Consider the following 57,671-nt stretch of genomic DNA (forward strand, 5'->3'; position numbering starts at 1 on the left):
CGCGTGGCCACCGAGGGCCCCCGGGGCGCCGAGGTCGCCGAGCGCGAGCGCATGCCCGAGGCCCCGCGCCTCGCCGGCCAGCGGCGGGCGTCGAGGGTGCGGGCCGGCGGCGCGCCCGCCGAGCCCGTCTCGTCGCCGTTCGGTGCGGAGGCGTCGGCCCCGGCGCCGCGCGGGCGCTCCGACGTGCCCGAGTCCGTCGAGCCCCCGGTCGTCGCCGTCCTCCCGTCGTTCCCCCGCCCCGGCGGGCGGTTCGACCCCACGGGCGAGCAGCCGGTCGTGGACCCCGCCCCCGAGCCGGAGGAGCCGCCCCGCCGGCGCTTCGGCCTGCGGCGCCCGAAGGACTGAGGCGTTCGTTCGCCCGCTCCTCGACGAACGAACGGCGCTCTCGCTGCTTCGGTGGCAGCGAGAGCGCCGTTCGTGTCTCCGGTGGGTGCTCGGGCGGGCGCTCAGCGGGCGAGCGCCGCGTAGGCGGCGGCGAGGTCCCCCGAGTCGGGGCCCTCGAGGCGGCCGGGCTGCGCGAGGCCGTCCAGCACGACGAAGCGCAGGAGCGCGCCACGGGACTTCTTGTCCACGCGCATGGTGTCGACGAGCTCGTCGAACGCGTCGGCGGGATAGGTCGTCGGGAGCTCCACCGAGCGCAGGACCGCCGCGTGCCGGTCGGCGGTGGCGTCGTCGAGACGCCCGACGCGGCGGGCGAGCTCCGCGGCGAACACCAGCCCCACCGACACCGCCTCGCCGTGCCGCCACCGGTAGCGCTCGCGGCGCTCGACGGCGTGCCCGAGCGTGTGGCCGTAGTTGAGGATCTCGCGCAGGTGCGACTCGCGCAGGTCGGCCGCGACGACGTCGGCCTTGACGCGGATCGAGCGCACGACCAGCTCGGCGAGGACGTCGCCCGCCGGGTCCAGCGCCGCCACGGGGTCGGCCTCGACGAGGTCGAGGATCGCGGGGTCGGCGATGAAGCCGGTCTTGACCACCTCGGCCAGGCCGGCGGCCAGCTCGGGGCGGGCGACCGTGGCGAGGGCGTCGAGGTCCGCGACCACGGCGGCGGGCTCGTGGAAGGCGCCGACGAGGTTCTTGCCGGCGCCGGTGTTGATGCCCGTCTTGCCGCCGACGGCCGCGTCGACCATCGCCAGCAGGGTGGTGGGCACGTGCACCACCCGGACCCCGCGCATCCAGGCCGCGGCGACGAAGCCGACGAGGTCGGTGGCCGCCCCGCCACCGACGGCGACGAGGGCGTCGGAACGGGTGACGCCGAGCCGGCCAAGCTCCTCCCAGCAGCGTCCGGCGGTGGCGAGGTCCTTGCCGTCCTCGCTGGCCGGCAGCACGAGCAGGTGCGTGCGGGTGCCCGCGGCCTCGAGGGCGTCCCGGATCGCCGTGGCCACGCCCTCGACCGCGGGCTGGTGGCAGACGACGACGGTGGCGGTGCCGGCGAGTGTCTCGGCGACGGCGCCGGTGACGCCCCGGCCGACGACGACGTCGTACGGCGCGCCGCTCGCGACGCGGATCCGCTGCTCGGCGGCGCTGTCGACGCTGTCAGCGCGCACGGTCCGCGGCCTCCGGCGCCAGGGCGGCGACGATCATGTCGACCACCGCCTCGGGAGCGAGGTCGTCGGTCGCGACCTCGAGGCGCGCGACCGACCGGTACACCGGCAGGCGCTCGGTCAGCAGCGCGGAGAACGTCGCCCGCGGGTTGACCCCCGCCAGGAGGGGCCGGGCCGTCGACAGCCCGACCCGCCGGACGCCGGCGGCGAGCCCGACGGCGAGGAAGACCACGGCGTGGCCCTCGAGCAGATCGCGGACCGCCTCGGTCATCACCGCGCCGCCGCCGAGCGCGAGCACGCCGTCGTGGTCGGCGAGCGCCTGCGCGACGGCGTCGCGCTCGAGCGCGCGGAAGGCGGGCTCGCCGTCGGTGAGGAAGATGTCGCTGATCTCGCGACCGGCCGAGGCCTCGACGATCGTGTCGGTGTCGGTGAACGGGACGCCGAGCCGCTCGGCCAGCAGCGTCCCGACCGTCGACTTGCCGGCCCCGGGCGGCCCGACCAGCACCGCGACGGGGCTCACTCCGGGCTCCGCAGCAGGTGCGGGTCGATGGCGCCGGTGTACGCCTCGAGGTTGCGGCGGGTCTCGCGCAGCGAGTCGCCACCGAACTTCTCCAGCGCGGCGTCGGCCAGCACGAGCGCCACCAGGGCCTCGGCGACCACCCCGGCCGCCGGCACCGCGCAGACGTCGGAGCGCTGGTGGTGCGCCGTCGTGCCCTCGCCGGTGACGACGTCGACGGTGTGCAGCGCCTTCGGCACGGTCGAGATCGGCTTCATGGCCACCCGCGCGCGCAGCGGCTCACCGTTGGTCATGCCGCCCTCGATGCCGCCGGCGCGGTTGGTGCCGCGGGCGACCCCGGTGTCGCGCGCGCCGCGATGGATCTCGTCGTGGGCGGCGGAGCCCCGGCGGCGCGCGGTGGTGAACCCGTCGCCGATCTCCACCCCCTTCATCGCCTGGATGCCCATCAGCGCGCCGGCGAGGCGCGCGTCGAGGCGGCGGTCGGCCTGGACGTAGGAGCCCAGGCCCACGGGCAGCCCGTGCGCGACGACCTCGACGACCCCGCCCAGGGTGTCGCCGTCCTCCTTCGCCGCGTCGACCTCCGCCACCATCGCGGCCGTCGAGGCCTCGTCCACCGCACGCACGGGGCTGGCGTCGATGCGCTCGCCGTCGCCCGGCATCGGGATGGCGTCCGGCGTCGCGTCGGCGGTGCCGAGGCTGGCCACGTGCGAGAGCACCTCGACGCCCAGGGCCTGCGCGAGGAACGCCTTGGCGACCGCGCCCAGCGCGACCTTCGCCGCGGTCTCGCGGGCGCTCGCGCGCTCGAGCACCGGGCGGGCTTCGTCGAAGTCGTACTTCGTCATACCGGCGAGGTCGGCGTGCCCGGGACGGGGACGCGTCAGCGGCGCGTTGCGGGCCCGGCCCTCGAGCAGCACGGGATCGACGGGATCGGCCGACATGACCGTCTCCCACTTGGGCCACTCGGAGTTGGCGATCCGGATCGCCACCGGGCTGCCCAGCGTCACCCCGTGACGCAGGCCCCCGGACAGCTCGATCTCGTCGGCCTCGAACGCCATCCGCGCGCCCCGGCCGTAGCCCAGCCGCCGGCGGGCGAGCTCCGCCGCGATCTCCTTCGAGCTCACCGACACGCCCGCGACCATGCCCTCGAGCACCGCCGTCAGCGCCGCCCCGTGCGACTCTCCCGCCGTCAGCCACCGCAACACGGCACCCATCGTTCCACGTCACCGTCGATCACCCGGCCGTCAGGGACACGGTGAGCACCACCCAGGCCGCGAGCAGCAGCGGCGGGGCGTACGGAACGGCCGCCGGACGGCCGCGACGGGTGAGTGTCGAGGCCGTGACCAGGGCGAGGACTCCCATCGCGGCGAGCACCGGGACCACCGCCGCCGCGCCCGCCGAGGCGGCGGCGAGGGGCACGCCGACCGCCGGGGCCAGCTTGACGTCGCCGGCCCCGAGCGCCCGGGGCGCGGCGAGGTGCACCGCGGCGAGGGCGCCGCCCAGCAGCACGCCGCCGAGCAGGCCGGCGCCGGTCGCCGGGAGCCCGAGCGGGAGCACGGAGACGAGCGCGAGCACCGTCGCCGGCCGCGTGAGGGCGTCGGGCAGCCGCCGGGCCGCGAGGTCGGCCGCGCTCGCGGCGACGACGAGCAGGCCCAGCCCGAGCCAGGCGGGCAGCCATGCCGTGGCGACCACGCCCTCGGCCACCAGCCCGCACGGCACCGCCCAGAGCACCGCGAGCGCCATCGCGCACGGCACGACCGGCACCAGCACCCCGCGCCGCATCCGCGCCAGGGCGACCCGCACCACCACACCGACGAGCGCGCCCGCTCCCCCGCCCGCCAGCGCCGTCACGACCGTTCCGCTGTCCACGTCGTCGAGCGTGCGGGCCCGCCCGCTCGGCCGTCACGCACCGCTCGCTGGCCTGGGGACGCATCCGGGCGATGGGGACGGCGGACGGAGCAGCGACGCCGGTTGTGGACGCCCAGCCCGCCGACGACACCGACCGGCGTGTCGCGCCGGCGAGGATGTGGCGATCCTGGCCCCCGACGCCAGCAATGCCGCGTTGCTCGCAGTCCCCGGTGATCGTGGCGGCTTTTCTGACGTTGAACGTCAGCGGTCCAACACAGCACGCCGATAGGGCCACGCTGACAAGCCCCGTCGCTCAGTCCGGGAGAGGGAGGAGGGGGGTGTCGGTCGTGGTCCGGAGTGCCTCGTGCATCGCCGCCCGGGGGGCCGGGTGGCCCGTGAACTGCTCGACCTGGCCGAACGCCTGGTGCAGGAGCATGTCGAGCCCGGTGGCGACGGCCAGGCCCCGGGTGGCGGCCGCGGCGGCCAGGGGTGTGGGCCACGGGTGGTAGACGGCGTCCAGGACGACCGCGCCGGCCGGGACGGCGTCGAGGACGAACGCCGCGCGCGCCGCGTCCACCGACCCCGCGGGGGTGGTGTTGACGACGGCGAGGGCGCGGGCGAGGTCGTCGGGCGCGAGCGACGCCCACGGCACCGCGCGCACGCACAGCCCGAAGGCCCGGGCGACGGCCAGGGTCGGCTGGGCGCGGGCGGGGTCGCGGACCACGAGCACCACCTCGCCGACGCCCAGCTCCGCCAGCCCGCCGAGCGCCGCGCCCGCCGTGGCGCCGCTGCCCAGAACCACCGCGGGGCCCGGAGCGATCCCGGCCGCCCGCAGCGCGCCCGCGACGCCGTCGAGGTCCGTGCAGTCGGCCGCCCAGCCGCCCTCGCGGCGCACGAGCGTGTTGGCCGCCCCCACCCGCCGGGCGCGCGGCGAGGCCGCCGACGCCACCTCCAGCGCCGCCCGCTTCCCCGGCATCGTCACCGACAGCCCCGCCCACGACGCGTCGAGGCCCGCCACGAACCCCGGGAGCTCCTCGGCCGTGCACTCGATCGCCTCGTACGTCCAGCCCCCGAGCCCGAGCGCGGCGTAGGCGGCCCGGTGCAGCACCGGCGACCGGGAGTGGGCGACCGGGGAGCCGAGGACGGCGGCCCGGGAGACGGAGCGCAGCGGAGCTCGACCCTTCAGCACGGCACCGTCAGTAGACCCCGCGCTCCTGCGCGAGGCGGCGGTTGGCGTCGTGCTCGTCCGGGGTCACCGCGAAGCAGGAGATCCCGTCGGTCTGGCACTTCACGAAGTACACCCACGGCCCCGGCTCCGGCGCGAGGGCCGCGCGCAGGGCGTCGGGGCTGACCGCGCCGATGGGGGTCGGGGTCAACCCGAGGTTGAGGTACGTGTTGTACGGCCCGGGCCGCGCGCGGTCGAACGGGCTGGTCAGGAGGGTCTGGCGGTCGAGGGGATAGTTCACCGTCGAGTCGAACTGGAGGCGCATCGGCACCGCCAGCCGGTTGACGATGACGCGCGCGACCTTGCCGAAGTCGGCGGCCACGCCCTCCCGCTCGGCCAGCGACGCGACGATCAGCGCGTCGTAGGGCTGCACGCCCGCGGCGTCGGCCTGCGCGACCAGTCCCCCGCTCTCCAGGCGCGGGACCGAGGCGCGCACGACCTCCGCCAGCGCGTCGCGCGCCGACGTGCCGGGGGCGACGTCGTAGGTGCCGGGCGCGAGCAGCCCCTCGAGGCGGCGGGCCGGCTCGGCGCGGCGCACGGGGTCGAGTGCCCAGGAGGGCACGCCGAGATCGGCGGGGTCGGTGTCGGCCATCGCCGCGCGCAGGTCGGCCACCGACGCGCAGCGCTCGGCGCCGGCCTCGTCGACGGTGCACGTGGCGCGCGAGATCAGCGACAGGACTCCGGGCACGGTGGTGTTGTCCTGGCCGAGGGTGTCGTCGAGCTGGGTGCCGCTGCGGATCTCCAGGCGGCCGACGCGGGTGGCCGGGTCGAGCAGCGCCGTGACAGCGCCCGCGGCGGACATCTGGCGGCGCAGCTCGTAGAAGCCGGGCTGGATGCCGCGCCCGCCCGGGTTCTCCTCGGCGGCGTCGCCGAACGCCCGGGCCGAGGCGACGACGTCCTCGCGGACGAGGTCCTCGCCGATCTCGCGGGTGGACGACCCGTCGGCGACCTGCACGACGACCCGCCCGCTGCCCGGCCCCTCGTAGTCGGGCGGGAACAGGACCGGCCAGAGGTCGCGGGCCGCGAACACCCCGCCGACCAGGGCGAGCACGAGCACGGCCGCGACCGCCGGCCACAGCAGCCGCCGGCGCCGGGGGCCGCGGCCCTCCGGGAACGCCTCGGTGACGGGGTCGCCGCCGCGCGGCGGCGGGTCGTCGCCGAGCAGCCAGCCCGGGTCGGCCTCCGGCTCCGCCGGCTCCCGCGCGTCCTCGGGGACCGCCGACGTCTCCGTGACGGCGTCCCCCTCGGGAGGCGCGGACGGCGGGCCCGAGCGCCTCGAGGGCCCGGAAGGTCCCGAGGGCTCCGACGGCCGCCGCCAGGACGCGGCGACGTGGCGGTCGGTCTGGGCGTCCGGGTGCCCGCCCGGATGCGGGTGGCCGCCGGGACGCCCGGCGACGGTCCGCCGGACCGGCGGCGTGCCGGGCGCGGGCCGCGCACCGGCGGGGCGCCCGGCGACGGACCGCCCGTTCGCCGGCGCCATCTGGATCAGACGGGGACGCCCCTCCCCCGGACCGTGCGGACGTCCGCTCACAGGTCCCCCGCGGGGCCGGGGGCAGCGTCACGGGCACGGCGGGCGTCGAGGTACCCCTGCAGGATGCCGACGGCCGCGGCCTGGTCGATCACGCGGCGCTGCTTGCGGCCCTTGACGCCGCGGTCGGACAGCGCCCGGGTCGCGGCGACGGTGGTGAGGCGCTCGTCGGACAGCACGACCGGCACGGCACGTCCGCCGAGCCGCTGCGTGAGCGCCGCGGCGTAGTCCCGCGCCGTCTGCGCGGCCGGGCCGTCCCGGCCGGCCAGCGTGCGGGGGAGCCCCACGACCACCTCGACCACCTCGTGCTCGTCGACGAGCGCCACGAGCCGGTCCAGGTCGGTACCGGCCCCTGCATCGTGATCGAGCGTAACGAGCGGTGTGGCGAGCACCCCGCCGGGATCCGACAGGGCGACGCCGACGCGCACGCTGCCGACGTCCACCCCGAGACGACGACCGTTCACCGACGCGTCAGCCGCCAGCGCGGGCCACCTCCGCCCGCAGCGCGGCGACGGCGTCGTCGATGCCGGCCACCCCGCTGCCCCCGCCCTGGGCGAGGTCGGGCTTGCCGCCACCGCGGCCGTTCACCGCCGGCGCGAAGGCCTTGACCAGGTCACCGGCGGCCAGGCCGCGGTCCCGGGCGCCCTCGGTGGTGGCCACGACGAACGACAGCTTGTCGCCGTCGGGGGCGAAGAGGGCGACGACGCCGGGGCGCCCCTGGAGGCGACCGCGGACGTCCCCGGCCAGCGAGCGCAGGTCCCGGCCGCCGACGCCGTCGGGGGTGCGGGCGGCGACCAGGGCGATGCCGCCCACGTCCTCGGCGGAGTCGGCGAGCGACCCGGCCGAGGAGAGCACCTCGCGGGCCCGGATCGTCTCCAGCTCCTTCTCGGCGGCGCGCAGCCGGTCGACCACCCCGGAGATGCGCTCGGGCAGCTCCTCGGGCTGGGCGCGGAACTGCTCGGCGAGCTGGTTCACCAGCACGTGCTCGCGGGCCAGGTACCGGAAGGCGTCGATGCCCACCAGCGCCTCGACGCGCCGCACGCCCGAGCCCACCGAGCCCTCGGAGAGCAGCTTGACCAGGCCGAGCTGCCCGGTGCGTCCGACGTGGGTGCCGCCGCAGAGCTCGCGGGAGTAGTCGCCGATGTCGACGATCCGGACGCTGTCGCCGTAGCGCTCGCCGAACAGGGCGATGGCGCCGAGCTTGCGGGCCTCGTCCATCGACGTGACGTACGGGCGGACCTCGTCGTCGCCGAGCAGCACCGAGTTGACCTCGTCCTCAACGTCGGCGAGCACCGTGGCCGGCACCGCCCCGCCCGGCGAGGTGAAGTCGAACCGCAGCCGGCCGGGAGCGTTGAGCGACCCGGCCTGCGCGGCGGCGTCCCCGAGGGCGCGGCGCATGCCGGCGTGCACGAGGTGGGTGGCCGTGTGCGAGCGCGAGATGGCGTGGCGGCGCTCGACGTCCACCTCGGGCTGGACCGTGGCGTCCCGGACGGCCTCGCCCGAGACGACGCGCCCGCGGTGGACCTCCAGGCCCGGCACCGGCGTCTGGACGTCGTCGACCTCGATGACGAACCCGTCGCCGACGATGCGGCCGGTGTCGGCCTGCTGCCCGCCGCCCTCGGCGTAGAACGGCGTGCGGTCGAGGATGACCTCGACGCGGCGCCCCTCGCCGGCGCTGAACACCGACTCGCCGTCGGCGATCAGCCCGACGATGGTGGCGTCGGCGTGGAGCAGCTCGTAGCCCAGGAACTCCGTCAGCCCGGAGCGCTCGAGGACCTCGCGGTAGGCGTGGGCGTCCCCGCCGCCGGTCTTGCGGGCCTTGGCGTCGGCCTGGGCGCGGGCGCGCTGCTCGTCCATCAGCGAGCGGAAGGCGCCCTCGTCGACCTGCAGGCCCGCCTCGGCGGCCATCTCCAGGGTCAGGTCGATGGGGAAGCCGTACGTGTCGTGCAGGGCGAAGGCGCTGGCGCCCGGGATCGTGGTGCCGCCGCCGGCGCGGGTGTCGGCCACGGCGTTCTCGAAGATCTTCGAACCGGTGGCCAGCGTGGCGAGGAAGGTCTCCTCCTCGGCACGCACCACGGCGGCGATGCGCTCGTAGGCGGTGACGAGCTCGGGGTACGACGGCCCCATGGCGTCGCGGACGACGCCGACGAGGTCGACCAGCACCGGCTCGGTGCACCCGAGGATGCGCGCGTTGCGGACCACGCGGCGCAGCAGGCGCCGCAGCACGTAGCCGCGGCCCTCGTTGCCCGGGGTCACGCCGTCGCCGATCACCATCGCGGCCGTGCGGACGTGGTCGGCGATGACGCGGAAGCGCACGTCGTCGGCCGGGTCGGCGCCGTAGCGGCGACCGGTCAGCTCCTGGGTCCGGTCGATCACCGGCCGCAGCAGGTCGGTCTCGTAGACGTTGTCGACGCCCTGCAGCAGGAACGCCACGCGCTCGACGCCGAGGCCGGTGTCGATGTTCTTCTGCGGCAGCTCGCCCACCGGCGCGGCCCCGTACTTCGGGCTGTCGGCACCGCGGACGTCCTGCATGAACACGAGGTTCCAGATCTCGACGTAGCGGTCCTCGTCGGCGACGGGGCCGCCCTCGAGGCCGTGCTCCGGCCCGCGGTCGTAGTAGATCTCCGAGCAGGGACCGCCGGGGCCGGGGATGCCCATGTCCCAGTAGTTGTCGCGGCCGTCGCGGCGCTGGATGCGTTCGAGCGGCAGCCCGGCGACCTCCTGCCACAGGCGCTCGGCCTCGTCGTCGTTCTCGTAGACCGTCACCCAGATCCGCTCGGGGTCGAAGCCGTACCCGCCGTCGTCGAGGCTGCCGGTGATCAGCGACCAGGCGTGGCGGATCGCGCCTTCCTTGAAGTAGTCGCCGAAGGAGAAGTTGCCCGCCATCTGGAAGAACGTGTTGTGGCGGGTGGTGTGGCCGACGTTCTCGATGTCGCCGGTGCGCACGCACTTCTGGATCGACGTGGCCGTGCGGTACGGGGCCGGGGCGTCACCCAGGAAGTACGGCTTGAACTGCACCATCCCCGCGTTGACGAACAGCAGCGTCGGGTCGTCGAGGATGAGGGAGGCACTGGGGACGGGGGTGTGACCGGCGTTCTCGAAGTGGGCGAGGAAGCGCCGGCGGATCTCGTGGGTCTGCACGTCTGTCCTGCTCGGGAGAGGTGTGGACGGGGTCGCGAGAGGCGCGGGGGCAGGCCTCAGCGGGCGTGCGAGGCTCCCCGCCGGGGCGCTCGCGCGTGGCGGGCCGACGTCGGCGTGTCGTCGGGCCGCAGCGGGATCTCGGTCGTGTCCTCCACCATGGCGTACAGCTCCTCGGAGCGTTCGTTCATTCCGGCGCGCACCTCGGCGCCGAACGCCCCGAGCCCGGCGCCGAGCTCGCGCAGGCCCTCGCCGAGGCTCGTGCCGATCCCGGACGGCGTGGCCTTCTGCGTGAGCTCGTTGACCTTGCGGGTGGCGGTGACGCCGACGGCGACGCCGACGCCCACCCAGAACAGACGCTTCATGCGCGGACACTCCGCTTCGACTTCTTCGGCGGTGCGTTCTTCAGCCTGCGCGCCTGCTGGGCCTTGCGCAGCCCGTAGGACAGCGCGGCGACCTTGACCAGCGGGCCGCCCAGCGTGGCGGTGAACAGCGTGGTCAGCGCCTTCGTGTTGGCCGCGACGGCCTGGGCGCTGGCCGTGACGCCGTCGACGCGCTCGAGCTGGGTGTTCACCGTCGTCAGCGTGACGTTCGCGTCGTTCAGCAGCGGTTCGGTGCCCTCGTGGGCCTTGCGGATGGCGATGGTCGCCTCGTCGAGCGTGCGCCCGAGCTTGACCAACGGGATGGCGAGCAGCACCACCAGGATCACGAACGCCACCGCGGCGATGATCGCCGCGATCTGGCCGACCGACATCGGTCTCCTCCTCGGGTGCTGGGTCTCCTGACAGGTCCCCGGACCGACGCCCGCGACACCCCCCGAAGGGGGTACGACGGGCGACACCTGGCGCAGGTGGCGGCAGGTTACCGGGCAGTGGTCCGGTGATCAGCACCGGTCAGCGGCACCGGTCAGCAGGGCGGCAGCCCCAGCCCACCGCGGTAGGGCGGGGCCAGGTACACCTCCGAGATGTAGCCGATGCGCCCGTCCGGGGCCCGGGCCCCGAGCCACAGGGCCGAGACCGCGGCGTTCGGGTTCTGCCCGATGCTGGTCGACGTCAGGTCGGCGTTGGTGATCGCGTCGCCCGAGAGCTGGCAGACGGCGACGAACGTGGCGCCGCTCCCCACCTCGGTGCCGGGGATCTTGCAGCCGGGCTGCCGCGCGCAGTAGGCGACCGGACGCGTCCCCAGGTACGACGGCGTGCTGTCCTCCACGAGGCCGCCGGGCCCGATCGCGACGCGGTTCTGGACGACGACGGTACGGGTGGGCGCGGGCCGGGCGGCGAGGACGACGGCGAGCGCGGTCGCGAGCCCGGCCACCAGCACGACGAGGACGGCGAAGGCCGCGATCTCGGCCCGGCGGCGGGCGCTGCGCCGGGGCGGGGACGCCGGGGCCGGGTCGGGCGGGGCGGGGGCCGGCACCGGCGTGGACGCGGGCTCCGGCGCCGTCGGGCCGGTCGATCCCGCGTCGCGCAGGCGGGCGTGGCGCACCCGCCAGCCGTCGACGTCGTCGGCGTCGGTGCCGACGGCGGCGAGCACGTCGGTGACGAGGTCGACGTTGGGCAGCCCGGGCCCCCGCGTGGCCGCCGCGATCGTCGACTTCCCCCACCCGGAGAGCTGCTCGGCCCGGCGGAACGACACCCCGTGACGCTGCAGCGCGTCCAGGAAGTCGGCGCAGAAGCGGGCGGGTGAGTCGACGGGGCCAGGCGCCGTCACCGGACCCCCGGGAGACGGTCGGCGCGTTCCCGCAGGTCGGCGCTGTCCGGGCGGCGTCCCGGACAGCGGCGGACACGGGGTCGCGAACGCGCGGCGATCACGTCGGGAAGGCTACGACGGCGGGCCCGGGTGTTCACCTCGCCGACGTCGTCCACGGACGCTTCCGGGGGGCGCGTCCGCGGTGCGTCACCGCCCGGGCCCGCCCCCCGCGTCGCCGGCGGACCCGCTCGCCGCCCCGCCCCGCACGACCTCCCGCAGCCGCGCCAGGCGCTCGGCCCGCGCCCGCTCGTCGCCGCGGCCCGGCGGTCGGTAGTAGTCGCGGCCGACGAGCTCGTCGGGCGGGTACTGCTGGGTGACGACCCCCGCCCGCTCCGCGTGCGGGTAGACGTACCCGACGGCGTTGCCGAGCTTCTGCGCGCCGGCGTAGTGCCCGTCGCGCAGGTGCGGCGGCACCGGGCCCGCGGCCCCGGAGCGGACGTCGCCCATCGCCTCGTCGATCGCGGTGATGACGGCGTTGGACTTCGGCGCGGTGGCGAGGTGGATGGTCACCTGCGCGAGGTTGATCCGGGCCTCCGGGAGCCCGATCAGCGCCACGGCCTGCGCGGCGGCGACGGCGGCGGGCAGCGCGGTGGGGTCGGCGAGCCCGACGTCCTCGCTGGCGTGCACCACGAGCCGGCGGGCGATGAACCGCGGGTCCTCCCCCGCGACGATCATGCGGGCGAGGTAGTGCAGCGCGGCGTCCGGGTCGGAGCCGCGGATCGACTTGATGAACGCCGAGATGACGTCGTAGTGCTGGTCGCCGGCGCGGTCGTAGCGCACGGCCACCTCGTCGACGACGCGCTCGACGTCGGCGAGCGTGATCTCGCCGGCGTTCCCCACGGCGTCGGCCGCGGCCTCCAGCGCCGTCAGCGAGCGGCGGCCGTCCCCGGCGGCGAGGCGCACGAGGTGGGCGCGGGCGTCCGGGTGCAGCGTCACCGCACCGCCCAGGCCCCGCGGGTCGGCGACGGCGCGGTCGAGCAGCGTGCCCACCGCGTCGTCGTCGAGGGCGTGCAGGCCGAGCACGAGGCTGCGGCTCAGCAGCGGGGCCACGACCGAGAAGCTCGGGTTCTCCGTGGTGGCGCCGACGAGCAGCACCACCCGGTCCTCGACGGCGGCCAGCAGCGCGTCCTGCTGGGTGCGCGAGAAGCGGTGGATCTCGTCGATGAACAGCACCGTGCGGCGCGGCTCGGCGGCCGCCAGGCGCCGGCGGGCGACCTCGATGACCCCGCGGACCTCCTTGACCCCCGCGTTGAGCGCGCTGAGGGCCTCGAACGCGCGGCCGGTGGCCTGCGAGATGAGCCGGGCGAGCGTCGTCTTGCCGGTGCCGGGCGGGCCGTGCAGCAGCACCGACGCGGGCGCAGCCCCCTCGACGAGGCGGCGCAGCGGGGCGCCGGGGGCGAGCAGGTGGTCCTGGCCGACGACCTCGTCGAGGCTCGCCGGACGCATCCGGACCGCCAGCGGGGCCGCGACGCCGCTCGTGGGCGCGGGCCGGTCCTCGACGACGCCCCGCGTCACGGGACGGTCCGGGTCGGGGCCCGCCGGCGCGGCCGGCGCGGAGGACTCAGCCGCCTCGACCTCGAACAGCCCGTCCTCGCTCATGCCCCGAACGGTACTGACGCCCCCGACACGCCCCAGCCGACGGACGGGCGCGGGACGACGTCGACCGGGACGTGCCCGTGGGCCAGCACGCGGCGCGGCGCGCCCGGGTCGGGCCCGGACAGGACGACGGGGCCGTCGAGCGCGAGCACCGAGGCGGCGACGAGGGCCTCGGCGAGGGCGAGGTCCTCCCCCGGTGCCGCGCCGGCCAGCACCCCCGCGTCACGACCGCGCGCCACGACCTCGTCGATGCTGCGGGCCGGGGCCAGCGCGCCCTGCGGTGCGGCGACGGTGTAGCCGCCGGCCCAGGGCGCGACGCGCCAGCGCCGCAGGCGGCCGGTCAGGGCGGCGGCGAGGCGCCGGGACGTTGCGGGGTCGCGGGCCCCGACGGTGTCCTCCCACGGCGCCCGGACCCGGCCCGACCCGCAGGCCCCGCACATCAGGAGCGGGGATTCCGGGCGACGAAGTCCTGCGCGATCTCGTCGAACGTCACCCAGCGGACCCCGTCGTGGCCGTTGATGTGCTCGATGAGCCGTTCGAGGGCCAGCAGCACCTGGGGGCGCCCGGAGACGTCGGGGTGGACCGTCATGGTGAAGGCCGCGTAGTCGCACTCGCGGTGGGTCCAGTCGAACTGGTCGCGCCACATCTGCTCGATGTCGCGCGGGTTGACGAAGCCGTGGCTGTTCGGGCTGCCCTTGATGAACATCATCGGCGGCAGGTCGTCGAGGTACCAGTTCGCCGGGATCTCGACGAGGTCGGTCTCGGTGCCCCGCTCCAGGGGCTTCATCCAGGTCTCCGCGGGCTGGTCGTAGTCGATCGGGGTCCAGGAGTCGCCGACGCGCACGTAGTAGGGCGTGACGTCGCGGTGCATCAGCGAGTGGTCGTAGCGGATGCCGCGGTCGAGCAGGATCTCGTTGGTGACGCGGCTGAACTCCCACCACGGCGCGACGTAGCCGGTGGGCCGGCGGCCGCTGCGGCGCTCGATGAGCTCGACGCAGTAGTCGAGGATCGTCTCCTCCTGCTCGCGGCTCATGGCCAGCGGGTTCTCGTGGCTGTAGCCGTGCACGCCGATCTCGTGGCCGGCCGCGACGCACGCGTCGAACTCGTCGGGGAAGGTCTCCACCGAGTGCCCGGGCCAGAAGAACGTCTGGGTCATGTCGTGGCGGCGGAACAGCTCCATCAGCCGCGGCACGCCGACCTCGCCGGCGAACAGCCCGCGCGAGATGTCGTCCGGCGAGTCCTGCCCGCCGTACGAGCCGAGCCAGCCGGCGACGGCGTCGACGTCCACCCCGAACGCGACGAAGATCTCCTTGGCCATGGGTGCTCCTCCGTGTCCCGACGCCCTGTGCGATCGACGACTAGGGTTCCCCCATGCGCGAGATCCTCAGCGTGCTCGAGGCCGACGCCCGTGCGACCCCCGACCGCATCGCGGCGCTCACGGGGATCGCGGAGGACGAGGTGCGCGCGCAGATCGCGGCGTGGGAGGCCGACGGTGTGATCCGGCGGTACAAGACCGTCGTGGACTGGGACCGCGCGGGCGACTCCCGCGTCACCGCCTTCGTCGACGTCACCGTGGCCCCGGAGCGCGGCCGCGGGTTCGACGACGTGGCCGAACGGATCGCGAAGTTCCGCGAGATCCGGGCGGTGCACCTGGTCAGCGGCGCGCAGGACCTGCGGGTCGAGGTCGAGGGGGCCTCGATGAAGGAGGTGGCCGACTTCGTGGCCCAGAAGCTCTCGGGCGTCGACCGCGTCACCGCCACCAGCACGCACTTCCTGCTGCGGCGCTACAAGGACGACGGCCAGCTGCTCACCGATCCCGAGCCGGACCAGCGGTTGTCGGTGATGCCGTGATGGCCAGGACACGTAGCGATCAGGGGGAGCACGCCGATAGGGGAGCTGGACCGTTGACGCCGCCACAGAAGCCGTTCTCCCGGGTCGTCGAGGCGATCCCGCCGTCGGGCATCCGGAAGTTCTTCGACCTCGCCCAGACGATGAAGGGCGTGATCACCCTCGGCGTCGGCGAGCCGGACTTCCCGACGCCGTGGGGCGTGCGGGAGACCGCGATCCACGCGCTGACGCGCGGGGCGACGACGTACACGGGGAACTCCGGGCTGCCGGAGCTGCGCGAGCTGATCTGTGCCGACCTCGCCGCCCGGCACGGGACGACCTACTCGCCCGACGACGAGTGCCTGGTGACCTCGGGGGTGTCCGAGGGGCTCGACCTCACGCTGCGGGCGCTGCTCAACCCGGGCGACGAGGTGATCGTCCCGGAGCCGTCGTACGTCGCCTACCAGCCCTGCGTGGCGTTCGCGGGCGGCGTCCCGGTGCCCGTGGCCGCGGACCCGGCGCAGGGCTACCGCCTGGACGCCGAGCGGATCGCCGCGGCGGTGACGCCGCGGACGAAGGCGGTGCTGTTCGGGTCGCCGTCCAACCCGACGGGCGCCGCGCAGTCCGCCGAGGACCTCACCGCGCTGGCGGCGCTGGCCCGGCGCGAGGACTTCTGGCTGATCAGCGACGAGATCTACGACCGGCTGACCTACACCGGCACGCACACCAGCACCGCCGCCGTCCCCGGCGCGTGGGAGCGCACGGTGGTGCTCAACGGGTTCTCGAAGTCCTACGCGATGACGGGCTGGCGCGTCGGCTACGTCTGCGCGCCCGCGCCCCTCGCGGCGCTGATGCACCGCATCCACCAGTACACGATGCTGTGCGCCCCGCACGTCAGCCAGGTCGCGGCGATCGAAGCGCTGCGCAGCGCCGACGCCGACGTCACCGAGATGGTGGCCGACTACGACCGGCGCCGGCGGCTGTTCGTGAAGGGTCTCGACGAGCTGGGGCTGACCTGCCCCGAGCCCGGCGGCGCGTTCTACGCGTTCCCCTCGATCCGCGCGAGCGGCCTGTCGTCGCAGGACTTCGCCGAGCAGCTGCTCGCCGAGCAGAAGGTCGCCGTCGTGCCCGGCGACGTCTTCGGCCCGTCGGGCGAGGGCCACGTCCGCTGCTCCTACGCCACCGCCCTCCCCCTGCTCGAGGAGGCCCTCGAGCGCATCGGCACCTTCCTCGCCGCACGTGCGTGATCTTCCGAGCCATCGCTCAGAAGATCACGCACGTAGGGGGTCAGTTGAGCTTGCGGGTGCCCTCGGGCAGGCCGCCGCCGGCGTAGGCGTCCTCGGCCAGCGTCGCCAGCGCCGTCAGGGCGACGTTCTGGCTCCACGGGCCGAACGAGCAGCGCGCGACGCCCAGCTCGCCGAGGCGCCGCGTGCCCGGCATTCCCGGCACCCCGATGACGTTGACGTTGCGCTCGCCGAGCTCGGCGACCAGGGCCTGGATCGTCTCCTCGGACAGCTTGCCGGGGACGAAGAAGCTGGTGGCGCCGGCCCCGAGGTAGGCGCGGCCGCGCTCGATCGCGTCGTCGAGGATGACCTTCGGGTCGCGGTCGCCGCCGCGAACCCAGGCGTCGGTGCGGGCGTTGAGGGCGAACGGCACCCCCGCGGACTCCGCCGCGGCGACGGCCGCCTCGACGGCCCGCACCGACTCGGACAGCGGCTTGAGCTGGTCCTCCAGGTTGGCGCCCACGATGCCGACGTCGATGGCACGGGCGATCGTGCCGCCCGGGTCGCCGTAGCCGGCCTCGAGGTCGGCGGTGACGGGCAGCTCGGTCTGCCGGGCGATCAGGCCGACCTCGGCGATCATCTCGTCGCGCGGGATGACCTCCCCGTCGGGGTAGCCGCGCGAGGCGGCGATGCCGTGGCTGGCGGTGGCCAGCGCCTTCGTGCCGGGGATGTTCGCGACCGTCGTCGCGGTGATCGCGTCCCAGACGTTGACGACCACGAGCAGCTCGGGATCGGTGTGCAGACGGCGCAGCTCGGCGCCCTTCGTTGCGGTGCTGTCGGGGGTGCTCATGCACGATCCCTACACCCGTGCGGTCGCGTGGGGCGCTCCCCGGCGAGGAGCGCCACTCCCGGGAATGATTGCTGCCTGTGGTGCCGGTCACATAGGGTCGAGCGGCGACGCTGACGAGCGACACGGGCGGCGAGGCCGATGGACGATGCGACGCGGGCGGTGCTCGAGCTCTGGGACGTGGCCGAGGACGCCGTCGCCGGGCTGCGGGCCGACGACTGGACCCGACCGGCCCCCGGCCCCGAGCCCACGGTCGGCGACCTCGTCGCCCACCTCGCGGGCGTCCACGGCGGCACGCACTACGCGGCGCCGGACCGGCTCGTGTCCGCCCTGGCCGGCGCCCGCCGACGCACCGCGCTGCGGCTCGACGGCCGCCCGCCGGGTGACCGCGCGCTCGGCGCTGAGAGTCTCGACCTCTGCCTGCACGCCCACGACCTCACGACGGCGCTCGCCGCCCCGGTCGACCTCGCCGACCACGCGGCGGCGACGGTCGAGGCGTGCCGGCTGGTGATCGAGATGGCGCCGCGGCTGCTCGTCGCCGCCCTCGGGGCGCGCGACGCGACCGTGCGGCTCGTGGTCCGCCGCCCCGGCGGCGGCGTCGCGCTGGAGCGCACCGTCCACGTCGCCGGCGGGCGCATCACCGGCGGTGCCGACACGTCGGCCGACGTCGTCGAGATCGACGCCGACGCCCTGCTGCTCCTGCTCGCCGGCCGGCGGCGGGCCGAGACGCTGGCCGCGGCGGGCGCCGCGGCGTGGCACGGGGACGCGGCGGACGCCTTCGTGCACCGCGCGCGGCTGGTGGACTGACCCGCTCAGCGCCCCGTGAACGCCGGGTAGGGCGGCAACGCGACGTCGCCGCCGTGGCGGCCGAGCGCCCCGACGACCGCCGCCGCCAGCTCGGCCGTGGACACGCGCGCTGACCGCTCGGCGTCGACGCCGAGGCGCCGCCACAGCGCGCTGAGCACGGCCGGGGCGTCGACGCCCGGGTCGGCGACGACGACGCGGGACGGGCGCTCCGCGGCGGGGGCGCCGACGACCCCCGGCAGCAGGGCGCGCGTCGCCAGCCACACCCACAGCGTCTCGGCCGCCAGCAGCCGGTCGCGCAGGACCTCGCCGTCGGCGAGCTCGCTCCACACCGGCGTCAGCTCGGCCTGCCACGCCGCGACCATCGCCTCGGCCATCCCGGGCGGCTGGGCGTGCGCCGGGCCGCCGCTGGGCAGCGGCAGGCGCAGCGCCGCCCCGGTGAGGGCGACGTCGCGGAAGCAGGCCCACTCGAAGTCGAGGAACCGGGAGCCGCTGCCGGTGATGAGGCAGTTGTCCGGGCGGATCTCGGCGGGGCTGAACGCCCGGGCGCCCGAGCCGCCGAGCAGGCGCGCCGCGGCGCGGGCCTCGGCCACCGAGGCGGGCGCGGCCTCGACGCGCAGGAGCTGGGCGAGCTGGTCGGGCACCTCGGCGAGCGCCGCGCGGGCGTCGTCGGCCAGCGGGTCGCGCCACTGGCGCTCGCCGAAGCGGCGCAGCAGGGCCCCGAAGTCGTGCTCGCGTCCCGCGGTGGCGGCCTGCATGCGGCCGAGCGCGCGGGCCCAGCCGAGCAGGGCACGCTCGGCCGCCTTGTCGTCGCGCTCCTCGAGCCGATCGGCCAGCGTCGCGCACCGGCCGAGGTCCTCGAGCACCAGCAGCCGGTGGGTCGGATCGTTGGCCACGAGCATCGGGCTGGCCCGCTCCTCCGACGGCATGGCCGTCAGCAGCTGGCAGGACGCGGCCTCGTAACGGAAGCGGTCGGCGCTCTGCTCCCCGGCGCCGGGGGCGTCGAGGTAGTGCTTGAGCACGAGCGTGCGCGGCAGCGAGAACGGGTTCTCCGCGACGCGCACCCGCACCACGAGCGACCGGGCGCTGCCGCCCAGGTCCTCCGCGTCGGCGAGGCGCACCGTGGCCCCGTGCCGGCGGGTGAGCAGCTCCTCGGCCAGCGCGACGGCCCGGGTGACGGCGTCGCCGTCCCCTCCGGCGTCGGTGGCGTGGCCGTCGGAGGTGCCCGCGTCGTCCGTCGTCAGGGGAGCCATCAGCCGGAGGACTCTACCCGCCGGCGCCCTCGATCGGGGGTCGGTCGGGCACGACCTTCCGCCGGGACCGGTCGTGGCGCGTGGCCCGCACGACCGTCAGGACGACGATCCCGGCGACGACGATGCCCACCACGTTGACCACCAGCTGCGCCAGCGAGCCGGCCGCGCGGGACCACTCCCCCAGGACCGCGGCGACGGCCGCGAAGCCCGCCGCCGGCACCGTCGTCACCGAGATGAACACCCCGACCAGCACCCCGGAGCTCTCCCCCGCCACCAGCGCGACCATGCCGGCCACCCCGGCGAGCAGCGCGACGACCAGCGAGAACGGACCGACCTGGTAGACGAACTCGACGCCGGACAGGTCGGTCAGGGTGTCCTCGGGGACCAGGTCGACCGCGTCGGCGCCGACCCCGGCGAGCGCGGTGACGACGAGCGCGATCGCGAAGCCCGCACCCAGCGCCAGCGCCGCCGAGCGGGCGAGCGGGCCGTCCCGGCGCACGGCGGCCACCGCCAGCGCGGCCAGCGGGCCGAACTCCGGCCCGAGGACCATCGCGCCGACCACCGTCACCGGCGAGTTGGTGACGACGCCGATCGCACCGAGCAGGCAGGCGATCGTCAGCATGATGACGAAGGTGACCGAGAGCCGGGCGCCCTGGCCGGTCCGCGCGAGCAGCTCGTCCCACACGACCGCGTCCACACCCTCGCCGGGCGCCGCCTCCTCGGCCCGCTCGGCGGCCTCCGAGACGACGGTGTCCAGGGTCTCCAGCACCATGCCACCGCGCCGGGCGCAGCCCAGCGCGCGCAACTGCTCCAGGACGTCGTCGACGGCCTCCCGCGCGACGTCGGCCTCGACGACGTCCCCGGCCGGGTCCACCGCTGCTCCGCGCAGCCGCACGACGTGGACCACCCCGGCCTCCGCCGTGAGCACGGCGAGCACCCGGTCCGCGAGGTCGTCGCCCTCCGGGCAGAGCACCCGCAGGCGGTTCACGGCGGCGTCAGGCCTGGGGGTCCTGGGGGTCCTGCACCGGACGCTCCTGCGGCTTGACCGGGGCCGCCGGCCTGGTCTGCGTGCCCGGTGCCGGGGCGTCGACGCCCGCCTCCTTGCGCTGCAGCGCGGTGATCGGCGCGGGCGCCGCGGTGAGGGGGTCGTACCCCCCGCCGGTCTTGGGGAAGGCGATGACCTCGCGGATCGAGTCGACGCCCGCCAGCAGCGCGCAGATGCGGTCCCAGCCGAAGGCGATCCCACCGTGCGGGGGTGGCCCGTAGGCGAACGCGTCGAGCAGGAAGCCGAACTTCTCCTGCTGCTGCTCGGGCGACAGCCCCATCAGCGCGAACACCCGCTCCTGCACGTCGCGGCGATGGATACGGATGGACCCCCCGCCGATCTCGTTGCCGTTGCAGACGAGGTCGTAGGCGTAGGCCAGGGCGTGCGCGGGGTCGTCCTCGAACCGGTCGATCCACTCGGGCGTGGGCGAGGTGAACGCGTGGTGCACCGCGGTCCACTGACCCTCCCCGACCGCGACGTCGTCGGTGCTGCCGGCGGCCTCGAACAGCGGGGCGTCGACGATCCAGACGAACGACCACGAGCCCTCGGGCACGAGGTCGAGGCGGCGGGCGATCTCGCCGCGGGTGGCGCCGAGCAGGGCGCGCGCGGCGGGGGCCTCGCCGGCGCCGAAGAAGATGCAGTCGCCCGGGTTCGCGCCGGCCGCCTTGGCCAGGCCGTCGCGCTCGGCGTCGGTGATGTTCTTGGCAACGGGGCCGGTCAGCGTGCCGTCCTCGCCGACCAGCACGTAGGCCAGGCCCTTGGCGCCGCGCTGCTTGGCCCAGTCCTGCCAGCCGTCGAGGGTCCGGCGCGGCTGGGAGGCGCCGCCGGGCATGACGACCGCGCCGACGTAGGGCGCCTGGAACACGCGGAACGGGGTCTCGGCGAAGTACTCGGTGAGGTCGGTGAGCTCGAGGTCGAAGCGCAGGTCCGGCTTGTCCGAGCCGTAGCGGGCCATGGCCTCGGCGTAGGGCATGCGCGGGATCGGGGTCTCGATGGTGTGCCCGCCGAGCTCGGACCACAGCGCCGTGATCACGGCCTCGCCGAGGGCGATGACGTCGTCCTGGTCGACGAAGCTCGCCTCGATGTCGAGCTGGGTGAACTCGGGCTGGCGGTCCGCGCGGAAGTCCTCGTCGCGGTAGCAGCGCGCGATCTGGAAGTAGCGCTCCAGCCCCGAGACCATGAGCAGCTGCTTGAACAGCTGCGGCGACTGCGGCAGCGCGTACCAGCTGCCCGGGCGCAGGCGGGCCGGCACGAGGAAGTCGCGCGCGCCCTCGGGGGTGGAGCGGGTCAGCGTCGGGGTCTCGACCTCGACGAACTCGCGATGCGACAGGACGTCCCGGGCGATCTTGTTGGCCCGGCTGCGCAGGCGCAGCGCCGACGCGGGGCCCTCGCGGCGCAGGTCCAGGTACCGGTAGCGGAACCGGGCGTCCTCGCCGACGCCGGCACCCTCCGAGCCGTGCTCCTCGAGCTGGAACGGCAGCGGGGCGGACTCGGACAGCACGGTCAGGGCCGTCGCGCTGACCTCGACCGCGCCGGTGGCCAGCTCGGCGTTCTCGCTGCCCGCCGGCCGCTGCTCGACCACACCGGTGATCTGGACGCAGAACTCCGCCCGCAGCCGGTGCGACTCCGCGGCCACGTCGCCGAGCCGGAACACCACCTGCACGACGCCCGACGCGTCACGCAGGTCGATGAACACCACGCCGCCGTGGTCGCGGCGGCGGGCCACCCATCCGGCGAGGGTGACCGTGGCGCCGACGTGCTCGGCGCGCAGCGTGCCGGCGGGGTGCGTGCGCATCATCTGGGGTGGTGCTCCTGGATCGGGTCGACAACCGTGGCCCTCAGGCTATCGACCGCGGACCACCCCGAACTCACCCGCTGACGTCGGGCCCGGCGCGGTCGAGGTGCACCCGCACCAGCACCCGGCGCTCGCGGCGCATCGCCTCGTCGTACTCGTCCCAGTCGGGGTGCTCCCCCGTGACCTGGCGGTAGTAGGCGCGCAACCCGTCGAGCGCGTCGGGGAGCTCGACGATCTCGACGTCGCCCTCGACCTGGATCCAGCGCCCGAAGAAGCCGTCGGGCAGCACGCAGAGCCACGCGCGGGCCTCGCGCCGCAGGTTCTTCGTCTTGACGGCCGTCTCGCGGGTGCTGATCGTCGCGACACCGTCGTCGTCGACGCCGACCGCCACCGGCGAGAGCTGGGGCGCGCCGTCGCGCCGCCGGGTGGCCAGTACCGCGTGGTGCTGCTCGCGCAGCACCTGCCGCGCCTCGTCCAGGTCCATGACCTCGAGGCTAGGGCCGCCGTCACAGCAGGGACAGCTGCTCGGGCGGGGCGGTGACGACGGCGTCCGGCACCGACGGCGGGGGCATGGCGCCGTCGGGCCACCCGCCCTTGCCCTCGAGCCCGTCGACCCGCTCGCCATGGCCCTGCCGCCCGCCCATCGCGTGCCCGCCGCCGGTGAGGCCGTGGCGCTCGAGCAGCGGCGTCACGCGCGCGGCGAGGTCGCGCCGGTAGGCGGCGTCGACGTAGGCGCCGCGGCGGTACAGCGCGGCGTAGCGCTCGAGCAGCTCCGGGTGCTCCCGCGAGAGCCAGCCGTGGAACCACTCGCGCGTGCCCGGGCGCAGGTGCAGCGCCAGCACGCTCGCGCCGCCGGCGCCCGCCGCCGCGATCTCGCCGAGCAGCGCGTCGAGCGCCTCGTCGGTGTCGGTGAGCCCGGGCAGCACCGGCGCGACGAACACCCCGCAGGGCAGCCCCGCGTCGCGGATGCGGCGCACGAGGTCGAGCCGCGCCCGGGGCGTCGGCGTGCCCGGCTCGACGCGGCGGTGCAGCTCCGCGTCGAGCAGCGCGAGCGACACCCCGACCCCGATCGGCACGTCGCGCGCCGCGGCCGTGAGCTCCGGCAGGTCGCGCGCCAGCAGCGTGCCCTTGGTGAGGATCGAGAACGGCGTCCCCGACTCGCCGAGCGCCCGGATGATGCCCGGCATCAGGGCGTAGCGGCCCTCCGCGCGCTGGTACGGATCGGTGTTGGTGCCCATGGCGACGTGCTCGCGCGACCAGCGCGGCGAGCGCAGCTCCCGGCGGAGCACCTCGGGGGCGTTGAGCTTGACCACCACCTGCCGGTCGAAGTCGTCCCCCGCGTCGAGGTCGAGATAGGTGTGGGTGTTGCGGGCGAAGCAGTTGTGGCTGACCACCCCGTCGGCCACGAAGTCGCCCGTGCCGGTGGTGAGGTCGACCAGCGTGCGCTCGCCGGGCAGCGGCTCGACGGCGACGACGACCCGCGCACCGGGCACGTCGGCCGGCGGGGCCGGCGCCACGGGCGGGCTGCCCGGGCGGCGGAAGGCCTCGTCGGCCAGCGACTCGGCACCGACCAGGACGTCGCCGACGCGCAGCGCCGGACGGTCGTCGCCCGCGCAGCCCTCGGGCCGGACGTGCGCCCAGCCCTCGGTGGTGAGGAAACGGTGCTCCGCCCCGGCGACCAGCGCCGTGCCGTCGGCCAGGCGCACCCGCCAGGCCGCCCGGGTGGTGGACCACGCCGCGTGCACCGGCGTCGGCACCAGGCTGCGGACCTCGCCGCGGTACTCCGTGCCCACCACGAGGTCGCCCACCCGGACGTCGGCGATGCGCACGCTCGTGCCGTCGACCATCAGCACCGGGGTGTCCGGCCCCAGGCAGTAGGTGCACGCGTGGCTGCACCCGCGGTAGGGGTTGACCGTCCAGGCGAAGGGCATCGGCGAGGAGCCGGGCACGCGGTTGAGCACCGAGCGCGCCCGCACCTCGTGGAAGGTGATGCCCGCGAACTCGGGGGTCCGGACGCTGCGGAGCAGGCCCTTGAGCGCCGGCATGCCCGGCAGCTGCTCGGGCCCTCCGGCGACCTTCTGCTCGTCCCAGCGCACCCGACCATTCGAACACGTGTTCGATGGTGCGGCAAGCCGTCCCGCGGAGCACGATTCTGCGCGTGGACGACGCCCGGCGCTTGTGGACCTTGTTCGAGCCGCTGCACGCGGTCACCTACTTCACGGTGGAGGCGCGGACCGCCGCCGATGCCGCCGGCCTGCGGGGCTTCTGGATGGCCTACACCGCCCAGCGGATCGCGCCGCTCGGCGCCGTCGGTCCCGGGGTCGCGTACGGCTGCTTCCACGGCTTCCACCGCAGCCGCCTGGAGCGCGCGCTCCCCGACGCGTGGGACCTCGCCGACCCGCAGCGGTGCCTGACGGCGCGGTCGGTCGGCGCCGGGGCCGCGCTGCACCGGCTGCTGGGCGAGACCGTGGCGCACGGCCCGGGGGTCGCCGAGGCGGCGGCGCTGGCCGGCGCGGCGGCCGACGCCGCCGACGTCGAGGGGCGCGTGCTGGGCGCGGCGAACCAGGCGCTCCCCCGCCCGTCGGAGCCGGTCCGCGCCCTCTGGCAGGCGGTGACGACCCTGCGCGAGCACCGCGGCGACGGGCACGTCGCGGCCCTGGTCGGCGCCGGACTGGGGCCGGTGGCGGCGCACCGCCTCAAGGCGGCGGCCGGCGAGCTCTCGGGGGCGACGACGCGTCAGGCCCGCCGCTTCGACGAGGACGCCTGGGCCGCGGGGGCGGCGGAGCTGCGCGACCGCGGGTGGCTCGACGCCGCCGACCGGCTCACCGACGCCGGGCGCGCCGGCCACGCGGCGATCGAGGAGACGACCGACCGCCTGGCCGCCGGCCCGTGGCGGGTCCTGGGCCGCGAGCGCACCGACCGGCTCGCCGAGCTCCTCGAGCCCCTCAGCGCGGCCGTCGTGGCCGGGCACGCCTTCCCGCCGGGCAACCCCGTGGGGCTCGTGCGGCGCTGATCGTCCTGGTTTCGGTACCACTGGTACGCGGTACTGAGTGGTAACACCAGAACGGAGCATCGATGAGCGCCTTCACCCTCGAGCTGACCCCGGCCCACCACGAGCTCGTGCGGCGCGCGCACGCCTTCGCCGAGGACCTCATCCGCCCTGCCGCGGCGAAGTACGACGCGGCCGAGGAGTGTCCCTGGGACATCGTCGACCGGGCGGCGCAGGAGGGCTTCTACAACGCGCTCTTCTACGCCGACCTCATCGCCGACCCGACCGGCCTCTCCCTGCCGCTGTTCCTCGAGGAAATCTTCTGGGGCTGCGCGGGGATCGGCCTGACCGTCGTCCTGCCCGCGCTGGCTCTCTCGGCGCTCAACCAGGCCGGCACCCCGGAGCAGGTCGCGCGCTGGGCGCCCGAGATGTTCGGCGAGCCCGGCGACATCAAGCTCGCGGCGCTGGCGGTGTCCGAGCCGCAGGGCGGCAGCGACGTCGCCAACCTGCAGACCCGCGCCCGCAAGGACGGCGAGGAGTGGGTGCTCGACGGCCAGAAGATCTGGATCGGCAACGGCGGGATCGCCGACGTCACGATCGTCAACGCGGTCGTCGACCCGGAGCTGGGCACCAAGGGGCAGGCGATGTTCGTCGTGCCGAAGGACACGCCGGGCATGGAGCAGGTCCGGCGGCTGCGCAAGCTGGGGCACCGGGCGTCGCACACCGCGGAGCTGTCGTTCGAGAACTGCCGCATCCCCGCCGAGAACCTCCTCGGCGGCGAGGGCAAGCTCGAGCACAAGCTGGAGAAGGCGCGGCGCGGCGAGGGCAAGCCGGCCGCGCTCGGGACGTTCGAGCAGACCCGGCCGATGGTCGCGGCGATGGCGCTGGGCGTGGCCCGGGCCAGCTTCGAGTACGCGTGCGACTACGCCCGACGCCGGGAGGCGTTCGGGGGGCCGATCATCGACAACCAGGGCGTGTCGTTCCCGCTCGCCGACCTGGCGGCGGACATCGACGCCGCCCGCCTGCTGTGCTGGCGCGCGTCGTGGATGGCCGCCAACGGCGTGCCGTTCCAGCTGGCCGAGGGCTCGATGTCGAAGCTCAAGGCCTCGGAGGTCGCCGTCCGGGCCGCGGAGCAGGCCGTGCAGGTGTGCGGCGGCTGGGGCTACGTCGACGACCTGCCCGTCGAGAAGTGGTACCGCGACGCGAAGCTCTACACGATCTTCGAGGGCACCAGCGAGATCCAGCGGATGGTCATCGGGCGCACCCTGACCGACCCGGAGGCCACCGCGACGCCGGTGCACCACCACCTGCCCGGCGACCACGGGGGCCTGAGCCGGAAGTTCGGCCACGGCTCCCTGGCCCGCGCCCGCGCGGGCGAGGTGTTCATGCGCCTGGCGAAGAAGGCCCCCGAGCCGGTCCTGCGCCTCGGCGGCAAGCTCGCCTCGCCCGGCACCTGAGCGACGGGGTCGTCAGCGTGGCGTCCACGCTGACGTTGGACGTCAGAAAATCCACCCGCTCACCGTGCGAGGTTCGTCCCCCGTGTCGGGTCCGTGCGGGCTCCCGGCGATGATGTCTCGGTGACCTCCTCCCGGCCCGCGGGGCGCCACGCGCGACCAGGGCGGGAGGACACCGCCGACGCGGCCGACGACGCCGCGACGCGTCCCGTCCGCACCTCTCCCGGCACGGCCCGCCGGCGAGCGGGTGGCTTTCCTGACGTCCAACGCCGGCGTGGACGCCAGGCTGACACGCCCGCGGGTCACGGCCACGGGCACGGTCACGGTCACGGGCGGGGCGAGGTCGAGGGGGCCGACGCCCGGCGGGTGCGGCGGCTGCTCGCCGCGCTGCTCGCGCCGTGCGCGGTGGCCGTCGTCGTCGGGCTCGTGCTGCTCACGCCCTCGCCGTCGGAGTACGCGCGGGTCGCCGGGGGCGCGCGCTCCGGCCAGGGCGCCCCGGGCCTGGGCACCCAGACCCCCGTCGACGGCGAGGTCCTGCGCGCGGCGGGCGAGGCCGACTGCACCGACCCCAACCTCCCATCGCCCGGTCCGGGCGAGGGGTGCGTGGCGGTCGTGGTGCGCCTCGCCGACGGCCCGGCGCCCGGCGCGACGATCACCACGCTGGTGCCGGCCACGCCCGGCTCGCCGCGGTTCGCCGTCGGCGACCCGGTGGTGCTGGGGTGGGCGGGCGGGGACCCCACCGATCCCCTCACCTACACGATCGTCGACTTCCAGCGCGGCCCGCCGCTGCTGCTGCTCGGCGGGGTCTTCGCGCTCGCCGTGCTGCTGCTGGGGCGCTGGCAGGGTCTCGCCGCGCTGGTCGCCCTCGGGGTCACGCTCGGGGTGCTCGCGCTGTTCGTGCTGCCGGCCCTCGCGACGGGCGCCGCGCCGGTCGCCGTGGCGCTCACCGCGTCCGGGCTGATCGTCGGGGTCGTGCTGCCCCTGACCCACGGCTGGTCGGCGCGCACCGCCACCGCCGCCCTCGGCACCCTCGCCAGCCTCGGCCTCATCGGCCTGCTCGCCGTGCTCTTCGCGGCGGCCTCGCGGCTGACCGGCCTGGGCGAGGAGTCCTCCGAGCTCGTCGGGGTGCTCGGCCCGGGTCTCGACGTGCGGGGGCTGCTCCTGGCCGGAGTGGTGATCGGCGCGCTGGGGGTGCTCGACGACGTCACCGTCACCCAGACCAGCGCCGTGTGGGAGCTGCACCGTGCGAACCCGGCCGCTCGGCTGAATGACCTCTATGGTTCCGCCATGCGTGTCGGTCGGGACCACGTCGCCTCGGCGGTGAACACGCTGGTGCTCGCCTACGCCGGGGCCGCGCTGCCCCTGCTGCTGCTGTTCGCCCTGGCGGGGCGGGGTCCCGGCGACCTGCTCACCGCGGAGGACGTGGCGCAGGAGGTCGTGCGGACCCTCGTCGGCAGCATCGGTCTCGTCGCCTCGGTCCCGCTGACGACCGTGCTCGCGGCCGTCGTGGTCAGGTCCGTCTCCACCGCCACCACCACCGCCGTCACCACCCGGGGGGAACCCGCATGAGCCGTCCTGCCCCCCGTGCCCTCCCGCGCGCCGTCGAGCCCGCGCCCAGCGGCCTGCTCGACACCGCCCGCGCCCTGGTCGTCGCGTCGACCCGCACCGCCGTCGAGCTGACGCTGAACGGGCCCGCGATCGTGCGCGGGATCGCCGGCATCGCCGGCCAGGGCGCCCGGACCACGGCCGACCTCAGCCCGCTCGTCGCCGACGCGCTGCGCGCCGTGCCCCGCCTGGTCGGGATGCTCGAGCAGCTGCTGCCCGTCGCGTCGGGCCTGCAGCACACGCTGGACGAGCTCGCGCCCGACGTCACGCGCCTGTCGTACGCCACCGACGCGCTCGACCGGCTCGCCGGCGCCGTCGACGACCTGCACGCGATCGCCCGCGCGGTGCCGACCCTCGAGCGCATCGCCGGCGCCGTCCCGTCCCTCGACCGGCTCGCCGACGCGGCCCCGGCCCTGGCCCGTCTCGGCGACGCCGTGGACGACCTGCACGCCCTCGCCGAGGCGGCGCCGGCCCTGACCGCCATCGCCGGCGCGGCACCCGACATCCACGCCCTGACGCAGGCGGTGCCGGCGCTGCAGCAGATCGGCGAGGCCCGCGGCGACATCGCCACCCTCGCCTCCGCCGTCCCGGCGCTCCAGGAGATCGGCGGCGCCCGCGGCGACATCGCCACCCTCGCCTCCGCCGTGCCCGCGCTCCAGCAGATCGGCAGCGCCCGGGACGACATCGCCACCCTCGCCTCCGCGGTCCCGGCGCTGCAGCGGATCGGCGAGGCGCGCGACGACATCGCCGCCCTCGCGAGCGCCGTGCCCTCCCTGCAGCAGCTCGGCTCGGCGGTGCCGATGCTCGAGCAGCTCGCCGGCGCCGCCCCGGCGATCCACCAGCTCGGCGAGGCCGCCCCGCACCTCGAGGCCCTGGCCGGCGCCGCCCCCACCCTCGAGCGGATCGCGGGCGCGGTCGACGACATCGCCCTCGTCGCCGCCGCGACCGGCGACGTCCACGAGATCGCCGCCGCCACCGGCACCGTCGCCCGGATCGCCGAGGGCGTCCCCGACGTCGGGCGCCTCGCGGAGGCCGTGCCCACCGTCGCCGCGCTCGCCGAGGCGGTGCCGACGATCGCGCGGCTGGCCGAGGCGGTGCCGACGATCGCCGCGCTCGCCGGCGCGGTCGACGACCTGCACGCCCTCACCGGTGCCGTCGACGACCTGCACCACCTCGCCGGCGCCGCGCCGTCGCTCACGACGATGGCGAACGCGGTCGGCGAGGTCGAGAAGCTGACCGGCGCCATCGGGCACGTCGAGGTGCTCGCCCGTCACGCCGACACGACGTTCCCCGACGTCCCGCCGCGCCTGGCGAACCTCGACGCCGCGCTGTCGACCGCCGCCGGGGAGCTGCAGAAGGTCAGCCCCGACCTGCGGACCCTCGCCGGGCGCATCGACAACCTCGACGAGGAGATCAAGGTCCTCGCCGACGCCCTCGCGCCGCTGCAGGGCACCACCGAGCGCCTCGGGCGCGTGGTCGACCGGCTTCCCGGACGCAAGCGATCCGGGGAGGGCTGACCCGCACGGTGGTGTGCGCTGCTCTGTAGGCGCACACCCTCGAGGAACGAACGGCGCCCTCGCTGCTTCGGAAGCAGCGAGGGCGCCGTTCGTTCGTCGGTGGTGGCGCTACCGCGCGGGCGTCCTAGCTGCCGGCGCAGTGCGGGGGCTCGTGCCCGCCGCCGGGAGGCTGCTCGTGGCCACCGTTGTCCGGCTGCTCGTGGCCGTCACCGTGCGACGGCTCCTGACCGCCGTCCGACGGCTCGTGGCCACCGTTCCCCTCGTCCTCGTGACCGCTGTCGCCGTTGTTGCCGTTGTTGCCGTCGTCCTCGTGGCCGTTGCCGCCGTCACCGGGGTGCGCCGGGGGCGTCGACGGCTGCTCGCACGGGTCCGTGCCCGGCAGCTGCGGCTCGGTGAGCTCGAAGTCGTAGGTCGTGCTCGGGGTGGAGACGAGGTCCACCGCCGCGTCGAGCCCGGGGTTGCCGGAACCCTGGTTGATGACGAGGTAGCTCACGACGATGCCCGGCTGCGCCGCGACGTACTCCGCGAGCGTCTTGGCGCCACCGTTGGAGCAGGACCGCTGCGACTCGTCGATGACGCCCGGGATCGCCCGCGTCGAGCACCACCGGCCGGCGCCGGCCTGGTAGCGGTGCCACACACCCGGCGTCCGGCTGTCGCCGGCGTTGTAGATCGGCTCGTAGGTGAGCGTCGAGAAGCCGACCGCGGGGTCGGACGGGTCGTAGTCGACCGCGAGCTGCATGCTCGGGAACTGGTCCGGGTTCTCGGCCGCAGCCTGGAACGCCGAGTAGGCGGCCGCCGGGATCCAGGCCGCCAGCGGCGTGCCGGCGTCCTCGTCCGTGGCGATCGAGGCCTTGTCCGTGCCGGAGGGCGTGGTCAGGCGGAGCGACGCCTCGCCACCCCCGGTCGGGGCGCCGTGCTCGGCCGAGACCTCCTCGGCACCGTCGCCGCGGTTGTCGAGGACCGCGAACGGCGCCAGATCCGGGAGGACGTAGGTCGTGCCGGCCACGGGCACGGGCAGCGGCACCAGCGGCTCCGCGTTGCCCGACCCGACCATCGCCGCCGCCCCGCCGCCGACGATCAGGGCCCCGGTGGCCGCCAGCGCAGCCATCCCCCGACGTCCGAGTTTCGCCCTGTGAAGACCCATGCGTGTGGTGTCCTTCCGCCCCGTGTGTGACGTGGCCGCGTGGGCGACCACGTACGGGTAACGAAAAGGTCACAGACGGGTGATGGAAAGATTCATCCGAATGGTGGATGCGGATCAGCCGGCCGCCGACGGCAGGGCGGCCCCGGTGTCCTTGAGGCGCACCCCCGTGAGCTGCAGCCGGAACGCCTCGGTCATCAGCGACACCAGCACCTCGGCCGCCGCGTCGTACGTCAGCCCGTCGGGCGGGCGGATGTTGGAGACGCAGTTGCGCTCCGAGTCGACGCGGCCGGGGCGGGCGTCGAAGGTCAGGTACGCCCCCAGCGAGTCGGGCGCGGACATCCCCGGCCGCTCGCCGATGAGCACGAGCACCATCCGCGCCCCGAGCGCCTCGGCGATCTCGTCACCGAGCGCCACACGCGCCTGCCGGGCCACGACGACCGGCGCGACCGCCCAGCCCTCCAGCCGCGGCAGGAGCACGTCGACCATGGCGGCCGCGTGCTCGTGCACCGCCGTCGCGGACAGGCCGTCGGCGACCACCAGGGCCAGGTCCCACGTGCCGGCCTCCAGCCCGTGGTCGGACGCCAGGCGCCGTCCGAGATCCGGGCGCTGCAGGTACTCGGTGCGGTCGGCGACCTGCGACACCACGACGGGACCGGCCCGCTCCCCCAACGCCCCGACGACGGCGTCGACGTCGAGCGGGGCGTGGACGGCGTCGCGGGCCTGGGCGTGGGCGGCGGCCAGGCGCAGGTTCTCGGCGGTGGTCAGCCCGTCGCCGGCGCGGCCCAGCCCGACGCGGGCGCGGGTGGCGGCGCGCAACGTCTCCCACGGGTCGCTGCTCACGACATCAACGCCTTGATCGGCTCCGGCACCAGCTGCGGCACGCGGCCGGCGTCGTCGAGCAGCCCCACCGACCCGAGCCACGCCTCGAACTCCGGGGCCGGGCGCAGACCGAGCGTCTGGCGCACCTGCAGCACGTCCTGGAACGACAGCGACTGGTAGTTGAGCATGATGTCGTCCCCGCCGGGCACGGTGATCACGAAGCCGCAGCCCGCCGCGCCGAGGGTGAGCAGGAGGGTGTCGGTGTCGTCGCTGTCGGCCTCGGCGTGGTTGGTGTAGCAGACGTCGACGCCCATCGGGACGCCGAGCAGCTTGCCGCACAGGTGGTCCTCCAGGCCCGCACGCAGGATCTGCTTGCCGTCGTAGAGGTACTCCGGGCCGATGAAGCCGACGACGGTGTTGACCAGCAGCGGGTCGAACCGCCGGCACACCGCGTAGGCGCGGGCCTCGAGCGTCTGCTGGTCGACGCCGTGGTGGGCGTCCGCCGACAGGGCCGAGCCCTGGCCCGTCTCGAAGTACGTGACGTTCGACCCGACCGTGCCCCGGTCCAGCGCCAGGGCCGCCGCGTGGGCCTCGGCGAGCTCGTCGAGCGTGACGCCGAACCCGCGGTTGGCGGCCTGGGTGCCGGCCACCGACTGGAACACCAGGTCCACCGGCGCCCCCTGCTCGAGCAGCTCGAGCGTCGTCGTCACGTGGGTGAGCACGCACGACTGGATGGGGGCGTCCAGGCGCTGCCGGGCGTCGTCGATCAGGTCGAGCAGCGCCCGCACGGTCGAGGGGCGGTCGGTGGCCGGGTTGATGCCGACGACCGCGTCGCCGGCGCCGTGCAGCAGCCCGTCGACGAGCGAGGCGGTGATGCCGACGGCGTCGTCGGTGGGGTGGTTGGGCTGCAGCCGGGTCGCGAGCCGGCCCTCGAGCCCGATGGTCGTGCGCAGACCGGTGACGACGCGGGTCTTGCGGGCCACCGCCACGAGGTCCCCGACGCGCATCAGCTTGCTGACCGCGGCCGCCATCTCCGGGGTCAGTCCGGGCGCCAGCGCCGTGAGCGCGGCGGTGTCGGCCTCCCAGGACAGCAGCCAGTCGCGGAAGCCACCGACGGTCAGCGAGCGCACCGGGGCGAACGCCGCGGCGTCGTGGCCGTCCATGATCAGGCGGGTGACGTCGTCGTCCTCGTAGGGCACGACGGCCTCGTCGAGGAGGTGCGCCAGGGGGAGGTCGGCCAGCACCGTCTGCGCGGCGACCCGCTCGGCCGCGGACTCGGCGGCGACGCCGGCCAGGACGTCGCCCGAGCGCAGCGGGGTGGCCTTGGCCAGGAGCTCGCGCAGGTCGGCGAAGGAGTACGAGTGGCCGCCGAGGCTCGTCGTCCAGCTCACTCGAGCTCCTCCTCCGCCTTCGCCAGGGCCGCGAACTCCTCGTCCGGCGCCGACGCGACGAGGTGGTGCCGCGAGTAGAGCCCGAAGTAGGCCATGAGCAGCGCGAACGCGCCGAGCGCGCACAGCGCGGCGACGACGTCGACGAGGAACGTCGCCACCACCGCGGCGAGGGCCAGCACGAGCGCGACGCCCGTGGTCACCCGCCCGCCCGGCGTCCGGTACGGCCTGGGCAGGTCGGGGTGCCGCGCCCGCAGCACCTGGTGGGACACCATCATCAGCACGTAGGACAGCGTCGCCCCGAACACGGCGAGGTTGATGAGGATGTCGCCGTTGCCGGTGGCGGCGAGCACGAAGCCGATCAGCGCCGGGATGACCAGCGCCAGCGTCGGGGCCTTGCGGGCGTTGGTCTTGGACAGCACGCGGGGCAGGTAGCCCGCGCGGGAGAGCGCGAACGTCTGCCGCGAGTAGGCGTAGATGATCGAGAAGAAGCTCGCGATGAGCCCCAGCAGGCCGATGTAGTTGACGGTCGTGGACAGCCACGTCGGACCACCCGACCCGGCCTCCAGCGCGCTGACCAGGGGGTTGTCGCTCTCCGAGAGACCGAGGGCCCCCTGGGAGCCGGGGCCGAGGACGAGCACGGCGGCCGCCGAGACGACCAGCACCGCCATCGCGACGATGATCCCGCGCGGGACGGCGCGGACCGGGTCGCGCGCCTCCTCGGCGGCCAGCGGTACGCCCTCGACCGCGAGGAAGAACCAGATCGCGAACGGGAAGCTCGCCCACACCCCGACCACGCCGAACGGCAGCAGCGGCGAGGCGCCGGCCGCGTCGGTGACGGGGATGTCGGTGAGGTTGGCGGCGTCGAACGAGCCGAGGGCCCCGACCGCGAAGAGGATCAGGCCGACCAGCGCGATCGCGGTGATGACGAACGTCGCCTTGAGCGCCTCGCCCACGCCGAGCAGGTGGATGCCGACGAAGACGACGTAGCAGGCGAGGTACACCCACCAGCCGTCGGTGATGCCGAACAGCCCGAGCGACTCGACGTAGCCGCCGATGAACGTGGCGATCGCGGCCGGGGCGACGGCGTACTCGAGCAGGATCGCTGCGCCGGTCGCGAAGCCGCCCCAGGGACCCATCGCCACCCGGGCGAAGGTGTAGCCGCCGCCGGCGGCCGGCAGCGCCGACGACATCTCGGCCAGCCCGAGCACCATGCACGCGTACATGACGCCCATGAGCACCGCGGCGAGCGCGAGCCCGCCCCAGCCGCCCTGGGCCAGGCCGAAGTGCCAGCCGGCGTAGTCGCCGGAGATCACGTACGCGACGCCGAGGCCGGCGAGCAGCACCCAGCTGGCCGAACCGGTGCGCAGTTGGCGGGCGGCCAGGTAGTCGCTGTCCGTGCCCGTCGCGGGCGTCGATCCGATCCGTTCGGTCATCGGCGTTCCCTTCGTCCGGCCTGCGGCGAGCACAGCGTGAAGCAGCTGTGAAGCCCGCGGGTGACGATCGGGTTGCGATCGCCGACCCGCGCCGTCGCCCGACGGGCACCTCGCCAGCGACGTCCGCGTCCGGCACGCTGTCGCCCGTGCACGAGAGCGCCCCGCTGCGGATCGGCTCGGCGCTGCCCGATCCCCCGTTCGAGCTCGAGGGCACCGGGCAGACGGCCGACGCGGTCGGCTTCGATCCGGCCGTCATGCAGGAGGTGGCCCGGCGCCTGGGGCGGGAGTACGTCCTCGTGCGCTACGAGGCGGACGACTTCGACGGCATCTTCGGCGGCCTCGACCGCGGCGAGCACGACGTCGTGGCGTCCGGCGCGACGATCACCGAGCACCGGCGGACCCTGGCCCGCTTCTGCCGTCCCCACGTGCGTTCCGGGCAGAGCCTCGTGGTGGACCGCGGCCACCACCCGGAGGTCCGCACCGTCGACGACCTCGCGGGCGGGACCCTCGGGGTGCAGCGGGGCAACACCTCCGAGCCGGTGGCCGAGGCGCTCGCCCGCGCGGGCCGGATCGCGAGCGTCCGGCACTACGCCTACCACGACATCCTCACCGCGCTGGACGACGTCGCCGCCGGGCGCATCGACGGCTTCATGAAGCTCGAGCCCGTGATGCGCTGGCTCACCCGCGACCGTCCGGGCCTCGCTGTCGTGCAGACCGGCATCACGCAGGAAGAGATCGGCGTCGCCGTGCGCCACGACGACACCGCGCTGGCCGACCGGGTCGACGGGGCCCTCGACGAGCTGCGCGGCGACGGCACCCTGGCCCGGCTCGGTCGCGAGTGGCTCGGCACCGACGCCCCCGGCACCACCACCGCGGTGCTGGCGTGAGCCGCCTCGTCCACCTGTGGACCGAGGACGGGCAGTCCCGGTTCCGCGTGGAGGACGGTCTCCCGGAGCCGGGCGCCGCCCGGCGCGTCCACGCCGAGGAGTCCCCGGCCGGCAGCACGCTCGACTGGCACGACGCGCCCTGCCGGCAGTACGTCATCACCCTCACGGGCACCCTGCGGTTCACCACCCGGGACGGCGAGGACTTCCTGCTCGGCCCGGGCGACGTCCTGCTGGCCGACGACACCGCCGGCGGCGGGCACCGCTGGGAGCTGATCGACGACCAGCCCTGGCGCCGGGTGTACGTCGAGCTCGCCGACGGACCCGGCTGGTCCTCACGCGGTGGTGTCGGCCCGCGCCCGCACGGCATCGCCGGGGGCGCCCTCGGCGTCGTCCAGGGCCTGGCGGCTGGTCTCGCCGGCGGCCAGCACGCAGACGACGGTGAGCAGGCAGCAGGCGCCGATGACGATCGAGACCCACAGCGCGCTGCCGGTGCCCTGCAGCAGGGTCGCGAACACGACCGGGCCGAGACCGGCCCCGATGCCGGCGACCTGGTAGCCCAGCGAGGCACCGGTGTAGCGGGAGCGGGTGGAGAACAGCTCGGTGTAGAGCGCCGCGAGCGGCCCGTACATCGCGGCGTGCACCACGCCCTGCCCGACCACGACGCCGAGCACGAGCAGGGCCGTGGACCCGGAGTCGACGAGCGGGAACAGCAGGAACCCCCACACGGCCATCGCCAGCGCCCCGACGAGCACGACGGGGCGCCGCCCGACGCGGTCGGACAGCGCGGCGAAGCCGATGATGCCGACGACCGCCACGACGGAGGAGACGGTCAGCGCGTTCAGCACCGTGGGGCGCGGGAAGCCGGCCTGGACGGCGTAGGCGATGACGAACGTCGTCAGCACACCCTGGGCGACGAACGCGCCGAAGCCGATGCCGATCGACAGCAGCAGGTTGCGGGGGTGGCGGCGCAGGACCTCGAGCAGCGGGGGCGTCGCCGGCGTGGCGTCGGCGTTCGCGCGGGCGAACACCGGGGTCTCCTCGACGCGGGCGCGGACGAACAGCCCGACCGCGAGCAGCACGGCGGAGGCGAGGAACGGCAGGCGCCAGCCCCACGCCAGGAATCCGGCCTCGCCGGCGATCGCCGCGGCCCCGGCGAGGGCGGCGGTCGAGAGCACCATGCCGCTGGGGGCGCCCGCGTTGGTGAAGCTCGCCCACAGCCCGCGCCGCGAGGTCGCGTGCTCCGCGGACATCAGCACCGCGCCGCCCCACTCGCCGCCGACCGCGACGCCCTGCAGCACGCGCAGCAGCACGAGCAGCACCGGCGCCCAGACGCCGATCTGCGCGTACGTCGGCAGCACGCCGATGAGGACGCTGACCACGCCCATGAGGGTCATGGTCACGACCAGCATCTTCTTGCGGCCGACGCGGTCGCCGAAGTGCCCGAACAGCACCCCGCCCAGCGGGCGCGCGAGGTAGCCGGTGGCGAGCGTGCCGAAGCTCGCGACGGTGCCGACCAGCGGGTCGAGCGTCGAGAAGAAGACCTTCGCGAAGACCACCGCCGACGCCGTCGCGTACAGCAGGAAGTCGTAGTACTCGATGACGCTGCCCAGGTAGCTGGAGAGCACCGCCCGCCGGAGCTGGGTCCGCGAACGCGCATCGGGCTGGGTCACGCCGCACCTCGTCGTGTGTGCTCGGTGTCACGGATGTCCGCACGAATGTAGGCAGAGCTGCAACGGCCGTCAACGATGTGCCCAACATCATGAGGGCTAGGCTCCGGCCGTGTCCGAGGCGGTGGAGCAGGGCGAGGAGACCGGCGCGCTGCGCCCCCAGGCCATCCTGCTGACCTTCCTCGGGGGCTACCTGCTCCGTCGCGGCGTCCACGTCGCCACCAGCAGCCTGGTCGACGTCTTGCGCCGGGCCGGGGTCTCGGAGCACGCGACACGCTCGACGGTGAGCCGCATGGCCCGGCGCGACCAGCTGCACCGCGTCCGCCGGGGCCGGCAGGTGTACGTCGGGCCGACCGACGACACCCGCGCGGTGCTGCGCGACGGCGAGGCGCGGATGTGGCGGACCGAGGCGGTGAACGAGCACTGGGACGGCTCCTGGACGCTGCTCTCGTTCTCCCTGCCCGACGCCTGGGCCCGCGAGCGCCACCTGCTGCGGGCCCGCCTGGTCTGGGCCGGGTTCGGTCCCCTGCAGGGCGGGCTGTGGATCGCGCCGGGCACCCGCGACGTCGCCGGGCTCGGGGACGGGCTCGGCGAGGGGGCCGGTCTCGCCGGGCGGCTGCGGGCCTTCTCGGCGCAGGCCCTGGAGCCCACCGACGTCGACGCGCTGGTCCGCGACGCCTGGGACCTGCCGGCGCTCGCCGCCCGCTACGAGGCGTTCCTGGCGCGCTGGGGCGACGCGGCCGCCCGCCCGCGGCTCGACCCGCTGGCCGCCCAGCTGCTGCTGGAGGCGGACTGGCTGCAGGCGATCCGCCGCGACCCGCGCCTGCCGCGACGCCACCTGCCCGCCGACTGGCCCGCCGGCCCGGCCCACGCGCTGTTCCGCGAGCTCCACGCGACCTACGAGCCCGGCGCCCGCGACGGCGTCGCCGCCCTCGACGTCCTGCCCGACACCGACGCCATGTGAGCAGTTGGGGCCCCTATACGGGACGCAACTGCTCACATGGTTAGCCGGTCAGGTTGGTCCGGCAGCGGTTGAGGACGGCGCGCAGGGCGGCGCGCTCCTCGTCGGAGAAGCCGGCGACCATGCGCTCCTCGACCGCGTCGGCGCCCGGACCGACGGCCGCCAGCAGCGCGCGTCCCCGGTCGGACAGGCCGATGAGCACCCGCCGGCCGTGTGTCGGGTCGGGCGTGCGCGTCACCCAGCCGCCGCGGTCGAGCGCGGCGAGGAGGTCGCCCATCGCCTGCGGGCTGACGAAGGCGTTGCGCGCGAGCTCGGCCCCGGTCAGACCCTCGCGGCGCGCCAGCACGGTCAGCGCCGTCCACTGGGGCACGGTGCAGCCCGTGGGTCGCAGCAGCTCGTCGAGCTGGGCCCGCACGGCCAGCTCGACCTGCTTGACCGCGTACAGCAACGTGGGAGCCGGAGCCGTCACCGCGCCCTCCCCTTTCGCCCGACGGACCCCGAGCTTAATGTCAGGGTCCCTGATATTGATGCGGGGGACCGCCCATGCCCCCACCGGGAGGAGCACGATGAGCGAGCCGGCCGTGCCGGACACCGGCGAGGAGGAGGTGACGACGTTGCTGCCCCGCTCCCTGACCGTGTACCGCGACGGTCCGGTCGCGGTCCTGCGACTCGCGCGCCCCGAGAAGCGCAACGCGCTCGACGACACGACGGTGCTCGGGCTGGAGACGTTCTTCACCGCCCCGCCCGCCGACGTGCGCGCCGTCGTCCTCGACGCCGAGGGCGACCACTTCTCCGCGGGCCTGGACCTCTCCGAGCTCGGCGACACCGACGCCGTCACCGGCGTCGAGCACTCGCGGTTCTGGCACCGGGTCTTCGACCGCATCGAGCGCGGCCGGCTGCCCGTCGTCGCCGCCCTCAAGGGCGCGGTGGTCGGTGGCGGCCTCGAGCTCGCATCCGCCGCCCACGTGCGCGTCGCCGAGCCGAGCGCGTTCTACGCGCTGCCCGAGGCCCGCCACGGGATCTTCGTCGGCGGCGGCGGGTCGGTGCGCGTCCCCCGCCTCATCGGGCTCGCCCGCACGACCGACCTCATGCTCACCGGCCGCGTCCTCGACGCTCAGGAGGGCCAGCAGTACGGCATCTCCACCTACCTCACCGAGCCCGGCGGCGCGTTCGCCCAGGCCCTCGAGCTGGCCCAGAAGATCGCCGCCAATCCCCCGGCCAGCACCTACGCCGTCCTGCAGGCCCTGCCGCGCATCGCCGCGTCCCGCGACGACGAGGGCTTCCTGCTCGAGGCGCTGATGGCCGCGATCACCTCGAGCAGCGGCGAGGCCCAGGAGCGCATGTCGGCGTTCCTCGACGGCCGCGCGGGGAAGGTCCGCTGATGGCGCCCCCGCCCGCGGGCACGGTGACCGCCCGGTTCGTCGACTGGCTCGCCGCCGAGCGCGGGCTGCGCTTCGACGACTACGACGCCCTGCAGCGCTGGTCGGTCACCGACCTCGACGGCTTCTGGTCGGCGATCGCCTCCTTCTTCGACGTCCCCTTCCACGACGCGCCGCGCACGGTGCTCGCCGAGCGCGTCATGCCGGGCGCGGTGTGGTTCCCGGGCGCGACGCTCAACTACGCCGAGCGTGCCGTCGAGGGCCCGGCCGGCAGCGCCGACGACGACGTCGTGCTGATCGCGCACTCGCAGACCCGGGAGCCGCAGGAGTGGACGCGCGCCGGTCTCCGCGACGCCGTGGCCCGCGCCCGGGCCGGGCTGGAGCGCCTCGGGGTGCGTCGCGGCGACCGGGTCGCCGCCTACGCGCCGAACATCCCCGAGACGGTCGTCGCCCACCTCGCGGCGGCGAGCGTCGGCGCCGTGTGGGCCTCCTGCGCGCCGGAGTTCGGCGCCCGCAGCGTCGTCGACCGCTTCGCCCAGATCGAGCCGACGGTCCTGCTCGCGGTCGGCGGCTACGTCTACGGCGACAAGCCTGTCGACCGCACCGACGAGGTCGCCGCCGTCCGCGCCGCGCTGCCCACCGTCCGGCACGTCGTGGAGATCCCGTACGGACCGGGCGCGGTGCCCGACGCCGTCGCGTGGGCCGACCTCCTCGCCGAGCCCGCGGCGCCGGCCTACGACCCGCTGCCCTTCGACCACCCGCTGATGGTGCTGTTCTCGTCGGGCACCACGGGCAAGCCCAAGGCGATCGTGCACGGGCACGGCGGGATCACCGTCGAGCACCTCAAGAACCACGGGCTGGCGTGGGACGTCCAGGCCGGCGACCGGCTGCTGTGGTTCACCACGACGGCCTGGATGATGTGGAACGCGCTGGTCAGCGGCCTGCTGCACGGCGCCGCGCTGATCCTCGTCGACGGCAACCCACTGCACCCCGACCTCTCGTGGCAGTGGCGCCTGGCGGCGCAGGCGCGCGCGACGCACTTCGGCACCTCGCCCGGCTTCCTCATGGCCTGCCGGGGCGAGGGCGTGCACCCGGCCCGCGACCAGGACCTCGGCGCCCTGCGCCAGATCTGCGTCGCAGGCAGCCCGCTGCCGCCGGAGGGCTACCGGTGGGTGGCCGAGGAGTTCGGGCCGCAGGTGCTGCTGCTCGTCGGCAGCGGCGGGACCGACGTCTGCTCGGGGATCGTGCAGGGCGGGCCGTGGCAGGAGGTCGTCGAGGGCGAGATCTCCGGCCGCGAGCTGGGCGTGGACACCGCGGCCTTCGACCCCGAGGGCCGCGAGGTCGTCGGCGAGCGCGGCGAGCTCGTCATCCGCTCCCCCATGCCCTCGATGCCGCTCTGCTTCTGGGGCGACACCGACGGGTCGCGGCTGCACGCGGCCTACTTCGACACCTACCCCGGCGTCTGGCGCCACGGCGACTGGGTGCGGTTCTCCGAGTCCGGCTCGGTGGTGGTCTCCGGGCGCTCGGACGCCACGCTCAACCGCGGCGGGGTGCGCCTGGGCACCGCGGAGTTCTACGCCGTCGTCGAGGAGCTGCCCGAGGTGACCGACAGCCTCGTCGTGCACCTCGAGGACCCGGCCGGCGGCCCCGGCGAGCTGCTGCTGTTCGTGGTGCCGGCCCCGGGGTACGAGGTCGACGAGGCGCTCGTGGGCCGCATCCGGGCGGAGCTGCGCGGGGCGCTCTCCCCGCGGCACGTGCCCGACCGCGTCCTGGGCCTGGCCGCGGTGCCGCGCACCCGGACGGGCAAGAAGCTCGAGGTCCCGGCCAAGCGGATCCTGCTCGGAGCCGACCCGGACACCGTCGCGTCGCGGGACTCGCTCGTGGACCCGTCGGCGCTGGAGCCGTTCGTGGGGCTGCGGTGACGGTCGCGGGAGACGAAGCGGAGCGGAGCTCGACCATGAGGATCGCGGTCGTCGGCACGGGCGTCATCGGGACGAGCTGGGCGCGGCTGTTCGCCGAGCACGGCCACGACGTCGTCGCCACCGACCCGGCGCCGGGCGCGGCGGAGCGGCTGCGCGCCGAGCTCGGGGACGCGGTGGCGTTCGTCGACGACCCGGCCACCGCCGTCGCCGACGCGGACTTCGTCCAGGAGAACGGGCCGGAGCGCCTCGAGGTCAAGCATATGCTGCTCGCGACGCTCGACGCCGCGAGCCGGCCCGAGGTCGTCATCGCCAGCAGCTCCTCGATGCTGCGGCCCACCGACCTGGCCCGGGGCGTCCCCGGGCACCCCGAGCGCGTCCTCGTCGGGCACCCGTTCAACCCGCCGCACCTCGTCCCGCTCGTCGAGGTGGTGCCGGGCGAGGCGACGTCGGAGGCCGCTGTCGCGGCGGCGATGGCGTTCTACACCTCGGTCGGCCGGTCGCCGCTGCGGCTGCGCGCCGAGCTGCCCGGCCACCTGGCCAACCGGCTGCAGGCCGCCCTGTGGCGGGAGGCGTACTCCCTGGTCGAGCGCGGTGTGGCCACCGTGGGCGACGTCGACACGGCGATCACGGAGGGTCCCGGCCTGCGCTGGGCCGGCGTCGGGCCGATCGCCGGGCAGCACCTGTCCGGCGGCGCCGGCGGGCTCGCCCACGTCCTGGAGCACCTGCACCCGGGGACCGAGGCGCTGTGGGCCGATCTCGGGTCGCCCACGATGACCCCGGAGCTCGCGGACCGTCTCGTCGCGCAGGTCACCGAGGCCGTCACCGACCCCGACGACCTGCTCGCCCGCCGCGACGCGGTGATCCGCGCCGTGCTCAGCGCCCGGAGGGAGCACTGATGGATCTCGCTGCCCTGACCGCCATCGACGTCCACACCCACGTCGAGCAGGACAGCCACGGCTGCTTCGCCCTCGCCGACGAGCTCCTGGACGCGTCGGCGGCGTACTTCCGCAGCGACCAGGACCGCACCCCGACGGTCGAGGCGATCGCGGCGCACTACCGCGAGCGGTCGATGGCCGCGGTCGTCTTCACCGTCGAGGCGCCCGCGGCGACGGGCCACCCGCCCCTGTCGAGCGAGGAGATCGTCGAGCAGGCCGCCGCGTTCCCCGACGTGCTGATCCCGTTCGGGTCGGTGGACCCGCACGGCGGGCGGGCGTCGGTGGCACGCATCCGGCGGCTGGTGGAGCGCGGCGCCCGGGGCTTCAAGTTCCACCCGACGCTCCAGGGCTTCGCGCCCAACGACCGCACCTTCTACCCGCTCTACGAGGCGATCACCGAGGCCGGCGTCCCCGCGCTGTTCCACACCGGGCAGACCGGCATCGGCGCGGGCCTGCCGGGCGGGGCGGGGCTCAAGCTGCGCTACTCCGACCCGATGCTGCTCGACGACGTCGCCGCCGACTTCGGCGAGCTCACCATGATCTTCGCCCACCCCTCGGTGCCGTGGCAGGACGCCGCGATCTCGATCGCCGGGCACAAGGCGAACGTCTACATCGACCTGTCGGGCTGGGCGCCGAAGTACTTCCCGCCGCAGCTCGTCCGCGCCGCGGGCCGCCAGCTGCGCGACAAGGTCCTCTTCGGGTCCGACTTCCCGGTCATCACCCCGGACCGGTGGCTGCGCGACTTCGCCGACCTCGACATCCCCGACGACGTGCGCCCGAAGATCCTCAAGGGCAACGCCGCCCGCGTCCTCGGCCTCACCTGACGCACCTCTCCGCAGCGAGGCCCTGCACGAAGGTCAGCCCGCCCCCACGGTCGCCGCAGAGATCGACATCGACCGCACGGGCGCGGTCGACGCCTGGGGTCACATCCCGGGCGTCCCGATCAGTCGCGAGCACGGTGCCCGGCAACCCGCGGCCGTCATCGGGCATCGGGCGCGACCCGGGCCGGTCCGGTGAGCGCGAGCGTCCCGAGGGTCGCCAGGAGGTCGTCGGTCAGCGCGACGAGGTCCTCCTCGCCCCCGGCCGCGTCGAGCCAGCGCTCGTAGGCCGTCAGGAACAGCTGGATGCCCACCCGAGCGGCCACCGGCGCGACGCCCTCGTCGACCCCCCGCCGGACGAGGGCCTCGACGAACGCGGACGCCATGGCGTGCTGCTTGACCAGGTCGCGCTCGAGCAGCTCCGGGTTGGCCGCGATGACGGCCCGCCGCTCGCGCAGCGCGCCGCGCGGGGCGAGGCCCTCCCAGTCGTGCCGCGCCAGCACCCGGACCACCACCCCGAGCGGATCGGTGATCTCCGGGCCCCGGAGGATCTCCTGGACGAGGGCGGCCCGCAGGTCGTCCGCGTCGGCGAACAGGACCTCGCGCTTGTCGGGGAAGTAGCGGAAGAACGTGCGGTTGGTGACGCGGGCCCGGCGCGCGATCTCGACGACGCTGGTGTCCTCGAAGCCCTGCTCGCGGAACAGCTCCAGGGCGGCCGCCCGGAGGCGCTCCCCGCTGCCCTGCTCCCACCGCGGCACGCGGCGACGGTACCGCTTGATGTCACACCGCGACATCGGGTACCGTGATGTCACACCGTGACATCACTCCGAAGGATGGAGCGCAGCGTGGAGTACCTCGTGACGGCGACCCCGACCGGCGGACTGCTCGAGCTGTCCGACGGGGAGCGCGACGCGCTGATGGCGCGGGAGCGCGAGGTCGCGACGGCCCTCATCGACAACGGGACGATCACCTGGATGTGGCGGATCCCCGACACCGGCTCCAGCGTCACGATCTGGAACGCCGAGAGCGCCGAGGCGCTCGACGCGCACCTGCGGACGCTGCCGGTCTTCCCCTACAACGTCGTCGAGGTGACCGCCCTCGCCCTCCACCCGGCGTTCCCGACCCCGCTGGGTGCCGCGGCGAAGCGCGCGTGACGGGCGCCTCTACGCGGGAGAGACACCCTGGTCGGAGTGCAGCGCGCGGTCGACGGCCGCCGCGGCGTCGGCCAGCGGGACGGCGCTCTGGCTGCCGTCGGCGAGGTCCTTGAGCTGGATCTCGCCGGCCTCCAGGTCGCGCTCGCCCAGCACCAGCGCGTAGCGCGCACCGGAGCGGTCGGCGGCCTTCATGGCGCCCTTGAGCCCCCGGCCCCCGTAGGACAGGTCGGCGCGAATGCCGGCGCGGCGCAGGGCCCCGACGATGCCGACGAGGTGGTCCTTGGCCGCCTCCCCCAGCGGTACCCCGAACACCTCGACGCGCGGCGCGGCGTCCAGGCCCGCCTCCTCGGCCCGGCACGCGAGCAGCGCCCGGTCCACGCCCAGCCCGAAGCCGACGCCGGACAGGTCCTGCCCACCGAGCTCGGCCATCAGCCCGTCGTAGCGCCCGCCGCCGCCGATGCCCGACTGCGAGCCCAGGCCGTCGTGGACGAACTCGAACGTGGTCTTCGTGTAGTAGTCCAGGCCCCGGACCATCCAGGGGTTCTCGACGTACGCGACGCCGAGGTCGTCGAGGTGGCGCTTCACCGCCGCGTGGTGGGCGGCCGCCGCGTCGGAGAGGTGGTCGATCATCAGCGGGGCGCCCTCGAGCTGGGCGCGGACCTCGGGACGCTTGTCGTCGAGCACCCGCAGCGGGTTGATGCGGGCGCGCTCGCGGGTGGCCTCGTCGAGGTCGAGCTTCTCCAGGAACCGCGTCAGCTCCGCCCGGTACTGCGGGCGGGTCGTCGCGTCGCCCAGCGACGTGATCTCCAGCCGGTAGCCGCGCAGGCCCAGCGCGCGGAAGCCGGCGTCGGCGACGGCCAGCACCTCCGCGTCGAGCGCGGGGTCGTCGACACCGATCGCCTCGACGCCGACCTGCTGGAGCTGCCGGAACCGTCCGGCCTGGGGGCGCTCGTAGCGGAAGAAGGGGCCGCTGTAGCGCAGCTTGACCGGCAGCCCGCCCTTGTCGAGCCCGTGCTCGATGACCGAGCGGACGACGCCCGCGGTGCCCTCCGGGCGCAGCGTCACCGACCGGCCGCCGCGGTCGTCGAAGGAGTACATCTCCTTGGACACGACGTCGGTCGACTCGCCCACGCCGCGGGCGTAGAGCGCGGTGTCCTCGAACACGGGCAGCTCGATGTGGGCGTAGCCGGCGCGGTCGGCCTCGCGCACGAGGGTGTCGCGGACGCGGACGAACTCCGGCCCGACGTACTCGGGGATGCCCTTGGGCGCGCTGAAGCCGCCGTGCGGCACGGAGGCGGTCACAGGTGGCGTCCGGGCGCGCTCGTCAGGCCCTGGACGAAGGGGTTGGACGTGCGCTCCTGGCCGACCGTGGTCATCGGCCCGTGGCCGGGCAGCACGGCGGTCCCGTCGGCGAGGGTGAGGATCTTGTCGCGCAGCGAGGCCATCATCTCCTCGCTCGACCCGCCGGGCAGGTCGGTCCGCCCGATACCGCCCTGGAACAGGGTGTCGCCGGCGATGAGGAACGGCTGCCCGTCCTCGGTGGCCGACCGGAACACGACCGAGCCGCGCGTGTGGCCCGGGGTGTGGTCGACGGTGAGGCGCAGGCCCGCGAGCTCGAGCTCGGCGCCGTCGTCGAGCGTCTCGACCGACCGGGGCTCGCGGAACTCCAGCCCCGGGTACATCGCGGCGATCTGCCGGCCCATCGGCCCCACCGACCCGAGCGGGTCGGCCAGCATGTGCCGGTCCTCGGGGTGGATCCACGCGGGGACGTCGTCGCCGTCGCACACCGGCGTCACCGACCACATGTGGTCCAGGTGGCCGTGGGTCAGCAGCACCGCCACTGGGGAGAGCCGGTGGCGCGCGATGACCTCGCGCAGCCCCTCCTCGGCGTCCTGGCCCGGGTCGACCACGACACAGGACTCCCCGGGGCCGGGCGCGACCACGTAGCAGTTGGTCTGGAACACCCCGGCCGCGAAGGCCTCGACCAGCACGTCCTCGTCCTCCTCGGGCACGGATACCTCGACCAGCCTAGTCGAGGGCCTCACCGGGACCCGGGGGCGCGGTTCCTACGATGTCGGCCGTGCCGACGAACGAGCAGCGCCGGAAGGCCGCCAAGCGCAAGCTGGAACGCCAGATCGAACGGCGGGCCGAGCGCGCCAAGCGCCGCCGGCAGCGGCTCACCCTGATCTCCGTGGTCGCGGTCGTGGCCCTCGTCGCCGTCGGGGTCGGGATCTACTTCGTCGCGTCGGGCTCCGGCTCGTCGGCGCCCGAGGCCGCGCCGCCCTCGACGTGCACGTACAACCCGTCGGAGCCGGCGGCCAAGCCGAACACCCCGCCCGACCCGAACCCGCCGACGACCGGCACCGTCGACGTCACCCTGCAGACCACCCAGGGCGCGATCCCGATGACGCTGGACCGCGCCTCGGCGCCCTGCGCGGTCAACGCCGTCGTGAGCCTGGCCCAGCAGGGCTTCTACGACGACACACCGTGCCCCCGGCTCGTCACCAGCAAGGGCAGTCTCGAGGTGCTGCAGTGCGGCGACCCGACCGGCTCCGGCGCGGGCGGGCCCGGCTACCAGTACGCCGAGGAGCCCCCGCAGGGCCTCGCGCCCTTCCCCGGGGCCGGCGGCCAGGCCTCGACGTACTCCCGCGGCCTGATCGCCATGGCCAAGAGCTCCCAGCCGGGGTCCACCGGCAGCCAGTTCTTCCTCGTCTACGGCGACTCGGCGCTGCCGCCCGAGTACTCGGTGATCGGGCGGATCTCCACCGAGGGCCTGGCCGTGCTCGACAAGGTCGGCGCGGGCGGCGACGACGGGTCGAACCAGGCCGGCGGCGGCGCGCCGCGCATCCCCGTGCAGATCCAGCGCGCGGTCGTGGCGACCCCGCCGGCACCCTGACCTCAGCCGGCGGGCGAGAGCGGCAGGGCGCCCGGGTGCAGGGGCGACGGGAGGTCGGTGCTGCCGTCGGGGTCGAGGTAGCGGTCGACCGCCGCGGCGGCGGAGCGACCCTCGGCGATGGCCCAGACGATGAGCGACGCGCCGCGGTGGGCGTCGCCGCAGACGAACACGCCGGGCGCGTCGGTCTGCCAGTCCGACCCGCACGGGATCGAGCCCTTCGGCGAGCGCTCGATGCCCAGCGCCGGGATCAGCGCCATGTCGTCGGGGCCGGTGAACCCGATGGAGAACAGCACGAGGTCGGCGGGCATCTCGTGCACCTCCTCCGAGGTCGGGACGACCTCGCGCGAGCCGTCCTCGCCGCGGCGCACCTCGACCGACGACAGCTCGACCGCGCGCACGTGGCCGCGGTCGTCGCCGACGAAGCGGCGCACGGCGGTGGCGAACAGGCGCTCGCCGCCCTCCTCGAGCGCCGGCGGGGTGCGGAACACGTAGGGCCAGGTCGGCCAGGGTGACGACGACTCCTGGCGGGTCTGCGGCGGCGGCGGGTACTGGTCGAGCTGGTGCACGCCGATCGCACCCTGGCGGGTCGCGGTGCCGTAGCAGTCGGCGCCGGTGTCGCCGCCGCCGATGATCACGACGTTGCCGCCGCGGGCATCGATCGGCGACGGCCCGTCGCCCTCCTGCTCGCGGTTGGCCGGCACCAGGTACTCCATGGCCAGGTGGATGCCGTCGAGGTCGCGCCCGGGGATGGTCGGGTCGTCGCGCCCGGCGAGCGCCCCGACGGCGAGCACGACCGCGTCGTGCTCGGCGCGCAGCCGCTCGACGGGCAGGCCCTCCCCGCCGACCTCGCAGTTCGGGACGAACCGGGTGCCCTCGGCGCGCATCTGGTCGAGGCGCCGGTCGACCTCCCACTTCTCGAACTTGTACTCGGGGATGCCGTAGCGCATCAGCCCGCCCAGACGGTCGTCGCGCTCGTACACCGTCACGTCGTGACCGGCGCGGGTGAGCTGCTGGGCCGCGGCCAGCCCGGCCGGCCCGGACCCGACGACGGCGACGCGCTTCCCCGTGCGGATCGCCGGCAGCTGGGGGCCGATGTTCCCGTCGGCCCAGCCGTTCTCGGCGATCGACCACTCGACGCGCTTGATCGTCACCGGGCCGGGCTGGCTGGTGATCGACAGGACGCATGCGGCCTCGCACGGCGCCGGGCACAGCGCGCCGGTGAACTCCGGGAAGTTGTTGGTGGCGTGCAGCCGGTCGGTGGCCCGGGCCCACTCGCCGCGGCGGACGTGGTCGTTCCACTCGGGGATGAGGTTGCCGAGCGGGCAGCCCGCCCCGCCGGAGTGGCAGAACGGGATGCCGCAGTCCATGCAGCGGGCGGCCTGCACCTCCGTCCCGGACCGCACCTCCGGGTCGGTCAGCGGCGCGTAGAGCTCGTGCCAGTCGGCGCGGCGCTCCTCGACGGGTCGCTTCGGGTTGTCCTGCCGCTCGTACTTGAGGAACCCGCGCGGGTCAGCCACCGGCCGCCACCTCCATGATCACCTCGTCGGGGTCGCGCCCCTCGGCCTGGGCGCGCTGCGTCGCGTCGAGGACGCGGCGGAAGTCGTCGGGCATGACCTTGGTGAACCGCGCGACGGTCGCGTCCCAGTCGGCGAGCAGGGCCGCCGCCCGCGGCGAGCCGGTGAGCTCCCGATGGCGCTCGACGACGCCGTGCAGCCAGTCGGCGTCCTCGTCGTCGACCGGGTCGAGCGACACCATCTCGCTGTTGACGCGGTACTCGGGCAGGTCGAGCACGAACGCGATGCCGCCCGACATGCCCGCGCCGAGGTTGCGGCCGGTGGCGCCGAGGACGACGACCCGGCCGCCGGTCATGTACTCGCAGGCGTGGTCGCCGGTGCCCTCGACGACGGCCAGCGCGCCGGAGTTGCGGACACAGAACCGCTCGCCGACCTGGCCGCGCAGGAACACCTCGCCGCCGGTGGCGCCGTAGGCGATGACGTTGCCGGCGATGACGTGCTGCTCGTCCTCGCTCCCGGCGAACGGCGAGTCCTCCGGCGGCCGGGCGACCACCCGCCCGCCCGAGAGGCCCTTGGCCAGGTAGTCGTTGGCGTCGCCGACGAGGTCGAGCGTCATCCCCGGCGGCAGGAACGCCCCGAACGACTGCCCCGCCGACCCGTGGAGCTCGACGTGGATCGTGTCGTCGGGCAGGCCCTCCGCGCCGTAGCGGCGGGTCACCTCGGCGCCGGTGAGGGTGCCGACCGTGCGGTTGACGTTGCGCACCGGCATCTCCAGGCGCACCGGTGTCGCGTCGGCGAGCGCGCCCTCGGCGAGCTGCATCAGCGTGCGGTCCAGCGCCTGGTCCAGCCCGTGGTCCTGCGGGCGGGTGCGGATGCGGTCGGTGGGCGCGCCCTCCGGCACGTCGGGGACGGCGAAGAGCGGCGTCAGGTCGATGCCGCGGGCCTTCCAGTTCTCGATCGCCTCGCGGCCGTCGATGAGCTCGGCGTGCCCGATGGCCTCGTCGAGGGTGCGGAAGCCCAGCTCGGCGAGGTGCTCGCGCACCTCCTGCGCCACGAACCAGAAGAAGTTCTCGACGAACTCCGGCTTGCCCGTGTAGCGCTTGCGCAGCTCCGGGTTCTGCGTGGCGATGCCGACCGGGCACGTGTCCAGGTGGCAGACGCGCATCATGACGCAGCCGTTGACCACGAGCGGCGCCGTCGAGAAGCCGTACTCCTCGGCCCCCAGCAGCGCACCGATGATCACGTCGCGGCCCGTCTTCATCTGCCCGTCGACCTGCACGGTGATCCGGTCGCGCAGGCCGTTGAGCATCAGCGTCTGCTGGGTGTCGGCCAGGCCGATCTCCCACGGGGCGCCGGCGTGCTTGAGCGACGTCAGCGGCGCCGCGCCCGTGCCGCCCTCGTAGCCCGAGATCAGGACGACGTCGCTGTGGGCCTTGGCGACCCCCGCCGCGACCGTGCCGACGCCGACCGACGCGACGAGCTTGACGTGGATCCGGGCGTGCTCGTTGGCGTTCTTGAGGTCGTGGATGAGCTGCTTGAGGTCCTCGATGGAGTAGATGTCGTGGTGCGGCGGCGGCGAGATCAGCCCGACGCCCGGCGTCGAGTACCGCACCTCGGCGATCCACGGGTAGACCTTCTGGCCGGCGAGCTGGCCGCCCTCCCCCGGCTTGGCGCCCTGCGCCATCTTGATCTGGATGTCGGTGGCGTTGACCAGGTACTCGCTGGTCACGCCGAAGCGGCCGGACGCGACCTGCTTGATCGACGAGCGCTTGGACGGGTCGTAGAGCCGGACCGGGTCCTCGCCGCCCTCGCCGGTGTTCGACTTGCCGCCGATGTTGTTCATGGCGATCGCGAGGTCGGTGTGCGCCTCGGCGGAGATCGACCCGTAGGACATGGCGCCGGTGGCGAACCGCTTGACGATCTCGGTGGCCGGCTCGACCTCGTCGATCGGGACGGGGGTCCGCTCCTCGGTCCGCAGCCGGAACATCCCGCGCAGGGCCCCTCCGGAGGAGATCAGGCGGTTGACCTCGTCCGTGTACTTCTTGAACACGTCCCACTGCTTGGTGCGCGCGGAGTGCTGCAGCAGGAACACGGTCTCCGGGCTGAACAGGTGCAGCTCGCCCTCGCGACGGTAGGCGTACTCGCCGCCGACCTCGAGCTTGCGGTGCTTGCGCTCGCCCGGGTTGTCCGGGTACGCGCGGCGGTGGCGCTCCGCGGCCTCGTGGGCGACGAGGTCGAGCCCGCCGCCGCCGAGCTTCGACGACGTGCCCCAGAAGAACTCGTCGACGAACTCCTGGGAGAGCCCGAGGGCCTCGAACGCCTGGGCCGCGGTGTAGCCCGAGACCGTCGAGATGCCCATCTTCGACATCACCTTGCGCACGCCCTTGACCAGGGCGCCGATGAAGTTCTGGATCGCCTGCTCGCAGTCGACGCCCTGCAGCCACCCGTTGTTGATCATGTCTTCGATCGACTCGAAGGCCAGGTACGGGTTGACCGCCGCGGCGCCGTAGCCGAGCAGCAGGGCGACGTGGTGCACCTCGCGGGCGTCGCCGCACTCGGCGACGAGCGCCACCTGCGTGCGCTCCCGGGTGCCCACCAGGTGGTGGTGCACGGCCGAGACCAGCAGCAGCGCCGGGATCGGTGCCCACCGGTGGTCGGAGTCGCGGTCGGAGAGCACGAGGATGCGCTTGCCGGCGGCGATCGCCTCGGACGACTCGCGGCGCACCCGGTCGAGCGCGTCGCGCAGGGCCTCCTCGCCGCCGTCGACCTCGTAGAGGCCGCTGATGACGGTGGCGGCGAAGCCGGGCATGTCGCCGTCGTCGTTGATGTGGATGAGCTTGGCCAGCTCGTCGTTGTCGATCACCGGGTCGGGCAGCACGACCTGGCGGCAGGACGCCGGCCCGGGGTGGAACAGGTTCTGCTCCGGCCCGATCGCCCGGGCCATCGACGTCACCAGCTCCTCGCGGATGGCGTCGAGCGGCGGGTTCGTGACCTGCGCGAACAGCTGGACGAAGTAGTCGTAGAGCATCCGCGCCCGCGACGAGAGGGCGGCGGTGGGCGTGTCGGTGCCCATCGAGCCCAGCGGCTCGGCGCCCGTCGTCGCCATCGGGGCGAGCAGGACGCGTTGCTCCTCCTCGGTGTAGCCGAAGGTCTGCTGGCGCCGCATCACCGACTCGTGGGTGTGCACGACGTGCTCGCGCGCGGGCAGCTCGTCGAGACGGATCAGCCCGGCGTGCAGCCACTCCGCGTAGGGCTCCTCGGCGGCGAGCTCGCTCTTGTAGGCGTCGTCGTCGACGATCGTCCCGGCGCGGGTGTCGACGAGGAACATCCGCCCGGGCCGCAGCCGCCCCTTGGCCAGCACGCGGGACGGCTCGACGTCGAGCACGCCCGACTCGCTGGCCATGACCACGCGGTCGTCGTCGAGGTGCCACCAGCGCGACGGGCGCAGGCCGTTGCGGTCGAGCGTGGCACCGACCAACGTCCCGTCGGTGAACGTGACGCACGCCGGGCCGTCCCACGGCTCCATGAGCGTGGCGTGGAACCGGTAGAACGCCTTCTGGTCCGCCGGCATCTCGTCGTGGTTCTCCCACGCCTCGGGCATCATCATCATCACGGCGTGCGGCATCGGCCGGCCGCCGAGCGTGAGCAGCTCGAGCACCTCGTCGAAGCTCGCCGAGTCCGAGACGTCCTCCGGGCACACCGGCATCGCGCGCTGCAGGTCGCCGGGGAACAGGTCGGTGCCGAGCAGCGCCTCGCGGGCCCGCATGCGGTTGCGGTTGCCGCGGATGGTGTTGATCTCGCCGTTGTGCGCCATCGCGCGGTAGGGGTGCGCCAGCGGCCAGCTCGGGAACGTGTTGGTGGAGAAGCGGCTGTGCACCACCGCGATGGCGCTGACCAGGCGCTCGTCGCGCAGGTCGCCGAAGAACAGCGGCAGCTGGTCGGTGGTCAGCATGCCCTTGTAGGTCATGGTGCGGCTGGACAGCGAGGCGATGTAGACCCCGCAGCCCTCCTCGCGCGACTGGCGCTCGACGCGCTTGCGCAGGATCCAGGCGAGCCGGTCGAGCTCGATGCCGGCCGCGGTCCGCTCGGGGGCGGCGACCACGAGCTGGGCGAAGTGCGGCATGGCGCTGCGCGCGACCGAGCCGACGTCGGCGCCGTCGGGGTCCACCGGCACCTCGCGCCACCCGAGGACGTCGAGGCCCTCCTCGGCCGCGATCCGCTCCAGCAGCGAGACCGCCTTGGTGCGGTCGTCGGGGTCGACCGGCAGGAAGGCCAGGCCCGTGGCGTAGGCCAGCAGGTCCGGGCCGCCGTCGGGGGCCGTCCGGGGCTCGGGCAGGGCGAAGTCGACGGTGGCCCGCAGGAGCGCGTCGGGCACCTGGACCAGGATCCCGGCGCCGTCGCCGGTGGTCGGCTCGCTGCCGGCGGCGCCGCGGTGGTCGAGGTTGTGCAGCACGTGGAGCGCGTCGCGGACGATGTCGTGGCTGCGCACGCCGCGCGCGTGCGCGACCGCGCCGACGCCGCAGGCGTCGTGCTCGTAGGCGGGGTCGTAGAGACCCTGCCGGCCGGGAGCCGAACCTGGCTGGGATGCCGACATCCGGCGCCTCCTCGTCCTCGCGCGGGCGTGTGGTGGGGGGTACCCGGGGACGACGGCGGCCCTGGATCGATCCGGCACTGGAGACCACGCCGCGCGCGGTCGCTGCGCAGCGGGTGGGGATCGGTGCGGGCCCGGGGCCCGTGACGGCGCGCGGGACATCGACGTCGCGCGCGGAACCCTGCCGATCCTAGTCGGTCGGCTGCCGCGGGGCAGGGCGCGAGCGCGGCGGCCCCGGGCAGGTCGGGATCAGCTCTTGGCGGCCGACGGCGGCTCCGCCGGCGCGTCCTCCTCGCGCTCCTGCTCCGGGTCCGCGGGCGCGGCGTCGACGCTGCTCGGGCTCGCGGCGCCGCCGCGGCCCCGGCCCTCGGCGGCGGGCGACTTCTCGTCGCGCCGCGCGTCGACCTCGTTGTGGGCGCGCTGGTCCTCGTCCGGGTCGCCGGTGCTGTTGGTACTGGCCATGGAATCGGACGTACCCGGGTCTCCGGCACCCGAACCGGCGTCGCCGGCGGGCTCGGCGGCGCGGCCGAACACCTCGCGGTCCCCGCGGACGAGCACCAGGTAGAGCACCGCCCCGAGGAACACCACGCCCGCGACGACGACGTTGATGCGCACGTCGCCGAACACCCGCGTGGCCGGATCGGTGCGCATCAGCTCGATGACGAACCGCCCCGCCGTGTAGCCGGCGACATAGAGCGCGAACGCCCGCCCGCGGGCGAGGCGGAAGCGCCGGTCGGCCCACACGACGAGCGCGGCGACGAGCAGGTTCCAGATCAGCTCGTAGAGGAACGTCGGCTGCACGATCTCGATCGGCGTGGTGTCCACGGCGACGCCGGTGAGGTTGTCCGGGATGCCGGTGGACGGGTCGACCCGGCGGTAGATCTCCAGGCCCCACGGCAGCGTCGTCGGCGCGCCGTAGAGCTCCTGGTTGAACCAGTTGCCCAGCCGCCCGATGGCCTGCGCGGTGACGATGCCGGGCGCGGCCGCGTCGGCGAACGCCGTCAGCGGCACCCCGCGGCGGCGGCAGGCGATCCACGCGCCCACCCCGCCGAGGGCGATCGCCCCCCAGATGCCGAGGCCGCCCTGCCAGATGTAGAGCGCGGCGACCGGGTTGCCCCCGGGGCCGAAGTAGGTCTTCCAGTCGGTGGCGACGTGGTAGAGCCGGCCGCCGATCAGGCCGAACGGCACCGCGAACACGGCGATGTCGGTGACCGTGCCCGGCTCCCCGCCGCGGGCGACGAACCGCCGCTCGGTCCACAGGATGGCGACGACGATCCCGGCGATGATGCACAGCGCGTACGCCCGCACCGGGATCGGCCCGACCTCCCACACGCCCTGCGGGGGGCCGGGGAGGTAGGTGGGCAGAGACGCGACCAGCACGGCCGCCACGCTATCTGCCGCCGGTCAGCGCCCGGTGTGCTGGCCCCGGACGCCCGCGGCGAGCTCGGTGGTGAGCCGGGCGACGGCGGCGCGGCCGTGCTCCGCGGCGCTGACCAGCGCCGACCCGACGATCACGCCGTCGGCGAAGCCCGCCACCTCGCCGGCCTGGGCCCCGTTGCGCACGCCGAGGCCGACGCCGATCGGGAGGTCGGTGTGCGCCCGGGCGCGGCTCACCAGCGTGGTCGCCGAGCCGGACACGGCGTCGCGGGCGCCGGTGACGCCCATCGTCGAGGCCGCGTAGAGGAACCCGCGGGTGGCCGCCGTGGTGGCGGCGATGCGCTCGTCGCTGGACGACGGCGCGACGAGGAAGATCGGGGCGAGCCCCTCGCGGTCGGCGGCGGCGAGCCAGCCCGCGGCCTCGTCGGGCACGAGGTCCGGGGTGATGAGCCCGAGGCCGCCGGCGCTCGCGAGGTCGCGGGCGAAGGCGTCCACGCCGTAGCGCAGCACCGGGTTCCAGTACGTCATGACCACCGCGCGGCCACCGCGGGCGGCGAGCTGCTCGACGACGGCGAGGGTGTCGCGCACGCGGACCCCGCCGCGCAGGGCGGTCTCGACGGCGTGCTGGACGACCGGGCCGTCGAGCACCGGGTCGGAGTAGGGCAGCCCGACCTCGACGAGGTCGGCGCCCGCGGCGAGCACCTGGGTGAGCAGGCCGACCGAGCCCGGCACCGTCGGGTAGCCGGCGGGGAGGTAGCCGATGAGTGCGGCGCGGTCCTCGGCCCTCGCGGTGGTGAAGACCTCGCCGAGCTTGTCGATCCCGGTGCCGGTGCCGGTGGCCGTCACAGCTCCCGCTCCCCGCTGGCCACGGCGCCGTCGGCGTCGGTCGCCGGGAGGGGCTCCTCGGTGGGCAGCGACGCGGGGTCGACGACGCCGAACCACCGCGCCGCCGTGTCGACGTCCTTGTCGCCGCGCCCGGAGAGGTTGACCAGGATCGTCGCGTCGGGCCCGAGCTCGGCCACCAGCTGCGGGCCGAGGCGCAGCGCGCCGGCGATCGCGTGGGCCGACTCGATGGCCGGGATGATGCCCTCGGTGCGGCAGAGCAGCCGGAACGCCTCCATCGCCTCGGCGTCGGTGACCGGCTCGTAGCGCGCCCGCCCGGAGTCGGCCAGGAACGCGTGCTCCGGGCCGACGCCCGGGTAGTCGAGGCCGGCGGAGATCGAGTGCGTCTCCAGCGTCTGGCCGTCCTCGTCCTGCAGCAGGTACGACATGGCGCCGTGCAGGGCGCCGGGCGACCCGCCGGTGATCGACGCGGCGTGCCGGCCGGTCTCGACGCCGTCGCCCGCGGCCTCGTAGCCGTACAGGCGCACCGAGGCGTCGTCGAGGAACGGGTGGAAGATCCCGATGGCGTTCGAGCCGCCGCCCACGCACGCCGCGACGGCGTCCGGCAGCCGCCCGTACGCGGCGAGCACCTGCTCGCGGGCCTCGAGGCCGATGACGCGGTGGAAGTCGCGCACCATCATCGGGAAGGGGTGCGGGCCCGCGGCCGTGCCGAGGATGTAGTGGGTGTGCCCGACGCTCGCGACCCAGTCGCGGTAGGCCTCGTTGAGGGCGTCCTTGAGCGTGCGCGACCCCGTGGTCACCGGCACGACCTCGGCACCCAGCAGCCGCATCCGGGCCACGTTGAGGGCCTGGCGCTCGGTGTCGACCTCGCCCATGTAGACGACGCACTCGAGGCCCATGAGCGCCGCGGCCGTGGCCGTCGCGACGCCGTGCTGCCCGGCGCCGGTCTCGGCGATCACGCGCGTCTTGCCCATCCGGCGGGTCAGCAGCGCCTGACCCAGCACATTGTTGATCTTGTGCGAACCGGTGTGGTTGAGGTCCTCGCGCTTGAGCAGGATGCGCGCCCCGCCCGCGTGCCGGGACAGCCGCCGCGCGTCGGTGACCGGGGACGGCCGCCCCGCGTAGTCGCGCTGCAGGCGGTCGAGCTCCGCGAGGAACTCCGGGTCGTGGCGCGCCTTGTCGTACTCCGCGGCGACCTCGTCGACCGCGGCGATGAGCGCCTCGGGCATGTAGCGGCCGCCGTACGGCCCGAAGTGGCCGGCCTCGTCCGGCTCGTGCGTGGTCCCGGCGAGGCCCTGGCTGGCCGACGTCATCACGTGCTCCTGCGCTGCGTTCTGAGGGGCGCGCGTCAGCGCGCGGGCTTGGGGCACGCCGGGTGCGACCCGGCGGTGACCAGCTGGCGCACCGCGGCCCGGGGGTCCTCGGCCGTGGCCATCGACTCGCCCACGAGGACGGCGTCGGCGCCGTGGCCGGCGTACGTCATGAGGTCGCCCGGACCGCGCACGCCGGACTCGGCGACGCGGATGACCTCGCCGGGCAGCCCCGGGGCGATGCGGCTGAAGACGCCGCGGTCGACCTCGAGGGTGTGGAGGTCGCGGGCGTTGATGCCGACGAGCTTGGCGCCGGCCCGCAGCGCCATGTCGGCCTCCTCCTCGTTGTGCACCTCGACCAGCGCCGTCATCCCGAGGGAGTGCACGCGGTCGACCAGCGCGTCGAGGGCGTTCTGCTCGAGCACCGAGCACATCAGCAGCACGAGGTCGGCGCCGTGGGCGCGTGCCTCGTGCACCTGGTAGGTGCCGACCACGAAGTCCTTGCGCAGCACCGGGACGTCGACCGCCGCGCGCACGGCGTCGAAGTCGGCCAGCGAGCCGCCGAAGTACCGCTGCTCGGTGAGCACGCTGATCACGCGTGCGCCGCCGTCGACGTAGCGGCCGGCGAGCCACGCCGGGTCCGGGATGTCGGCCATGTGGCCCTTGGACGGGCTCGCGCGCTTGACCTCGGCGATCACGCCGATGCCGGGCCCCTGCAGGGCGGCCAGGGCGTCGCGCGCCGGCGGCGCGGCCGCGGCGCGGTCCTTGATGACGTCGAAGGGGACGTCGGCTTCCCGGGCGGCGAGGTCGGCCCGGACCCCCTCGAGGATCTGCTCCAGGACGCTCACGCCGGGTCTGCCCCTTTCCCCCGTCCGAGTTCGTTCCATGTTAACCCGCTCTCCCTCGCGCGCCCCCCACCGGAGTCCAGCGGCCCGCCGGGTCGTCGCCCGGGCGGAGGCTCGCCGTGGAGATCACGCACCCGATCGTCGCCCCGACCACCGTCCGTGTCCGCACGGGGGTCGGGATCGCGGTGGGGACCGGGGCCCGGTTCCGGACCGGCCGTGGGGTCCGAGCCCTCGTCGAGGGCCTCCCACAGCGCGCGGTCCGGGTCGGCGGGCGCCGGGCGCCGCTC

The 57,671-nt window shown here is 75.1% G+C and carries 51 protein-coding genes and 1 pseudogene (1 of these 52 running past the window's edge); 16 read left to right on the top strand and 36 right to left on the bottom strand.

Annotation, left to right across the window (positions count from 1 at the left end; genetic code table 11):
* A pseudogene (locus ABD994_RS08875) lies at positions 1-345 on the top strand (hypothetical protein); the annotation flags it as partial.
* A 101-nt stretch (positions 346-446) separates the two neighbouring features.
* Here ABD994_RS08875 and aroB read toward each other — a convergent pair.
* From aroB to ABD994_RS08945, 14 genes are all read right to left on the bottom strand, one after another.
* Complete coding sequence (aroB, locus tag ABD994_RS08880; RefSeq protein WP_345413122.1) at positions 447-1,544, bottom strand: 3-dehydroquinate synthase; 1,098 nt, start codon at positions 1,542-1,544, stop codon at positions 447-449.
* On the bottom strand, positions 1,534-2,061 hold the full coding sequence (locus ABD994_RS08885) for a shikimate kinase (protein WP_345413125.1): 528 nt from the start codon (positions 2,059-2,061) through the stop codon (positions 1,534-1,536). Before ABD994_RS08885 ends, aroB begins: the two co-directional genes overlap by 11 nt.
* Positions 2,058-3,269, bottom strand: coding sequence for a chorismate synthase (gene aroC / locus ABD994_RS08890; protein WP_345413127.1), 1,212 nt, complete (start codon positions 3,267-3,269; stop codon positions 2,058-2,060). The genes ABD994_RS08885 and aroC overlap by 4 nt, the downstream gene beginning before the upstream one ends.
* 19 nt (positions 3,270-3,288) lie before the next feature.
* Positions 3,289-3,924: a prepilin peptidase gene (locus ABD994_RS08895; RefSeq protein WP_345413129.1), complete on the bottom strand. Its 636-nt coding sequence runs from the start codon at positions 3,922-3,924 to the stop codon at positions 3,289-3,291.
* A gap of 292 nt (positions 3,925-4,216) precedes the next feature.
* Entirely contained in the window at positions 4,217-5,092 is an 876-nt protein-coding gene (locus tag ABD994_RS08900) for a shikimate dehydrogenase (RefSeq protein WP_345413131.1), read from the bottom strand.
* Between the two features lie 7 nt (positions 5,093-5,099).
* Positions 5,100-6,608, bottom strand: a complete 1,509-nt coding sequence (locus ABD994_RS08905) for an endolytic transglycosylase MltG (RefSeq protein WP_345413133.1) — start codon at positions 6,606-6,608, stop codon at positions 5,100-5,102.
* Between the two features lie 47 nt (positions 6,609-6,655).
* Positions 6,656-7,099 (bottom strand): Holliday junction resolvase RuvX, encoded by a 444-nt coding sequence (gene ruvX / locus ABD994_RS08910; RefSeq protein ID WP_345413136.1) that lies wholly within the window; start codon positions 7,097-7,099, stop codon positions 6,656-6,658.
* Between the two features lie 28 nt (positions 7,100-7,127).
* The gene (gene alaS / locus ABD994_RS08915) at positions 7,128-9,797 is read right to left on the bottom strand and encodes an alanine--tRNA ligase (protein WP_345413140.1); all 2,670 of its coding nucleotides are present in this window, start codon (positions 9,795-9,797) and stop codon (positions 7,128-7,130) included.
* A gap of 56 nt (positions 9,798-9,853) precedes the next feature.
* The gene (locus ABD994_RS08920; protein ID WP_345413143.1) at positions 9,854-10,159 is read right to left on the bottom strand and encodes a hypothetical protein; all 306 of its coding nucleotides are present in this window, start codon (positions 10,157-10,159) and stop codon (positions 9,854-9,856) included.
* Positions 10,156-10,548, bottom strand: coding sequence for a DUF948 domain-containing protein (locus ABD994_RS08925; RefSeq protein WP_345413145.1), 393 nt, complete (start codon positions 10,546-10,548; stop codon positions 10,156-10,158). The genes ABD994_RS08920 and ABD994_RS08925 overlap by 4 nt, the downstream gene beginning before the upstream one ends.
* A 152-nt stretch (positions 10,549-10,700) precedes the next feature.
* Positions 10,701-11,504, bottom strand: coding sequence for a hypothetical protein (locus tag ABD994_RS08930; protein ID WP_345413149.1), 804 nt, complete (start codon positions 11,502-11,504; stop codon positions 10,701-10,703).
* Positions 11,505-11,690: 186 nt separating this feature from the next.
* Positions 11,691-13,142, bottom strand: a complete 1,452-nt coding sequence (locus ABD994_RS08935) for a replication-associated recombination protein A (protein ID WP_345413152.1) — start codon at positions 13,140-13,142, stop codon at positions 11,691-11,693.
* Positions 13,139-13,579, bottom strand: a complete 441-nt coding sequence (locus ABD994_RS08940; RefSeq protein ID WP_345413154.1) for a hypothetical protein — start codon at positions 13,577-13,579, stop codon at positions 13,139-13,141. The genes ABD994_RS08935 and ABD994_RS08940 overlap by 4 nt, the downstream gene beginning before the upstream one ends.
* Positions 13,579-14,457 carry a polysaccharide deacetylase family protein gene (locus tag ABD994_RS08945; protein WP_345413156.1) on the bottom strand — a complete coding sequence of 293 codons (879 nt, stop codon included), beginning with the start codon at positions 14,455-14,457 and terminating at the stop codon, positions 13,579-13,581. The genes ABD994_RS08940 and ABD994_RS08945 overlap by 1 nt, the downstream gene beginning before the upstream one ends.
* A gap of 53 nt (positions 14,458-14,510) precedes the next feature.
* Here ABD994_RS08945 and ABD994_RS08950 point away from each other — a divergent pair, with 53 nt between their 5' ends.
* Together ABD994_RS08950 and ABD994_RS08955 are read left to right on the top strand one after the other, a co-directional pair.
* Positions 14,511-14,990: an Lrp/AsnC family transcriptional regulator gene (locus ABD994_RS08950; protein ID WP_345413158.1), complete on the top strand. Its 480-nt coding sequence runs from the start codon at positions 14,511-14,513 to the stop codon at positions 14,988-14,990.
* A 53-nt stretch (positions 14,991-15,043) separates the two neighbouring features.
* Positions 15,044-16,213, top strand: coding sequence for an aminotransferase class I/II-fold pyridoxal phosphate-dependent enzyme (locus ABD994_RS08955; protein ID WP_345413160.1), 1,170 nt, complete (start codon positions 15,044-15,046; stop codon positions 16,211-16,213).
* Positions 16,214-16,253: 40 nt separating this feature from the next.
* On the opposite strand, the gene ABD994_RS08960 is transcribed toward ABD994_RS08955, so the two are convergent.
* Positions 16,254-17,039, bottom strand: coding sequence for an isocitrate lyase/PEP mutase family protein (locus tag ABD994_RS08960; protein ID WP_345413162.1), 786 nt, complete (start codon positions 17,037-17,039; stop codon positions 16,254-16,256).
* Positions 17,040-17,177: 138 nt separating this feature from the next.
* Between ABD994_RS08960 and ABD994_RS08965 the strand changes: the two genes are divergently transcribed.
* Positions 17,178-17,843, top strand: coding sequence for a DinB family protein (locus tag ABD994_RS08965; protein ID WP_345413165.1), 666 nt, complete (start codon positions 17,178-17,180; stop codon positions 17,841-17,843).
* 5 nt (positions 17,844-17,848) lie between these two features.
* Here ABD994_RS08965 and ABD994_RS08970 read toward each other — a convergent pair whose 3' ends face one another.
* From ABD994_RS08970 to ABD994_RS08990, 5 genes are all read right to left on the bottom strand, one after another.
* Positions 17,849-19,093, bottom strand: a complete 1,245-nt coding sequence (locus ABD994_RS08970) for a hypothetical protein (protein ID WP_345413168.1) — start codon at positions 19,091-19,093, stop codon at positions 17,849-17,851.
* A gap of 13 nt (positions 19,094-19,106) precedes the next feature.
* Positions 19,107-20,081, bottom strand: a complete 975-nt coding sequence (locus ABD994_RS08975) for a DUF389 domain-containing protein (protein WP_425550043.1) — start codon at positions 20,079-20,081, stop codon at positions 19,107-19,109.
* 7 nt (positions 20,082-20,088) lie between these two features.
* Positions 20,089-21,936 (bottom strand): aspartate--tRNA ligase, encoded by a 1,848-nt coding sequence (gene aspS, locus ABD994_RS08980; protein WP_345413171.1) that lies wholly within the window; start codon positions 21,934-21,936, stop codon positions 20,089-20,091.
* A gap of 70 nt (positions 21,937-22,006) precedes the next feature.
* Positions 22,007-22,417 (bottom strand): PPOX class F420-dependent oxidoreductase, encoded by a 411-nt coding sequence (locus ABD994_RS08985; RefSeq protein ID WP_345413173.1) that lies wholly within the window; start codon positions 22,415-22,417, stop codon positions 22,007-22,009.
* 22 nt (positions 22,418-22,439) lie between these two features.
* Positions 22,440-24,029: an Rv2578c family radical SAM protein gene (locus tag ABD994_RS08990; RefSeq protein ID WP_345413175.1), complete on the bottom strand. Its 1,590-nt coding sequence runs from the start codon at positions 24,027-24,029 to the stop codon at positions 22,440-22,442.
* Positions 24,030-24,091: 62 nt separating this feature from the next.
* Here ABD994_RS08990 and ABD994_RS08995 point away from each other — a divergent pair, with 62 nt between their 5' ends.
* The 4 genes from ABD994_RS08995 (at position 24,092) to ABD994_RS09010 (ending at position 29,498) form a co-directional block, all read left to right on the top strand.
* Entirely contained in the window at positions 24,092-24,946 is an 855-nt protein-coding gene (locus tag ABD994_RS08995) for an SCO6745 family protein (protein WP_345413177.1), read from the top strand.
* A 62-nt stretch (positions 24,947-25,008) separates the two neighbouring features.
* A complete protein-coding gene (locus tag ABD994_RS09000; RefSeq protein ID WP_345413178.1) occupies positions 25,009-26,379 on the top strand; it encodes an acyl-CoA dehydrogenase family protein in 1,371 nt (456 codons plus the stop codon).
* Positions 26,380-26,742: 363 nt separating this feature from the next.
* Complete coding sequence (locus ABD994_RS09005; RefSeq protein ID WP_345413180.1) at positions 26,743-27,945, top strand: YibE/F family protein; 1,203 nt, start codon at positions 26,743-26,745, stop codon at positions 27,943-27,945.
* The gene (locus ABD994_RS09010; RefSeq protein WP_345413182.1) at positions 27,942-29,498 is read left to right on the top strand and encodes a hypothetical protein; all 1,557 of its coding nucleotides are present in this window, start codon (positions 27,942-27,944) and stop codon (positions 29,496-29,498) included. The genes ABD994_RS09005 and ABD994_RS09010 overlap by 4 nt, the downstream gene beginning before the upstream one ends.
* A 124-nt stretch (positions 29,499-29,622) precedes the next feature.
* Here the strand turns inward: ABD994_RS09010 and ABD994_RS09015 are convergent, their stop codons facing one another.
* The 4 genes from ABD994_RS09015 to eat form a co-directional block, all read right to left on the bottom strand.
* On the bottom strand, positions 29,623-30,606 hold the full coding sequence (locus ABD994_RS09015) for a hypothetical protein (protein ID WP_345413184.1): 984 nt from the start codon (positions 30,604-30,606) through the stop codon (positions 29,623-29,625).
* A gap of 150 nt (positions 30,607-30,756) precedes the next feature.
* On the bottom strand, positions 30,757-31,482 hold the full coding sequence (gene eutC / locus ABD994_RS09020; RefSeq protein ID WP_345413186.1) for an ethanolamine ammonia-lyase subunit EutC: 726 nt from the start codon (positions 31,480-31,482) through the stop codon (positions 30,757-30,759).
* Positions 31,479-32,852 carry an ethanolamine ammonia-lyase subunit EutB gene (locus ABD994_RS09025; RefSeq protein WP_345413189.1) on the bottom strand — a complete coding sequence of 458 codons (1,374 nt, stop codon included), beginning with the start codon at positions 32,850-32,852 and terminating at the stop codon, positions 31,479-31,481. Before ABD994_RS09025 ends, eutC begins: the two co-directional genes overlap by 4 nt.
* Positions 32,849-34,285: an ethanolamine permease gene (gene eat / locus ABD994_RS09030; protein ID WP_345413191.1), complete on the bottom strand. Its 1,437-nt coding sequence runs from the start codon at positions 34,283-34,285 to the stop codon at positions 32,849-32,851. The genes ABD994_RS09025 and eat overlap by 4 nt, the downstream gene beginning before the upstream one ends.
* A gap of 146 nt (positions 34,286-34,431) precedes the next feature.
* On the opposite strand from eat, the gene ABD994_RS09035 reads away from it, so the two are divergent.
* Positions 34,432-35,172 carry an ABC transporter substrate-binding protein gene (locus ABD994_RS09035; protein WP_345413195.1) on the top strand — a complete coding sequence of 247 codons (741 nt, stop codon included), beginning with the start codon at positions 34,432-34,434 and terminating at the stop codon, positions 35,170-35,172.
* 332 nt (positions 35,173-35,504) lie between these two features.
* Here ABD994_RS09035 and ABD994_RS09040 read toward each other — a convergent pair whose 3' ends face one another.
* Positions 35,505-36,842 (bottom strand): MFS transporter, encoded by a 1,338-nt coding sequence (locus ABD994_RS09040; RefSeq protein ID WP_345413198.1) that lies wholly within the window; start codon positions 36,840-36,842, stop codon positions 35,505-35,507.
* 109 nt (positions 36,843-36,951) lie between these two features.
* On the opposite strand from ABD994_RS09040, the gene ABD994_RS09045 reads away from it, so the two are divergent.
* The gene (locus ABD994_RS09045; protein WP_345413200.1) at positions 36,952-37,803 is read left to right on the top strand and encodes a PaaX family transcriptional regulator; all 852 of its coding nucleotides are present in this window, start codon (positions 36,952-36,954) and stop codon (positions 37,801-37,803) included.
* A gap of 40 nt (positions 37,804-37,843) precedes the next feature.
* Here the strand turns inward: ABD994_RS09045 and ABD994_RS09050 are convergent, their stop codons facing one another.
* Positions 37,844-38,269, bottom strand: a complete 426-nt coding sequence (locus ABD994_RS09050) for a MarR family winged helix-turn-helix transcriptional regulator (RefSeq protein WP_345413201.1) — start codon at positions 38,267-38,269, stop codon at positions 37,844-37,846.
* Positions 38,270-38,366: 97 nt separating this feature from the next.
* On the opposite strand from ABD994_RS09050, the gene ABD994_RS09055 reads away from it, so the two are divergent.
* From ABD994_RS09055 to ABD994_RS09070, 4 genes are read left to right on the top strand one after another with little or no spacing between them, the layout of a single operon-like run.
* On the top strand, positions 38,367-39,182 hold the full coding sequence (locus ABD994_RS09055) for a crotonase/enoyl-CoA hydratase family protein (RefSeq protein WP_345413205.1): 816 nt from the start codon (positions 38,367-38,369) through the stop codon (positions 39,180-39,182).
* Positions 39,182-41,101 carry an acetoacetate--CoA ligase gene (locus tag ABD994_RS09060; protein ID WP_345413207.1) on the top strand — a complete coding sequence of 640 codons (1,920 nt, stop codon included), beginning with the start codon at positions 39,182-39,184 and terminating at the stop codon, positions 41,099-41,101. Before ABD994_RS09055 ends, ABD994_RS09060 begins: the two co-directional genes overlap by 1 nt.
* Before the next feature lie 35 nt (positions 41,102-41,136).
* Positions 41,137-41,997: a 3-hydroxyacyl-CoA dehydrogenase NAD-binding domain-containing protein gene (locus ABD994_RS09065; protein ID WP_345413211.1), complete on the top strand. Its 861-nt coding sequence runs from the start codon at positions 41,137-41,139 to the stop codon at positions 41,995-41,997.
* Positions 41,997-42,860 carry an amidohydrolase family protein gene (locus tag ABD994_RS09070; protein ID WP_345413215.1) on the top strand — a complete coding sequence of 288 codons (864 nt, stop codon included), beginning with the start codon at positions 41,997-41,999 and terminating at the stop codon, positions 42,858-42,860. The genes ABD994_RS09065 and ABD994_RS09070 overlap by 1 nt, the downstream gene beginning before the upstream one ends.
* A 155-nt stretch (positions 42,861-43,015) precedes the next feature.
* On the opposite strand, the gene ABD994_RS09075 is transcribed toward ABD994_RS09070, so the two are convergent.
* On the bottom strand, positions 43,016-43,612 hold the full coding sequence (locus tag ABD994_RS09075; protein ID WP_345413219.1) for a TetR/AcrR family transcriptional regulator: 597 nt from the start codon (positions 43,610-43,612) through the stop codon (positions 43,016-43,018).
* A gap of 87 nt (positions 43,613-43,699) precedes the next feature.
* On the opposite strand from ABD994_RS09075, the gene ABD994_RS09080 reads away from it, so the two are divergent.
* Positions 43,700-44,008, top strand: coding sequence for a muconolactone Delta-isomerase (locus ABD994_RS09080; RefSeq protein ID WP_345413221.1), 309 nt, complete (start codon positions 43,700-43,702; stop codon positions 44,006-44,008).
* Between the two features lie 9 nt (positions 44,009-44,017).
* On the opposite strand, the gene hisS is transcribed toward ABD994_RS09080, so the two are convergent.
* The gene (gene hisS, locus ABD994_RS09085; protein WP_345413223.1) at positions 44,018-45,310 is read right to left on the bottom strand and encodes a histidine--tRNA ligase; all 1,293 of its coding nucleotides are present in this window, start codon (positions 45,308-45,310) and stop codon (positions 44,018-44,020) included.
* Positions 45,307-45,999, bottom strand: coding sequence for an MBL fold metallo-hydrolase (locus ABD994_RS09090; RefSeq protein WP_345413417.1), 693 nt, complete (start codon positions 45,997-45,999; stop codon positions 45,307-45,309). Before ABD994_RS09090 ends, hisS begins: the two co-directional genes overlap by 4 nt.
* Positions 46,000-46,088: 89 nt before the next feature.
* Here ABD994_RS09090 and ABD994_RS09095 point away from each other — a divergent pair, with 89 nt between their 5' ends.
* Positions 46,089-46,904 (top strand): peptidylprolyl isomerase, encoded by an 816-nt coding sequence (locus tag ABD994_RS09095; protein WP_345413225.1) that lies wholly within the window; start codon positions 46,089-46,091, stop codon positions 46,902-46,904.
* 2 nt (positions 46,905-46,906) lie between these two features.
* On the opposite strand, the gene ABD994_RS09100 is transcribed toward ABD994_RS09095, so the two are convergent.
* From ABD994_RS09100 to ABD994_RS09130, 7 genes are all read right to left on the bottom strand, one after another.
* Positions 46,907-48,421, bottom strand: coding sequence for a glutamate synthase subunit beta (locus tag ABD994_RS09100; protein WP_345413227.1), 1,515 nt, complete (start codon positions 48,419-48,421; stop codon positions 46,907-46,909).
* The gene (gene gltB, locus ABD994_RS09105; protein WP_345413230.1) at positions 48,414-53,012 is read right to left on the bottom strand and encodes a glutamate synthase large subunit; all 4,599 of its coding nucleotides are present in this window, start codon (positions 53,010-53,012) and stop codon (positions 48,414-48,416) included. Before gltB ends, ABD994_RS09100 begins: the two co-directional genes overlap by 8 nt.
* A 246-nt stretch (positions 53,013-53,258) precedes the next feature.
* Positions 53,259-54,398, bottom strand: coding sequence for a prolipoprotein diacylglyceryl transferase (lgt, locus tag ABD994_RS09110; RefSeq protein ID WP_345413234.1), 1,140 nt, complete (start codon positions 54,396-54,398; stop codon positions 53,259-53,261).
* 15 nt (positions 54,399-54,413) lie between these two features.
* Positions 54,414-55,205 (bottom strand): tryptophan synthase subunit alpha, encoded by a 792-nt coding sequence (trpA, locus tag ABD994_RS09115; RefSeq protein WP_345413420.1) that lies wholly within the window; start codon positions 55,203-55,205, stop codon positions 54,414-54,416.
* Positions 55,206-55,228: 23 nt separating this feature from the next.
* On the bottom strand, positions 55,229-56,542 hold the full coding sequence (gene trpB, locus ABD994_RS09120) for a tryptophan synthase subunit beta (RefSeq protein ID WP_345413236.1): 1,314 nt from the start codon (positions 56,540-56,542) through the stop codon (positions 55,229-55,231).
* A gap of 35 nt (positions 56,543-56,577) precedes the next feature.
* On the bottom strand, positions 56,578-57,387 hold the full coding sequence (gene trpC / locus ABD994_RS09125) for an indole-3-glycerol phosphate synthase TrpC (RefSeq protein WP_345413238.1): 810 nt from the start codon (positions 57,385-57,387) through the stop codon (positions 56,578-56,580).
* Positions 57,384-57,671: the end of a Trp biosynthesis-associated membrane protein gene (locus ABD994_RS09130; protein ID WP_345413241.1), read on the bottom strand. Its footprint extends 495 nt past the window's final position; only the last 288 of its 783 coding nucleotides appear in the window; the start codon falls outside the window, past its right edge; its stop codon occupies positions 57,384-57,386. The genes trpC and ABD994_RS09130 overlap by 4 nt, the downstream gene beginning before the upstream one ends.

The organism is Actinomycetospora chlora (genome assembly GCF_039542135.1).
Lineage (GTDB): Bacteria > Actinomycetota > Actinomycetes > Mycobacteriales > Pseudonocardiaceae > Actinomycetospora > Actinomycetospora chlora.

Excerpts from the sequence above, each read along its gene's own strand:
- aroC (WP_345413127.1), bottom strand. The coding sequence starts at position 3,269 with ATGGGTGCCGTGTTGCGGTGGCTGACGGCGGGAGAGTCGCACGGGGCG.
- ABD994_RS09060 (WP_345413207.1), top strand. The coding sequence starts at position 39,182 with ATGGCGCCCCCGCCCGCGGGCACGGTGACCGCCCGGTTCGTCGACTGG.
- aspS (WP_345413171.1), bottom strand. The coding sequence starts at position 21,936 with ATGATGCGCACGCACCCCGCCGGCACGCTGCGCGCCGAGCACGTCGGC.
- ABD994_RS08940 (WP_345413154.1), bottom strand. The coding sequence starts at position 13,579 with ATGTGCGGGGCCTGCGGGTCGGGCCGGGTCCGGGCGCCGTGGGAGGAC.
- gltB (WP_345413230.1), bottom strand. The coding sequence starts at position 53,012 with ATGTCGGCATCCCAGCCAGGTTCGGCTCCCGGCCGGCAGGGTCTCTAC.
- eat (WP_345413191.1), bottom strand. The coding sequence starts at position 34,285 with ATGACCGAACGGATCGGATCGACGCCCGCGACGGGCACGGACAGCGAC.
- ABD994_RS08935 (WP_345413152.1), bottom strand. The coding sequence starts at position 13,142 with ATGAGCGAGGACGGGCTGTTCGAGGTCGAGGCGGCTGAGTCCTCCGCG.
- ABD994_RS09055 (WP_345413205.1), top strand. The coding sequence starts at position 38,367 with ATGAGCGAGCCGGCCGTGCCGGACACCGGCGAGGAGGAGGTGACGACG.
- ABD994_RS08965 (WP_345413165.1), top strand. The coding sequence starts at position 17,178 with ATGGACGATGCGACGCGGGCGGTGCTCGAGCTCTGGGACGTGGCCGAG.
- ABD994_RS08960 (WP_345413162.1), bottom strand. The coding sequence starts at position 17,039 with ATGAGCACCCCCGACAGCACCGCAACGAAGGGCGCCGAGCTGCGCCGT.
- ABD994_RS09000 (WP_345413178.1), top strand. The coding sequence starts at position 25,009 with ATGAGCGCCTTCACCCTCGAGCTGACCCCGGCCCACCACGAGCTCGTG.
- ABD994_RS08925 (WP_345413145.1), bottom strand. The coding sequence starts at position 10,548 with ATGTCGGTCGGCCAGATCGCGGCGATCATCGCCGCGGTGGCGTTCGTG.
- trpB (WP_345413236.1), bottom strand. The coding sequence starts at position 56,542 with ATGACGTCGGCCAGCCAGGGCCTCGCCGGGACCACGCACGAGCCGGAC.
- ABD994_RS09070 (WP_345413215.1), top strand. The coding sequence starts at position 41,997 with ATGGATCTCGCTGCCCTGACCGCCATCGACGTCCACACCCACGTCGAG.
- ABD994_RS09010 (WP_345413182.1), top strand. The coding sequence starts at position 27,942 with ATGAGCCGTCCTGCCCCCCGTGCCCTCCCGCGCGCCGTCGAGCCCGCG.
- ABD994_RS08970 (WP_345413168.1), bottom strand. The coding sequence starts at position 19,093 with ATGGCTCCCCTGACGACGGACGACGCGGGCACCTCCGACGGCCACGCC.
- ABD994_RS08920 (WP_345413143.1), bottom strand. The coding sequence starts at position 10,159 with ATGAAGCGTCTGTTCTGGGTGGGCGTCGGCGTCGCCGTCGGCGTCACC.
- ABD994_RS08950 (WP_345413158.1), top strand. The coding sequence starts at position 14,511 with ATGCGCGAGATCCTCAGCGTGCTCGAGGCCGACGCCCGTGCGACCCCC.
- ABD994_RS08905 (WP_345413133.1), bottom strand. The coding sequence starts at position 6,608 with ATGGCGCCGGCGAACGGGCGGTCCGTCGCCGGGCGCCCCGCCGGTGCG.
- ABD994_RS09065 (WP_345413211.1), top strand. The coding sequence starts at position 41,137 with ATGAGGATCGCGGTCGTCGGCACGGGCGTCATCGGGACGAGCTGGGCG.
- ABD994_RS09015 (WP_345413184.1), bottom strand. The coding sequence starts at position 30,606 with ATGGCTGCGCTGGCGGCCACCGGGGCCCTGATCGTCGGCGGCGGGGCG.
- ABD994_RS08945 (WP_345413156.1), bottom strand. The coding sequence starts at position 14,457 with ATGGCCAAGGAGATCTTCGTCGCGTTCGGGGTGGACGTCGACGCCGTC.
- ABD994_RS08985 (WP_345413173.1), bottom strand. The coding sequence starts at position 22,417 with ATGGACCTGGACGAGGCGCGGCAGGTGCTGCGCGAGCAGCACCACGCG.